The sequence below is a fragment of the Pseudomonas ogarae genome, assembly GCF_014268695.2.
GTDB classification, from domain to species: Bacteria; Pseudomonadota; Gammaproteobacteria; order Pseudomonadales; family Pseudomonadaceae; genus Aquipseudomonas; species Aquipseudomonas kilonensis.
Window position 1 is genome coordinate 6,279,852 of sequence record NZ_CP077086.1, and the last position, 56,825, is coordinate 6,336,676.

Below are 56,825 nucleotides of genomic sequence, written 5' to 3' on the forward strand. Positions count from 1 at the left end.
TCAGGTAAGCCACGTACAAGCGACGGTAGAAGCTGGTCTTGGTCTTGCTCACGTCCATTCAGTCAGTCCTTGTGGGGTTGCAGGTCCCGCCAGGTCAGGTACACCCGCAGGTCGAATTCCAACTGGTGATACCCCGGCAGCATGTGCTCGCAGAGTTGGTAGAACGCCTTGTTGTGGTCCGACTCCTTGAAGTGCGCCAGCTCGTGCACCACGATCATGTTCAGGAACTCGGGCGCCGCGTCCTTGAACAGCGCAGCGATGCGGATTTCCTTCTTGGCCTTGAGCTTGCCGCCCTGGACCCGCGACACCGCCGTGTGCAGGCCGAGGGCGCGGTGGGTCAGGTCCAGGCGACTGTCGAACAGCACCTTGTCGATGGCTGGCGCGTTACGCAGGTATTGCTGCTTGAGGTCCAGCGCATAACCGTACAGGGCCTTGTCGCTCTGGATCGGATGCCGGCCCGGGTAGCGCTGCTGCAGGTAATCGCCCAGTCGGTCCTGGGCGATCAATTGCTGCACTTGGGCTTGCAGGGCGGCGGGGTAGGCCTGGAGGTATTTGAGCACGGTCATCAAGGGGCAACACAGTCACAAGAGGTCGCCAGTGTAGCGAATTCAGGCCTGCACCGCGCTCCAGTCGAACGGTGTGGCGAAGGCATTGGTGTCTTCGGCCATCAAGGGCCGCGCCACGAGGAACCCCTGCACGTACTCACAGCCATGGGCCTGCAGCCACTCATATTGCTCGCGGGTCTCCACCCCTTCGGCGATCACCCGCAAGCCCAGTTGCGTACACAGGTCGATCACCGAAGCGGCTAACGCGGCATCCCGGGGCGACCCCGGCAGGCGGGCGATCAAGTGCCGGTCGAGCTTGAGGGTATCGAGTTCAAGATCGCGCAGATGCGTCAGCGAACAGGGCCCCGAACCGAAGTCATCCAACGCCACGCGCACCCCGAGGTGGCGCAGCAGGCGCAATTGCTTTTGGGTTTCATCGGGATTGCGCATCAGCGCATCCTCGGTCACCTCGACCTCCAGCTGCCGAGGCTTCAAGGCATGGCGCTCCAGGACCTGGCGCAACTCGGTCACCAGGTTGGGCATGCCGAACTGGGTGCTGCTCAGGCTCACCCCCAACACCAGGTCGTCAGCGAACAAGCGCTCCCAGACTTTGCGCTGGGCCGCGCTGCGATGATAAATCCAGCTGCCCAGCCGGCTGATCAACCGCGCCTCTTCCAGCAAGGGCAGGAACAGGCCCGGCGGAACATCACCGACGCTGGGGTGCTGCCAGCGCAACAGCGCCTCGAACCCGCGGATCCGCCCGTCGACGATGCTCACCTGCGGCTGGTAGACCATATTGAAATCGCGGTTCTCGATGGCCGAGCGCACGCTCTCTTCCAGCATCAGCCGTGAACGGGCTCGACCGTTCATTTCATGATCGTAAAAACGGTATTGCTGGCGTCCGGCACGCTTGGCTTCGTACATAGCGATGTCGGACGCCCGCAGCAACCCATCGAGATTGGCGCCACAGTCCGGGTACGTCGCGATGCCGATACTGGCCCCAAGGGCCACGTCCATGCCTTCGATCTGCTGGCAGATCGCGACGCGCTCGATGAGTTTCTCGGCGATCTTGGCTGCCTGCTCGGGAAACTCCAGGTCCAACAGCGCCGTGAACTCGTCACCGCCCAGCCGTGCCAGGATATCGAATGGGCGCAAGCACGCCTTCAACTGCTCCGACACCCAGCGCAACACCCGATCCCCGGCATCATGCCCCAGCGAGTCATTGACCCGCTTGAAGCCATCGAGGTCCAGGTACAGCAACACCCAGTTGCTTTCCAGTCTCTCGCTGCGCATCAACAGGTTTTCCGCGGTCTGGTAGAACCCCCGGCGGTTGAGCAACCCGGTCAGCGGGTCCGTGACGGCCTGGTATTCGAGTTGCTGGTGCAAGTGGCGAACCACGGACATGTCCTGGAGCGTCACCACCATCGCCTTCTGCTCCGAGGGCAACGGCGCACAGGACAAGGCCACCGACACCTGCTGGCCAGGCGCCGTGCGCAGGACCGCGTCATGCAATCGCCAGGTCTCACCGCGACGATAGGCGTTGTGGATATCGGAATCGACCCACTCGGGAATGTGCGGTTTCTGCAGGAAATCCAGGAACGGCATGCCCTGCAATTGCTCGGCAGTGGCATTGAGCAAGCGGCAGGTGGAGGGGTTGGCGAAGCGGATGCAGCCATTCTCATCCACCACCAGGATGCCTTCGGCGGCGTTGTCCAGCACCGAGGCATTGAAGGCCCTGGCCGCTTCGAGATCCTGGCTCAGGCGCTGCAAGGCCCGGCGATTGCGCTGGTGCTCGAGCAACGCCTGGACCTTGGGCTTGAGGATTTGCGGGTCGAAGGGTTTGAACAGGTAATCCACGGCGCCACTGGCGTAGCCCTTGATGACCGCATCCTGGGATTGCTCGTTGGCCGTCAGGAAAATGATCGGCGTGAGCCGCGTGCGCTGGCTGCCGCGCATCAGGCGCGCCACTTCGAAACCGTCCATGTCGGGCATCTGCACATCCAGCAGAACCAGGTCGATGTCATGTTCGAGCAGCAGGTTAAGCGCCTCGACACCCGAGGCTGCGGTCATGACTCGCCAATCCTGACGCTGCAGCAAGGCACGCATGCTGAGCAGGTTTTCAGGGTAATCATCAACAATCAAAAGGACAGAGCTGTCTTCGCCGAGCGGTGGTTGCGCGCATTCCATGCTGCTTCTCTTATCGGGCGCCACGTCCGTTTTTACGTAGCAAAGCGGACAAGTACTGTCCCCTCACTCTAGACCGGGATTGTGAAAAGCAGTAGGTATCAACGCGCCATCATCCAGGCAAAGCCCGAAATAGCCGACTAACGGTCACCCTCCTCGGGCACAAAAGCTGCACAGACAACTTCGACGGACAATTGACGTCAGCCATCCGCCGAAAGGTTGCCAGCCAGTTTCTTCCGTCGCTCACCCGTACGCCCCGAAAAGACCGGCCTAGAGCCTTGCTTTGTGGTGTGCAGCTTTTTCATCGAGTGACATAGGATCCCACCATGATCGATCTCTCAACCTGGAACCTGAGCATTCCCGAAGGCAGCCCTCCTGCCACCATCGAAACCTCTCAACTCGTGCAAGGGTTCCAGGACCAGTATTTCCACTCTGACTCCGGCACGGTGTTTTTCTGGGCACCGGTGACTGGCGCCACGACCACTAATGCTATTTATCCGCGCAGTGAACTTCGTGAAACCTACAGCAACGGCACCTTGCGCAATTGGCTGTACCCGGCGGCGGACAACAAGCTGGCTGCCACCCTGGCCGTCAGCCAAGTGCCCAGCACCGGCAAGATCGTGATTGGTCAGATCCATGCCAAGGACAGCACCCGTCCCATGGTGAAGCTGGAATACCAATATAAAACCTACAGTTCCACCGGCAACATTGTCGCCAAGGTGCGCATGCGCCCGGACGACGAAACAGGCCAGGTCATCACCATCGCCACGGGCATCAAACTGAATCAATCCTTCTCTTACCTGATCCATCTCAGCCCCGCCGGCGTCCTGACCATCAATGGCGCGGGTTACCAGTGGAGCTCCCCCATCAGCTCCACTTGGAGCGACAAGCCGCTGTACTTCAAGGCGGGCGTGTACGTGCAGGACAACACCGGTTATCCCACCGAAGGCGGAACCGTGACGTTCAGCTTGCTGGATATCGATCACCTCTAGGCACTTTGCGTTGGCGCCAGGGCAGCAACGGAATGCTGCCCGCCAAACCCGACACTATCGATGCGCCATAGTTCAGGTCTAGCTCGAAACTACCGACTAACGGTTACCCATCCAGGCATAGATGCTGCAATTGACATATTCGACGGACAATTGACGTCAAGCATCCGCCGGATGGTTACTCAAAAAAGCCCCCTCCTGCGTGATCAACACACTCCAAATGCTCGGAGTAGAGCCTCCCGCTTTGGTACTCAGCACTTTTACGCCCGTGACGCAGGAACCGACCATGATCGATCTCAATACTTGGAACTTGAGCATTCCCGAAGGCAGCCCCGCCATCACTATCGAAACACCTCGGCTGGCCCAGGGGTTCAAGGATGAATACTTCCACTCCGACACCGGCACGCTGTTCTTCTGGGCGCCGGTGACCGGCACCAAGACTGCAAACGCGATCTACCCACGCAGCGAACTGCGCGAAACCTACAGCGACGGCACCCTGCGCAACTGGTTGTACCCGGCGGCGGACAACACCCTGCGTGCCGCCGTAACCGTCAACCAGGTGCCCAGCAGCGGCAAGCTCGTGATCGGTCAGATCCACGCCAAAGACAGCACCAGCCCCATGGTGAAACTGGAGTACCAGTACAAAACCTATAGCTCCACCGGCAACATCGTCGCCAAGGTGCGCATCCGTCCCGACGACGAAACCGGCCAGGTCATCACCATCGCCACCGGCGTGAAGCTCGACCAACGCTTTACCTACATGATCCACCTCAGCCCGAAGGGCGCACTGGGCATCAGTGCGGCGGGCTACAACTGGAGAACCACTGTCGACCCGTCCTGGAAAGTCAAACCGCTGTATTTCAAAGCAGGCGTCTATGTCCAGGACAACACCGGCTACACCACCGAAGGCGGCAAAGCGACGTTCAGCCTGCTGGAAATCAAACACACCACCCTTTGAGCGCTCCCCCCGCCCGCATTAGCAGCATGGAACGCTGCTATCGACCTACCTTCGAAGCACCCATTTAGGGTGTTTTTTTGTTCGCGCGTAGCGAAAGAATCAAATGGCCATCGCACAAGGTTCCGAAAAAAATCGGAATAGCCGACCAATGGTCGTTTGTCTCGGGCACCAAAGCGGCAAACGCAACTCTGACGGACTGTTGACGCCAACCCTCCGCCGGACGACCGCGCCAAATACTCGTCCGCGCACCCTTCTGGCCTCAGCAAAAGCGCGTCTTAGAGCCTCCGGCTGTGGCGTAAATCATTTCTTCTTCTCAGAAAGGATCCGAACATGGTCGATCTTGCAACCTGGAACCTGAGCATTCCCGAAGGCAGTCCGCCAAAAACCATCGAAACCCCTCGGCTGGTGGATGGGTTCCAGGACAAATATTTCAACTCCGAAGGCAGCACGGTGTATTTCTGGTCACCGGTGACCGGCACCAAGACTGAAAACGCGATCTACCCGCGCAGCGAATTGCGCGAGACCTATAAAGACGGCACCTTGCGCAACTGGCTGTACCCCGATGCCGACAACCAATTGCGTGCGAAACTGGTCGTCAGCCAGGTGCCCAGTAGCGGCAAGATCGTGATCGGTCAGATCCATGCCAAGGACAGCAGCAAACCCTTGGTGAAGTTGGAATACCAATACAAAGAGGACAGCTCCACCGGCAACATCGTCGCCAAGGTCCGCATGCGCCCCGATGACGACGAAGGCCGGGTCATCACCGTCGCCTCCGGCGTGAAACTCAATCAGTCCTTCAGTTACCGGATCCACCTTGATCGCACCGGTGACCTGGGCATTACTGCGGCGGGTCGTAGCTGGTACACCACCATCAGCTCCACTTGGCGGGTCAAGCCGTTGTACTTCAAGGCTGGGGTGTACGTGCAGGACAACACTGGCTACACCAGTGAAGGCGGGAAAGTGACGTTCAGCGTGCTGGATATCGATCACAACACCTGAAATTTCACTTCCGATAATCTCGTAGGAAACCCCCTCTTGTGGCGAGGGGATTTATCCCCGTTGGGCTGCGAAGCAGCCCCCTCTTTCCGTCAGCCCCACCGCATGTGCCGACTTTACGGCGGCTGCGCCCCCGAGCGGGAGCAAGCTCCCTCGCCACAGGGGGACGGTGCGTCCTACAGGTCGATTTTGGTCTCGAAAATCTCCTCTATAGTTCGGTGGGTCTGCTGGCTTTGGTCAGTGGGCAGGGGTTTCGCAGCCCTGGTGAGTTAGAATCACGACCGTCAAAAATCGACATAGGCGAATCCTGCCTACGTTCGGCTTTTCATGGCGGCTGTGTGTGGGAGATCTTCGGGTCTGCCGGGTTTCTCTAACTCCTCGGTCTGCGAACCCGCACATGGCTGCCACCCAATTTGTTTCGCAGCGAACGGTGGCGAGTACTTTTTCTTGAGTTAGAGGTTTGTCATGAAAACTGAACAATCGCTTAGCCGCTTCAGCCCACTCACTCCGATCGCTACCACACAACCCATACTGTTCATCGACAGCACCGCTCCACTGACTGAACTCCACGCCTGCGCCAGTGAACGCCTACACGCCACCCTCGACTACCTGACACTCATGGCCTGCGCCACCCTGCGCGATTCGGCCGCCAGCGACTTCAATACCCTCACCAATGTTGCTCGGATCCTGGTCCAGGATGTCACTGATGTGTTTGGTGTCATTGAACAGCGTGGGCTCGAAGGGGAATAAAATATTGCGGGCATATCCATTGCTGCGGTAACGGCTGCTTAGGGTTTCGCCCTTACGGCGAGTCACTTTCGAAAAGCGCGAAAGTAACCAAAGCGCTTCTGCCCCACCACTTGGTGCCTCGCCTAGGCTCGGCATGCCCGAACGCAGGCATTGCTCCGTGGGCCCGCCGCGAAGGGCCATCCATGGCCCAGCGCGGCTAACCCGGCATCCATGACGGGTTGCCCACTCCACAATGCCTGCGTTCGGCCAGCGTGGTTAACGGGGCGCCGAGATCAACGTCCTTTCCGAGGCGGCCTAGTAGCCGACCTGGCTCTTGCGGTCGTATACCCGTCAGATCTGTTTGAGCAGGACCTGTGGGAGCAAAGCTTGCTCGCGAGGCGGCCTGACAGCCGACCTGGCTCTTGCTGGGGACCACGTTTCTCCTGTGGGAGCGAGCCTGCTCGCGATGCGGTGGATCATCTGCATGGATGTCCTCTGACACAGCGCGAGCAAGCTCCCCTCTAATCCAATTGCAAAGTCATCGAGGATGACAGGAGGTCATGTGCATATTCTTTTGAGCAGAGTAGGATTAAATCCCATCTTATCCAGGAGGCTTATCATGCGTAGCACTCAACAGTTCAGCATCACGCTGCCTAACCAAATGGCTGACGTAGTGAAAGCCAAGGTGGCTGCAGGCGAGTACGCCACTGAAAGTGAAGTCATTCGTGATGGCCTCCGGGCGCTGTTGGCTCGTGATCGTGCTTTGGAAAACTGGCTCCTAGGCCAAGTAGCCCCAGCTTACGATGCCTTGAAAGCTGATCCCTCGCGCACACTAAGCGTTGACGAGGTGCGCTCTCGATTGGCAGCAGAGCACCAGAACGCCACTGTAAAATCGTGAATGGCCTATTCCGTCGAGTTTGCACCGCAAGCCCTTGAGCAGTTAGCTGCACTCTATCGCTACATTGCCACAGCGGCGTCGCCGGAAATTGCCCATCGGTATACCGACGCCGTCGTGTCCTACTGTGAAGAACTACAGACGTTCCCTCACCGAGGTAACCCGAGGGACGATATACGCCCGGGTTTGCGCATCACAAACTACCGTAAGCGGACAGTGATTGCCTTTGCCTTTGCCGTTGAGACCGAGCAGGTTTTCATTTTGGGCGTTTTTTACGGCGGACAGGACTTTGAGGGCGCTTTGCAGAGCGAACTGGACGATTGACGCAAGCCCGCCCACGAAGAGGCCGGCACATCCAACATTTTCATCGACTGAACCAACGCCTTCGCGAGCAAGCCCGCTCCCACAGGAGAAACGCGGTCCCACCAAGAACCAGGTCGGCTATAAGGCCGCCTCGCGGTGGACGTTGATCTCGGGCGCCCCGTTAACCACGCTGGCCGAACGCAGGCATTGCGCAGTGGGCATCCCGGCATGGATGCCGGGATAGCCGCGCTGGGCCATGGATGGCCCTTCGCGGCGGGCCCACGGAGCAATGCCGGAGCGAGGCACCGAGTGGTGGGGCAGAAGCGCTTTGGTTACTTTCGCGCTTTTCGAAAGTGACCCGCTGTAAGAGCGGAACCATAAGCCGCCGCCACCCAAAAAACGGATATACCCCCAAATCCCAAACATAAAAAAACCCGCATCACTGCGGGCTTTCTAACAACGCTAAAACATCAATTAACCTTAGCGTTCAACTCACCTTTCAAATACCGCTGATACATAGCCTCCAGAGAGATCGGCTTGATCTTGGAAGCATTACCCGCAGTACCAAACGCCTCATAACGCGCAATACACACATCACGCATCGCCGTCACGGTCGCGCCGAAGAACTTACGCGGATCAAACTCACTCGGATTGGTCGCCATCAAACGACGCATCGCACCAGTAGAAGCCAGACGCAGATCGGTATCGATGTTGACCTTGCGCACGCCGTACTTGATGCCTTCGACGATTTCTTCAACCGGCACGCCGTAGGTTTCCTTGATGTCGCCACCGTACTGGTTGATGATCGCCAGCCATTCCTGCGGAACCGAGGAAGAACCGTGCATCACCAAGTGAGTGTTGGGAATGCGCTTGTGGATTTCCTTGATGCGGTCGATCGCCAGCACGTCGCCGGTTGGCGGCTTGGTGAACTTGTAGGCGCCGTGGCTGGTGCCGATGGCGATGGCCAGGGCGTCGACCTGGGTCTTCTTGACGAAGTCCGCCGCTTCTTCCGGATCGGTCAGCATCTGGCTGTGGTCCAGCACGCCTTCGGCGCCGATGCCGTCTTCTTCACCGGCCATGCCGGTTTCCAGCGAACCCAGGCAACCCAACTCACCTTCCACCGACACGCCGCAGGCGTGGGCCATGGCCACGGTCTGTTGGGTGACGCGTACGTTGTATTCGTAGTCGGTCGGGGTCTTGCCGTCTTCGCCGAGGGAACCGTCCATCATCACCGAGCTGAAGCCCAGCTGGATGGAGCGCTGGCAGACGTCCGGGCTGGTGCCGTGGTCCTGGTGCATGCACACCGGGATATGCGGGAACTCTTCGATCGCTGCCAGGATCAGGTGACGCAGGAACGGCGCGCCAGCGTATTTGCGGGCACCGGCCGAAGCCTGGACGATCACCGGAGAGTCAGTCTTGTCAGCGGCTTCCATGATGGCGCGCATCTGCTCAAGGTTGTTGACGTTAAAGGCTGGAACGCCGTAGCCGAACTCGGCTGCGTGGTCCAGCATCTGACGCATGCTGATAAGTGCCATTGTGTCTCTCTCCCGGTCGAGGGTCGTTAATCGTGCCAGCCTGCCGGAGCGGCGGCGGCTATTCAAGTCATTGCGGATCGGGGGTCGGCCCGAGCTGCGCGTTCGATGCAGCAAAATATCAAAACGTATAGAGGTCCCTGTGGGAGCGGGCTTGCTCGCGAATGCGGTTTCACATTCAGCAAAGATGCAAGCTGACCCGCCGCATTCGCGAGCAAGCCCGCTCCCACATTAGATCTCAGTGGATCAATCAGCCTTGCAGCCACGCCCAATCAAATCATTGGTGGCGACCCAATACACCAGGCCTTCCTCACCCTTGACGTGAAACGCCAGCATGCCATCGCTGTACAGTGAACCTTCAGCACCCGGCTCAAGCTTGAGGCGATAAACCTTATCGGCGCCGCCCAGGCGTACATCGACTTCCTTGTGGGCGGTGTCGGTGTAGCGCCAGAGCACCTTGGCCTCGCTGTCACAGGTCCAGGTCGTCCAACCTTCAACAGGCTCGGAGGCGTGCAAAAAGTCCAACTGCGCACAACCGCCCAGCAATGCCAACGCCACGACGGCGATCAAGCCTTTCATCCGTGTTCCTCGACGGACGGCACACGCCGCCAGCCATGAGTTAAGAGTCAGACCCGTCAAGGACAACCATGTTCCTTGGCCGGGGTTTGCGTCTCGTATTTGTCCAGGCCGTCCGGTCCGGAACGCTTGTTCAGCACCGGGTTGGTCTCGGCCTGCCAGTCGGCCTGGTAACAGCCGTCTTCAGGCGCCGGCGTGCCGGGTTGCGGGGCCGGAGCCTGCGGGCTGCTTGAGCAGGCCACCAGCATCGTCGCCGCCAACAGCAACGGGATCGTCTTGACCATCAGAACACTCCTTTGCCTGGTCAATGGTGCTTCAGGCCTTGGCCCGGCTTTCCAGGACTTCCACGGCAGGCAACACCTTGCCTTCGACGAACTCGAGGAATGCGCCGCCACCGGTAGAAATGTAGGAGATCTGCGAAGCCACGCCATACTTGTCGATGGCCGCCAGGGTGTCACCGCCACCGGCGATGGAGAACGCAGCGCTGTCGGCGATGGCCTGGGCCAGCACCTTGGTGCCGTTGCCGAACTGGTCGAACTCGAACACACCGACCGGACCGTTCCACAGAATCGTCTTGGAAGATTTCAGCAGTTCGGCGAAGTTGGCTGCGGTTTGCGGGCCGATGTCGAGAATCATGTCGTCCTCGGCTACGTCATCGATCAGCTTGACGGTGGCGGTAGCGCTTTCTGCGAATTCCTTGGCCACGACCACGTCCACCGGCAACGGTACGCTGACCTTGGCGGCGATTTCCCGGGCGGTGTCCAGCAGGTCCGGTTCGTACAGGGATTTTCCGACCGGGTGACCCGCAGCAGCGAGGAAGGTGTTGGCAATGCCGCCGCCGACGATCAACTGGTTGCAGACCTGGCTCAGGCTGTTGAGCACGTCCAGCTTGGTGGAGACCTTGGAGCCGGCAACAATGGCGGCCATCGGCTGGGCCGGTGAGCCCAGGGCCTTGCCCAGTGCGTCCAGTTCGGCAGCCAGCAACGGGCCTGCGGCGGCGACTTTGGCGAACTTCGCCACGCCATGGGTCGAACCCTCGGCGCGGTGGGCAGTGCCGAAGGCGTCCATCACGAACACGTCGCACAGGGCGGCGTATTGCTGAGCCAGTTCGTCAGCGTTCTTTTTCTCGCCCTTGTTGAAGCGCACGTTTTCGAACAGCACGACATCGCCGGCCTTCACGTCCACGCCGCCCAGGTAGTCAGCAACCAATGGCACGTCACGGCCCAAGGCCTTGCTCAGGTAATCAGCCACAGGCTTGAGGCTGTTTTCCGCCGAGAACTCGCCTTCGGTCGGACGGCCCAGGTGGGAGCAGACCATCACGGCCGCGCCTTTTTCCAGGGCCAGCTTGATGGTCGGCAGCGAAGCCAGGATACGCGCGTCGCTGGTGACAACACCGTCCTTGACGGGGACGTTGAGGTCTTCGCGGATCAGTACGCGCTTACCTTGCAGATCGAGGTCGGACATCTTCAACACGGTCATGGGTCGCAATTCCTGGGTAACTGTTTAGAGAGCAGGTTTTTTAGAAGCGGTTTGCAGGTAATGCTCGGCAACGTCCAGCATTCGGTTGGCAAACCCCCATTCGTTGTCGAACCAGGCCAGGATGTTCACAAGCCGAGGCCCGGAAACACGGGTCTGGCTGGCATCGACGATGGCCGAATGCGGGTCATGGTTAAAATCACAACTGGCATGAGGCAACTCGGTGTAGGCCAGAAGGCCTTTGAGCGGACCGCTGGTGGCGGCTTCGCGCAGGATCCGGTTGACCTCGGTGGCGTCGGTATCGCTCACGGTCTGCATCGTAATGTCGAGGCAGGACACGTTGACCGTCGGCACCCGCACGGCTTTGGCCTGAATTCGCCCCGCAAGTTCCGGCAGCAGCCGTTCGATGCCACGCGCCAGACCAGTGGACACCGGAATCACCGATTGGAACGCCGAACGGGTGCGGCGCAAGTCCTCATGGTGGTAGGCGTCGATCACCGGCTGGTCGTTCATCGCCGAGTGGATGGTGGTGATCGACACGTACTCCAGGCCAATGGCCTGGTCCAGCAAGCGCAACAGCGGCACGCCGCAGTTGGTGGTGCAAGACGCGTTGGACACCAGCAGCTCTTCGCCGGTCAGGCAATCCTGGTTCACGCCGTAGACAATGGTGGCGTCCACGTCCGCTTCACTGGCCATCGGCTGGGAGAACAGCACCCGTGGCGCGCCGGCAGCGAGAAAACGCTGGCCGTCTTCGCGGGTGTGGTAGGCGCCGGAGCACTCGAGCACCAGATCGACATCCAGGGACGCCCAATCGATGCCTTCGGGGGTGGCACTGCGCAAGACCTTCACGCAGTCGCCGTTAATATGCAGACAATCGCCCTCGACCCGCACTTCGCCAGGAAACCGGCCGTGGGTGGAGTCAAAGCGTGTCAGGTATTCGATACTGGCCATGTCGGCCAGGTCATTGATCGCCACAATCTCGAAACCGGCCTTGGCCCCTCGTTCGAACAACGCACGCAGGACGCAACGACCTATCCGGCCGTAGCCGTTGAGTGCAACTTTGTAGGGACGCGGTTGGGGCATGGGGTTCTCGATTAGCGGGGTGAATCCTTCAATCCTGCATTGCCTGGGCCATCGCTATCGCGAGCAAGCTCGCTCCCACATGGGATTGCATTCCAAATGTGGGAGCGAGCTTGCTCGCGAAGGCGTCAGTTCAGACGACGCAACTTTCGGATCAGTCTTCCAGCAGCTCTTCCGCCTGACCCAGGATGTTTTCCAGGGTGAAGCCGAATTCCTCGAACAGCGCCGGCGCAGGTGCCGACTCGCCATAGGTAGTCATGCCGATCACGCGGCCTTCCAGGCCCACGTACTTGTACCAGTAATCGGCGTGGGCAGCCTCGATGGCGATCCGCGCACTGACCTGCAGCGGCAACACCGCTTGCTTGTAGCCGGCATCCTGGGCGTCGAACACGCTGGTGCACGGCATGGACACTACGCGCACGTTGCGGCCCTGCTCGGTCAGCTTGTCGTAGGCCTGAACGGCCAGGCCGACTTCCGAACCGGTGGCGATCAGGATCAGCTCCGGCTCGCCGATGCAGTCCTTGAGCACGTAGCCGCCGCGAGCGATATCGCCGATCTGGTCGGCATCGCGGTTCTGGTGCTGCAGGTTCTGGCGGGAGAAGATCAGCGCCGATGGACCGTCGTTGCGCTCGATGGCGTGTTTCCAGGCCACCGCCGACTCCACGGCATCGCAAGGGCGCCACGTGTCCAGGTTCGGCGTGCAACGCAGGCTCGCCAGTTGCTCGATCGGCTGGTGAGTCGGGCCGTCTTCGCCCAGGCCGATGGAATCGTGGGTGAACACATACAGGATGCGTTTTTTCATCAGCGCCGACATGCGCACTGCGTTGCGGGCATATTCCATGAACATCAGGAAGGTCGCGCCGTAAGGCACCAGACCGCCGTGCAGCGCCACACCGTTCATGATCGCGCTCATGCCGAACTCGCGAACGCCGTAGTACATGTAGTTGCCGCTGGCATCTTCAGCGCTGACGCCTTTGCAGCCTTTCCACAGGGTCAGGTTGGAACCGGCCAGGTCGGCCGAACCGCCCAGCAGTTCCGGCAGCAATGGGCCGAAGGCGTTCAAGGTGTTCTGGCTGGCCTTGCGGCTGGCGATGGTTTCGCCCTTGGCGGCGACTTCAGCGATGTACGCCGAGGCTTTTTCGGCGAAGTCGGCCGGCAGCTCGCCACTGAGGCGACGCACCAGCTCGTTGGCCAGTTCAGGGAATTCGGCGGAATACGCGGCGAAACGCTGATCCCATTCGGCTTCGAGCGCGCGGCCTTTTTCCTTGGCATCCCACTCGGCGTAAATGTCGGCCGGGATTTCGAACGGGCCATGGTCCCACTTCAGCGCGGCGCGGGTCAGGGCGATTTCCTCGGCACCCAATGGCGCGCCGTGGCAGTCTTCCTTGCCTTGCTTGTTCGGCGAGCCGAAACCGATGGTGGTCTTGCAGCAGATCAGGGTCGGCTGGGCGCTTTTGCGGGCCGTCTCGATGGCAGTCTTGATCTCTTCCGGATCGTGACCGTCGACATTGCGGATCACCAGCCAGTTGTAGGCTTCGAAGCGCTTGGGAGTGTCGTCGGTGAACCAGCCTTCGACTTCGCCATCGATGGAGATGCCGTTGTCGTCATAGAAAGCGATCAGCTTGTCCAGGCCCAGGGTGCCGGCCAGGGAGGCGACTTCGTGGGAAATGCCTTCCATCATGCAGCCATCACCCAGGAATACGTAGGTGTGGTGATCGACGACGTTATGGCCGGGGCGGTTGAACTGCGCGGCCAGGACTTTTTCTGCCAGTGCAAAACCCACGGCGTTGGCCAGGCCCTGGCCCAATGGACCGGTGGTGGTTTCCACGCCTGGGGTGTAGCCGTATTCCGGGTGGCCCGGGGTGCGGCTGTGCAGTTGACGGAAGCTCTTCAGGTCATCGATCGACAAGTCGTAGCCGGTCAGGTGCAGCAGCGAGTAGATCAACATCGAGCCGTGACCATTGGACAGCACGAAGCGGTCACGGTCGGCGAAGGCTGGGTTGCTCGGGCTGTGCTTGAGGTAGTCGCGCCAAAGCACCTCGGCGATATCCGCCATACCCATGGGGGCACCGGGATGGCCGCTGTTGGCTTTCTGCACGGCATCCATGCTGAGGGCACGAATGGCATTGGCACGCTCACGACGGCTGGGCATCGCTGTTCTCCTGCGGGTATTGAATCGAGAATGAATAAAATGGAACTGAAAAAAGGCGAGCATTTTCCCTCACCCACCCACCCCGGGGCAATGACAGATAGTCATCCTTGGGCGTTTTTCCGGTGGATAAAGCCGCATTCACCAGGTGAAACCTTTCCGCTGATGGTTTGTAGAGTCAAGCACAGGTTGGGAAGTGCCATTTATCCACCAATATCAAAACTTTTTGATATTGAACTTGCAGGGTTCCAGTCCCCTCACTAGACTGCCGCACATGAACTTACCTGCACCTTCCATTCGCCATGACGACTGCGATGAGCTGGCGGCCCTTTGCAAGGCCGGCGGCGATCCGTTGCGGCTCAATGTATTGCGCGCCCTGGCCAATGACTCGTTCGGCGTACTGGAGCTGGCGCAGATATTCGGCATCGGTCAGTCCGGGATGAGCCACCACCTCAAGGTCCTGGCCCAGGCGGACTTGGTGGCGACCCGCCGGGAAGGCAACGCCATTTTCTATCGCCGCGCCCTGCCCCACACCGACCTCCTGGGCGGCAAGCTGCACACGGCGCTGCTGGACGAAGTGGACGCGCTGAACCTGCCGATCGACGTGCAGGCCCGCATCGCCCAGGTACACGGGCAACGGGCCGCCGCCAGCCAGGACTTCTTCGCACGGGTCGCCGAGAAATTTCGTGCCCAGCAAGACCTGATCGCCGGCTTGCCGCAATACCGCGAAAGCGTCGTGGCGCTGCTCGACAAACTAAGCTTCGAAGCCACGGCCACGGCGATCGAAGTTGGCCCCGGCGACGGTGCTTTTCTGCCGGAACTGGCGCGACGCTTCAGCCAGGTGACGGCGCTGGACAACAGCCCGGCCATGCTCGAATTGGCGCGCCAGGTGTGTGAACGCGAGGCGCTGGCTAACGTCAGCCTGCAACTGGCCGATGCCCTGGATGGCATGAGCCTGCAGGCCGACTGCGTAGTATTGAACATGGTGCTTCATCATTTCGCCGCGCCGGCCGATGCACTCAGGCACATGGCCGGCCTGCTGCAACCGGGCGGCAGCCTGCTGGTGACGGAGTTATGCAGTCACAACCAGAGCTGGGCCAGGGAGGCCTGTGGCGATCTCTGGCTCGGATTTGAACAGGACGACCTGGCCCGCTGGGCCACCGCTGCGGGCCTCGTGCCCGGGGAAAGCCTTTATGTAGGCTTACGTAATGGTTTCCAGATCCAGGTCCGCCACTTTCAGCGGCCGACTGGCGACACTCACCAACGGTAACTTGTAGGAAAACATCGAGATGAGCGAATACTCCCTTTTCACCTCCGAGTCCGTGTCTGAAGGGCATCCGGACAAAATCGCCGACCAGATTTCTGATGCGGTGCTGGACGCCATCATTGCTGAAGACAAGTTCGCCCGCGTGGCGTGCGAGACTCTGGTGAAAACGGGCGTGGCGATCATCGCCGGCGAAGTCACCACGTCGGCCTGGGTCGACCTGGAACAGATCGTCCGCGACGTGATCCTGGGCATTGGCTACAACAGCTCCGACGTCGGCTTCGACGGCGCGACCTGTGGCGTAATGAACATCATTGGCAAGCAGTCCCCCGACATCAACCAAGGCGTTGATCGGGCCAAGCCTGAAGACCAGGGTGCCGGCGACCAGGGCCTGATGTTCGGCTACGCCAGCAACGAGACCGACGTGCTGATGCCGGCCCCGATCACCTTCTCGCACCAGTTGGTTCAACGCCAGGCCGAGGCCCGTAAATCCGGGCTGTTGCCTTGGCTGCGCCCGGACGCCAAGTCCCAGGTGACCTGCCGTTACGAAGGCGGCAAGGTGGTCGGTATCGATGCCGTCGTCCTGTCGACCCAGCACAACCCCGATGTGTCCTACAAAGACCTGCGCGAAGGCGTGATGGAACTGATCGTCAAGCACGTACTGCCTGCCGAGTTGCTGTCCAAGGACACCCAGTTCCACATCAACCCGACCGGCCAGTTCATCATCGGCGGCCCGGTGGGTGACTGCGGCCTGACCGGTCGCAAGATCATCGTCGACAGCTACGGCGGCATGGCCCGTCACGGCGGCGGCGCGTTCTCCGGCAAGGACCCATCGAAGGTTGACCGTTCGGCGGCCTACGCCGGTCGTTACGTCGCCAAGAACATCGTCGCCGCCGGCCTGGCCGAGCGCTGCGAGATCCAGGTGTCCTACGCCATTGGCGTGGCCCAGCCTACGTCGATCTCGCTGAACACCTTCGGCACCGGCAAGATCGGCGATGACAAGATCATCAACCTGGTCCGTGAAGTGTTCGACCTGCGTCCATACGCCATCACCACCATGCTCGACCTGCTGCACCCGATGTACCAGGACACTGCAGCCTATGGCCACTTCGGTCGCACGCCGCAGATCAAAACCGTGGGTGACGATACCTTCACCACCTTCACCTGGGAAAAAACCGACCGCGCCGACGCCTTGCGCGCCGCTGCTGGCCTGTAACACCCTCGTGTAAAGAAAAGCCCCTGGCGACTGTGTCGTCAGGGGCTTTTTCATGCCAGGCTCTTGAGGCGAGAGAATTTATCTGTGGGAGCAAGGCTTGCCCGCGATGAGGACAACGCGGTCCCTGCGGTAACGAGGCGCCTGTATCGCGGGCAAGCCTTGCTCCCACAAAACTCCCTCGCCATGGCGCTCAAGCCCGTCGTGCCACCAGCAAAAACGAAGCCGCACTGGCCAGCAGCCCAGCACACATCCGATTGAACAGGCGCTTGCCACTGGGCCGGGCGAACAGCCGTCGCGCGTAAATGCCCATGTAGCAATACAGGCCGATGGCGATGCACTCCAGTGCCAGGAACAAACCTCCCAGCACGGCGAACTGTTGGGTGACGGTACCTGTTCGGTCGACGAATTGCGGCAGGAACGCGGTGAACAACAGGATCGCCTTCGGATTGCCAATCGCCACCAGGAACTCCTGGCGCGCCAGGCCAGCCCGGCTCATCGACGCGACCGCGGCTTCACTGCCGGCCTCAGGCTGGGCCCGCCACAATTGCACAGCCAAATAGAACAGGTACCCGGCACCGACGAGCTTGATCCCCAGGAACAGCAACTCCGAGGTGTGCAGCACCGCAGTGAGCCCTACCGCCGCCAGGGCGATCATGATCGCAAACGCCAGTAGCCGACCGATGCCGCCGCTGCACGCCCGGACGAAGCCATAACGCGAGGCGTTACTGATGGACAGCAGGTTGTTCGGCCCCGGCGCCATGTTCAGCGCAAAGCAGGCCGGGATGAAAACAGCGAGCGTCGACAGTTCCATCGAGAGCATTCCAGGCAGCGGCGAATCGAAAGCCCATTCTGCGCCGGCCGTTGACGAGGACAAGGCACAGTTGCACGGCTAAATCGCCTCGCACTGTACCGCCGCGATTTTGCCACCAGGCCCCGCAAAATCCGGTAACGCTCCGGGCCTCGCAACTTCCGGGACGGTGACTAGCCTTCAGTGCTCAACCAAGCAAGGATGCTTCGATGCCACCGTTTTTGTATGCACTCGCCTGTCTTGTCTTCATTGTCACTCCTGCGATTGCCGCGCCCTGTCCCGACTGGCCCACTGAACGCGCCCGGACCGAGATCACCGCGCTGCAACAGCAAATCGACACCTGGGACGACAGTTATCACCGCCTCGGCCAATCGCTGGTGGCCGACGAATTGTATGATCAATCCCGCACACAGTTGGGCCAGTGGCGCCGCTGCTTCAACCTCGCAGCGCCCGACGATCCGCTGCGCTCAACGGGCGGGAAGGTACTGCACCCCGTGGTCCATACCGGCCTGGAAAAGCTGAAGGACGCCGACGCCGTGGGGGCCTGGCTGCACGGTCGGGAGGACGTCTGGGCCCAGCCGAAAGTCGACGGCGTGGCGGTAACCCTGGTCTATCGCAAGGGTCGCCTGCATCAGGCAATCAGCCGTGGCGATGGCGTCCTCGGACATGACTGGACCACCAATGCGCGCAAGATCGGCGCCATCCCGCAACAACTGCGCCAGCCCATAGACCTGGTCGTCCAGGGCGAGTTGTACTGGCGCCTGGAGGCTCATGTCCAAGCCAGCAGCGGCAGCGTGAACGCCCGCGGGACCATGGCAGGCTTGATGGCACGCAGCAATTTGACGGTGCACGATGGGGTGTATATCGGCCTGTTTGTCTGGGACTGGCCGGAAGGGCCGGAGACCCTGCCCGAGCGAATGGCCGCGCTGGACGCGTTGGGCTTCGCTGACACCCTCGACTACAACCAACCTGTGCGGACATTGGTCGATGCAGAGCAGTGGCGCGATCACTGGTACCGCACACCGCTGCCATTCGCCAGCGACGGGATCGTCCTGCACCAGAGCCGCCGCCCACCCGCCGACCGCTGGCAGGCCAGGGCGCCATTCTGGAGCGTAGCCTGGAAATACCCGTATGCCCAGGCGCTGGCCGAAGTGCGCAAAGTGCACTTCAAGGTCGGGCGTACCGGGCGCATCACGCCCGTACTGGAGCTTGAACGCATCCGGCTCGACGACCGGTGGATTCGCCGGGTAAGTGTCAGTTCCCTCAAGCGTTGGGAGGAGATGGACATTCGCCCCGGCGACCGGGTCGCTATCAGTCTGGCCGGGCTGACCATCCCGCGGCTCGACAGCGTTGTGCTGCGCAGCGTCGAGCGGCAGGACCTCAACGTCCCTGCGGCAAGCGATCATCACTTCCTGAGTTGCTGGCAAGCGACGCCCGGCTGTGAAAGCCAGTTCCTCGCACGCCTGAACTGGCTCAGCGGCAAGCACGGGCTCGCCCTGCCCCATGTCGGCCCCGGCACCTGGGAAAAACTCCTGGCTGCCGGTCGACTCCACGGATTGCTGGATTGGTTGACCCTTGATGCCGCCGAGCTTGCTAACATTGACGGCTTCGGCGAACGCAGTAGCAACCGCCTGCTCGCCAGCCTGGACAGCGCCCGGCAACGCCCTTTCGGGCAATGGCTCAAGGCCCTGGGCCTGCCGCCCGCGGGTGAGGCCCGGCTGGAAGGGCCGTGGCAGGTGCTGGCCGAGCGCAATACTGAACAATGGCAAGCCGAGGCCGGCATCGGACCGGGACGCGCCGCGCAACTGAGCGCATTTTTTCGCGACCCGCAGGTGCTGGCCTTGAGTGACGAACTACGCTCCGCCGGGGTCGACGGTTTTTAATCCGGGCCCTGTGTGGTTGAACCCAAGGGGCAAGCATGCGTTCCAACAGCGCATCTGTACCGACCGCTCGCGATTTTTTACGGAGTTGCTATGAATTTCCTGTCCCCCGTTGCCCTGCTGGTTTTATGCAGCGCCATGGCCGCCCCTTTGATGGCGGACGAGCAAACCCCGGAGCTCACTGGCTGCGCGGCCAAGCGCCAGGGCATCATCAACCAGATCGAACTGGCCAAGTCCCGTGGCAACCAGGACCAGCAGGCAGACCTGGAAACCGCGTTGAGTGAAGTCACCAGCCATTGCACCGATGCATCCCTGCGCAAGGAGCGTGAAAACAAGGTGCTTGATGCCAAGCACGAGGTCAGCCGGCGTCAGGCCGACCTGGAAAAGGCCATGAAGAAAGGCGACGCCGAGCGGATCAACAAACGCAAGGACAAGCTGGCGGCCTCCCGCAAGGAACTGCAGGAAGCGGTGGATGAGTTGGATAAGTGAACATTGAAAAGATCGCGGGCTCCTACAGGTTGAATGCGACCCCCTGTAATTGGAGCTGGCGAAGCCTGCGATCTTTCAAGACATGTCAATGATCCCGAAACTCCTTGTGACAGGCACTGCACGCATCCTCGACCTTTTGCACCGCCGGCCCCAAGTAACTGGCCTTGTAGGGTTGGACGTTGCTGGCAATCACCAACTCACCGGTAGCGGCTTCAAGGTTGCGGGCCAGCTCCTGGAAACGCGCCTGCTTTTGCCAGACATCATCCAGGGCGCTGGTGTGGTCTTGTTCGCGCACCTGCGGGAAGTGTTTCCACGGTTCATGGGAGAGTTGATCCAGTTGCGTCGCTCCCTCGGCGAATCGTGCGCCATCGAACGGGACTCGACCGCGCAACATGCCGCCCAACTCTTCGTTGGTCTTGAGCATCTGCTTGAAGATCGCCTTGCGCTGGCCAAGGGGAGAATTGGGATCGACGCCGCCACAGGCGGACAACATCAGGCAGGCCAGCACGGCCATGGAAAATCGTTTTACAAACATCTTGGCCTCGGGGCAGGAAACGGCAGTTAGTATCCTCGGGTCATCGGTAAAGACCAATGCCCCTATCAACAATACGGGTTGTTCGAGCGCCTGACAGCGTCCGAATGACCGCAAAGGAAATCTTCATGAACAGCCGCATCAAGACCTGGCACAAAGGCCTGGCATTGACCCTACCGCTGATCGCACTGTTGGCCGGTTGTAATCGCGGCGAAAAGGTCGAAGAACCTCAGACCCATGCCCTTGCCACCTATGTCAGCGCACCGTGGGAGGCGTTGCCGTCGGTGTCCGATGCAGACCTGCTGGCCGGTTTCGGCTCCTGGCGCAGTGCCTGCACCCGGCTCAAGGCCGATGCGACCTGGGGCCCGACCTGCGCGGCAGCGGCCAATGTGCCGCAAACCCCACAGGATGTACGCAACTTCCTGAAACAGAACCTGGACGTCTATGGCCTGCGCTCGGGGGACAACAGCCCCAACGGCCTGATTACCGGTTACTACGAGCCGGTCTACCCCGGCAGCCTCACCCAGACCGCCACGGCGAATATCCCGGTCTACGGTGTGCCGGAGGACATGATCATTGTGTCGCTGGACAGCATTTACCCTGAGCTCAAGGGCAAACGCCTGCGTGGCCGCCTCGAAGGCCGGGTGCTCAAGCCATACGACGACGCGGCCACCATCGAAACCAACGGGGTGAAGGCGCCGGTCATCGCCTGGCTGACCGACCCCATGAACCTGCAGTTCCTGCAAATCCAGGGTTCGGGACGTATCCGACTCGCCGATGGCCGCCAACTGCGCATCGGTTATGCCGACCAGAACGGCCACCCTTACCGCCCCATCGGGCGCTGGCTGGTTGAACAGGGCGAGCTGAAGAAAGAAGACGTGACCATGGGCACCATCAGTGCCTGGGCCAAGGCCAACCCGAACCGTATTCCCGAATTGCTGGGCAGCAACCCCAGCTACGTGTTCTTCAACCGTAACCCCGACAGCAACGAAGGCCCGCGAGGCTCGCTGAATGTTCCGCTGACCGCCGGCTACAGCGTGGCGGTGGACCGCAAGGTGATTCCGCTGGGCAGCCTGCTCTGGCTATCCACCACGCGCCCTGACGGCAGCACCTTGAACCGGCCCGTCGCCGCCCAGGACACCGGCGGTGCAATTGCCGGCGAAGTACGCGCGGACCTGTTCTGGGGCACGGGCGAGGCGGCCGGGCAACTGGCCGGGGACATGAAGCAACAGGGCCAGATCTGGATGCTCTGGCCCAAGGGCATGGCGTTGCCGCAAGTGCCGCAGGTGGCGAATGCGGTTACCGCCAATCCCTAGGGTCTCAATCGCGAGCAAGCTCGCTCCCACATTGGATCGGTGTGTACACAAAATATGTATCACTGAGATCAACTGTGGGAGCGAGCTTGCTCGCGATGAGGCCAGCAAAAACACCGAAAACCGAAACCAGGCTCAGACCGAAATAAAGAAGAAACTCAAGACCAACCCCACCCCCACGAACCACATCAGCGAACGTAGAGTCGCCCAGTCAGCCAGGTAGCAAATGATGTAGAGCAGGCGACTGGTGATGAACAGCACTGCCAGCACATTGATGGTCACCAGCTCGGCATTGCCGGCCAGGTGCGCGACGATCACGGCGGCGGCAAAAAACGGGCTGATTTCAAAGCTGTTCAGTTGCGCGGCGTATGCCCGCCGAGGCGCACCTTCGAGTGAGTCCAGAAAGTCCCGAGGGTCGTGGTTATCTGCCAGCCTGTATCGTCCACCGATCTTGGCAATGGCGACGCACAGGTAAGGCAGGAGAAAGGCAATCAAAATACACCACAGGGCAACCGTCATTGACGCAGTTCCTTCTTTGAGTTTTATAGAAAATCGCGAGCTCGGGTGTCGGTCAGAACTTCATCACCAGCATGCCAACCAATACCAGCCCGCAGGCTAAGAGCCGCGGCAAGCCGAAAGGTTCTTTCAGGTAACGCATGCCGAACAGCACCACCAGGATCACGCTGATCTCCCGCAGCGCCGCCGCTTCGGCGATCGAGCCCAGTTGCATGGCCCACAGCACCAGAGCGTAGCTGAACAATACACAGAATCCGACTGCCAACCCCAACCACCACTGCTCACGCCAGAACCGCATGAATGCCGGCCGCTTGCTCACCAGCGCCAGTAACGGGAAAGGCCAGGCACTGAGCAACGTGACCCAGACCAGGTAATCCAGCGGATGGGGCCAACGCCGCAAGGCGTGGCCGTCGATAAAGGTGTAGCAACCGATGCACAGGCCGATCAGCGCCACCACCGGCAACATCGACCAGGGCAGCCGCTCGCCACCACCGCCCTGCCACAACAGGCAAAGCATGCCGAACGGGATCAGCAAAATGCCGATGACCTGTTGGGTCGTCAGCGCCTCACCGGCAAAAATAAACGTCAGGGCCAGCACCACCAGCGGTGACAGGCCACGCATCAGCGGATAGACCAGCCCCAGGTCACCGACCCGATAAGCCTGGATCAGCAAATAGCGATAGAGCAGCTCGAACGCCGCCGACGCGAGGATCCACGGCCAGATCTCCAATGGCGGCCATGCCACGAAACCCAGTGCCAACGCGACGAACAGCAACGCGACGCTGTCCATGCACGCCACCACCAGCAAACGCTCGCCACTGAACTTGATCAGCGTATTCCACGCCGCATGCAACAGCGCCGCGACCAACACCAAGGCCGTTGCAAGCACGGCACTCTCCTTGTCCCCGATCCTACGATCATCGGGCTCATGAATTGATTCGCTATCGTTTATACTGCAAACCGACCACGCCGCACTCAGTTGCGCATACACCTATTCCAATAATCTCGCTGTTGCCCGCTCACTCGAATGGGGGCGCCGGCATGCGTATGCCTGATCAGAGCGTCAAGACTACAGACAGAGACCTTGCGCATGCCACTCGCTTTGCTTGCTTTGGCCGTTGCCGCTTTCGGCATCGGCACGACTGAATTCGTCATCATGGGTCTGTTGCCCGATGTCGCCCGGGACCTGGCCGTAAGCATCCCCCAGGCCGGGCTGCTGATCACTGGCTACGCCCTGGGCGTGGTGTTCGGCGCGCCGATCCTGGCGATTGGCACCGCCAACATGCCGCGCAAGGCCACGCTGCTGGGCATGACCCTGATGTTCATCCTCGGCAACGTGCTCTGCGCCCTGGCGCCGAACTACGCCACGCTGATGGCCGCCCGGGTCATTACTGCGCTGTGCCACGGAGCGTTCTTTGGCATCGGTTCGGTGGTGGCGGCCGGGCTGGTGGCGCCGAACAAACGGGCCCAGGCGATTGCCATGATGTTCACCGGCCTGACCCTGGCAAACGTGCTGGGCGTGCCGCTGGGCACGGCTTTGGGGCAATACGCCGGGTGGCGTTCGACGTTCTGGGCGGTATCGGTGATCGGCGTGATCGCCGCCATCGCCCAATGGGTCTGGCTGCCCAAGGAGATCCCCATGGAGAGGGCCAACCTGGCCAGCGAGTTCAAGGTGCTGGGCAAGGTCAACGTGTTGCTCGCCTTGGGCATGAGCGTACTGGCCTCCACCAGTTTGTTCAGCGTGTTCACCTACATCGCGCCAATCCTGCAGGACATCACCGGTGTCAGCCCCCACGGCATCACCGTCATGCTGCTGTTGTTCGGTGTCGGCCTGACGGCGGGCAGTTTCCTCGGCGGACGCCTGGCGGACCGGCGCCTGCTGCCTGCGCTGGTGGCCATGGCCCTGGCCGTGGTGCTGGTGCTGGCCGCGTTCAGCCAGACCAGTCGGTCGGTGATTCCGGCGGCAATCACCCTGGTGCTGTGGGGCATCTTCGCCTTCGCCCTGTGCCCGATCCTGCAACTTCTGATCATCGACCAGGCCCACGAAGCCCCAAATCTTGGTTCCACACTCAACCAGAGCGCATTCAACCTGGGCAACGCAGCCGGGGCCTGGATGGGTGGGTTGGTGGTAGCCAGCGGTGCCGACCTGGCGGATCTACCATGGACCGGAGCAGCGGTCGGCGGCCTCACGGTATTGACCGCCTTGTTCTTCATTCATCGGCAACGACGCCTGGCGGCAGTCGCTGTTTGAGGCCTGGGAAATCGGCCCCGCCAATGAGCGAATGGGTGGCACTTTCAGTAGGACATTTCCCCCGCCCGTGCGGGTTGTTTTACCTCCCATCCAGAAGCCTTGCTCCAGAGCGCTTTCAGTGAAGTCCGCCGGTTGCTGTTCGCAGCCGGCGGATGTTTGTCCAATTGAGTCGCAACGCAATATGGCTGCAGATTTTGCTTAGAGTTCGGCCCCCAACGGGTACATGGAACGAACCAGAATGCTAGCCTCCATCTCGCAAAAATCTCTCTCTCATCGCTCTTTCGAGCACACAACCCAGATCGCAAAACAAGCGAATCCTGGAGACGACTGCCGATTGGTCGACTACGCGACAGACCGGTCGATCTCCATCGTTTGACATGGCAACGGTAGCGTCGAAGTCACTATGAATCGCCCCACCATTAGCGACCTAATCCTCAGTGGCGGTGGCGCAAAGGGAGTGGCCTATTCCGGACTCATCAAAACCCCCGAAGCCAACGGCCTCATGGGCAATATCAGAACGACTTCTGGTTCCTCCGCAGGAGCCATATCGGCCGCTTTGCTCGCCAGCGGCATGAATCATGCGGGCTTCGACAGGATCTCTGACGACATTTCCCTCGTTTCCTTGCTCAACAGTACCAAGCCTGACGTTTCAGCCAGACAAGATGGGTGGTCTAAGTTGGGCGAGAAACTGAAAAGCCTCCCGCTGGCGCAATTGCTGTGTGATTTGCTACCACGCCTGGGCTCCAAGGGGATGCCACTGGAGGAGCTGATCAGGAAAGAATCCTGCACGGCACTTTTGCAGCATTGCGCCGAAGCAGAGGCGACACTTTCCGGGGAAGCCCGACAGGTCGTTGACAATGTACAAGAGAAAGGATTCGTCACCTTTGCCGACCTGGCGGTCCTGAGCAAGGAGCCATCCGGAAGCTGAAGGAGGCGCGCAGCCAAAAGGCGTTCAACGACGCACTTGAGCGGGTCATCGCGAACTACAGGTCGCGCTACACGGGGATGCTTGGGCCCAAGTCGAAAACCCTTGAGGCACTGCACAACATGCAGTTCAAATAACCGCCACTCACGCCGGGAGCCTGGGATCAGGTTTCCGCCTACTCCGAGTCGATGCGCTGCGCTGTCTTATCCGAGTGCTTATCTTGGGGCTGGCCGACTTCGCTGCGGATCTGCGCGTGACTGATCAAGGCGAAGATGAAGCTCCCGCCGACGATATTGCCTGCCAACGTCGGCCCGGCGAACACCATCCAGAAATCCTCCCAGGACAACTGGCCGGCGAACACCAGGTACGACACTTCGGCCGAGCCGACGACGATGTGAGTGAAATCCCCGAGCGCCATGAGGTAGGTGATCAGGATAATGATCCACATCTTGGCGCTTTCCATGGACGGGATCATCCAGACCATGGTGGCGATCATCCAGCCAGAGATGATGCCCTTGGCGAACATCTGGCCGGTGTCGTTTTCCATGACCTTGCGACCGATTTCCAGGAAAGCCTGGTCGGTGCGCTGATCGAAGATCGGCAGGTGCAACATGACGTAGGCCACCAGCAAGGTGCCGCACAGGTTACCCACCAGCACCACGCCCCAGAGCCGCAACAGCCGGCCGAAGTTGCCCAGCGTGGGCTTGCTCATGATCGGCAACACGGCGGTCAGGGTGTTTTCTGTGAACAACTGCTGGCGGGCCAGGATCACCGCGAGAAAGCCGGCGCAGTAACCGAAACTGGCAATCACCTTGAAGGCTTCGCCCTCCGGCAATCGGGCATTGAGCAGCCCCATCGCCATCAGCGACAGGCCCATGGTCAACCCCGCCGCCAGGGCCGACCACCAGAGCGCGGCGATACTGCGCTCCAGCTCCTGATTGCCCTGGGTGCGGATGATTTCGTGCAGCACCGCAGCTCGCGGTGGCTGGTTGCGGTCGACTTCGTGCTGTTCCTGAGCCGAAAGGTCGGGGGTCTTGCCTTCTTCATGAGTGTCCATACAGCTCCTGAACCCGTGGCGTGATGTACCTACGACACGCGGCGATCAGCGCTGTTCAGTGGCGACCTGGACATACATGTGGGAGCGGGCTTGCTCGCGATGGCAGCGCCGCCGATCTCACTTGACCACATCATCCTTGAACTGATCCTTGACGTATGTGATCTCGGTCCGTCCATGGGGCGCGGGCAAGCCGTCTTCGCCAAGGTTGACGAAGACCATCTTCTCCACGGTCAGGATGCTCTTGCGGGTGATTTTGTTGCGCACCTCGCAGGTCAGCGTGATGGAAGTACGACCAAACTCGGTGGCTGTGATGCCCAGTTCGATGATGTCACCCTGGCGCGAAGCGCTGACGAAATTGATTTCCGAGATGTACTTGGTGACCACGCGCTGGTTGCCGAGCTGGACGATGGCGTAGATCGCCGCCTCCTCGTCGATCCAGCGCAACAGACTGCCGCCGAACAGCGTGCCGTTGGGGTTGAGGTCTTCGGGCTTGACCCATTTGCGGGTGTGGAAATTCATGATCACTCCTGAGTGTCTGGCCGTTGGATCGCTGCATCATGGCAGACCGCACGGTCTGGCTCTACGTCGCGGCCCCTATAACGGTCATCGGCAATTTCGATTTGCCGACAGAAACCCTTTTGGAAGATCCGATTAGCCCGTTATAATCGCCACCGCTTTACCGGTCCACGCTTTGGACCGTCCCGCCACCTGTCCGAGGGGCGCTGCAGCAGGCTCGACCTGTCAGGCTCGGATGGGGCGTTGTTTGTACGGGGCTACCCGCACGGACACTAAACGCACAACGGCGCCCATTCGCATACATTACGAATGGAGGCTCTTCATGAGCGCTGTTATCACGCCTGCCGCTTTTACCGACTACAAAGTCGCCGACATGTCCCTGGCTGCCTGGGGCCGTCGCGAAATCATCATCGCCGAATCCGAAATGCCAGCCCTGATGGGCCTGCGCCGCAAGTACTCTGGCGAACAGCCATTGAAGGGCGCAAAAATCCTCGGCTGCATCCACATGACCATCCAGACCGCCGTGCTGATCGAAACCCTGGTTGCCCTGGGTGCCGAAGTGCGCTGGTCGTCCTGCAACATCTTCTCGACCCAGGACCAGGCCGCTGCCGCCATCGCCGCCGCCGGCATCCCGGTATTCGCCTGGAAAGGCGAGACCGAGCAAGAGTACGAGTGGTGCCTGGAGCAGACCATCCTCAAGGATGGCCAGCCGTGGGACACCAACATGATCCTCGACGACGGCGGCGACCTGACCGAGTTGCTGCACAAGAAGTACGCAGCCGTGCTGGAAAACGTCCACGGCGTGACCGAAGAGACCACCACTGGCGTGCACCGCCTGCTGGACATGCTGGCCAAGGGCGAACTGAAGATCCCGGCCATCAACGTCAACGACTCGGTGACCAAGAGCAAGAACGACAACAAGTACGGCTGCCGTCACAGCCTCAACGACGCCATCAAGCGCGGCACCGACCACCTGTTGTCGGGCAAGCAGGCGCTGGTGATCGGCTACGGTGACGTGGGCAAGGGCTCGGCCCAGTCCCTGCGTCAGGAAGGCATGATCGTCAAGGTCTCCGAAGTCGATCCGATCTGCGCCATGCAGGCTTGCATGGACGGTTTCGAACTGGTTTCGCCGTTCATCGACGGGATCAACGACGGCACCGAGGGCAGCATCGACAAAGCCCTGCTGGGCAAGATCGACCTGATCGTGACCACCACCGGCAACGTCAATGTCTGCGATGCCAACATGCTCAAGGCCCTGAAAAAGCGCGCCGTGGTCTGCAACATCGGTCACTTCGACAATGAAATCGACACCGCCTTCATGCGCAAGAACTGGGCATGGGAAGAAGTGAAGCCGCAGGTCCACAAGGTGCACCGCACCGGCACTGGTAGCTTCGACCCACAAAACGACGACTATCTGATCCTGCTGGCCGAAGGCCGCCTGGTTAACCTGGGCAACGCCACTGGCCACCCAAGCCGCATCATGGACGGCTCGTTCGCCAACCAGGTCCTGGCCCAGATCTTCCTGTTCGGCCAGAAATACGCCGACCTGTCGCCGGCCCAAAAAGCCGAGCGCCTGACCGTGGAAGTACTGCCCAAGAAACTCGACGAAGAAGTGGCCCTGGAAATGGTCCGCGGTTTCGGCGGCGTGGTCACCCAGCTGACCAAGCAACAGGCTGACTACATCGGCGTCACCGTCGAAGGCCCGTTCAAGCCGCACGCTTACCGCTACTGATCGGCGCTGCTCCCCCTGCGGGAGCGGGCTCTCTTGTGGGAGCGAGCTTGCTCGCGATGCAGACACCTCGACTCAGCTGTCAGACCGAGGCGATGCCAATCGCGAGCAAGCTCGCTCCCACACAAGCCCGCCTCTCAAGGTCTGTGCAGGCTTCTCCGGCTTACGAGTTTCCAAGGATATGACCATGTCCCAAGACCGTCGCTACAGCTTCGAGTTCTTCCCGACGAAGACCGATGCTGGGCATGAAAAACTGATCGCCACTGCCCGTCAGCTGGCCAGCTACAACCCCGACTTCTTCTCCTGCACCTATGGCGCTGGCGGTTCGACCCGTGACCGCACCCTGAACACCGTGTTGCAGCTCGAAAGCGAAGTCAAAGTCCCGGCCGCCCCTCACCTGTCCTGCGTGGGCGACAGCAAGGACGACCTGCGCAACCTGCTGACCCAGTACAAGGCCGCCGGCATCAAGCGCATCGTTGCCCTGCGCGGCGACCTGCCGTCAGGCATGGGCATGGCCAGCGGCGAGCTGCGCCACGCCAACGAACTGGTGAGCTTCATTCGTGAAGAAACCGGCGATCACTTCCACATCGAAGTGGCTGCGTATCCGGAAATGCACCCCCAGGCGCGCAATTTCGAAGACGATCTGCGCAACTTCGTACGCAAGGCCAACGCTGGCGCCAGCAGCGCGATCACCCAGTACTTCTTCAACGCCGACAGTTACTTCTACTTCGTCGAGCGCATACGCAAGTTGGGCGTCGACATTCCTGTCGTACCGGGAATCATGCCGATCACCAACTACAGCAAGCTGGCGCGCTTCTCCGACGCGTGCGGTGCAGAAATCCCACGCTGGATCCGCAAGCAACTGGAAGCCTACGGCGACGACTCCTCCAGCATCCAAAGCTTCGGCGAGGAAGTCATCACGCAAATGTGTGAGCGTCTGCTGCAAGGCGGTGCACCGGGGCTGCATTTCTATACCCTTAACCAGGCCGAACCCAGCCTTGCGGTATGGAACAACCTCAAGCTGCCGCGCTGAATGACTTAATGCCGCGGTACAAAGAGGCCTTGGCGAACACCAAGGCCTTTTTCATTCAGTGATCGAGCCCTACCCTGCAATGCGCTGGCATCGGTGATTGCCGCCGAGCCATCCATGAACACCGCAGGCAGGCAAAGGGCGACTGAGGCGCAGGCCAGAGCGCTCTAGCTATTTGATGAGCTCTCGTCGTAACCTCAGGCCATGCCCGTCATTGTCCAACTGCTGACCGCCCTTCTTTTCCTGTGCCTGAGCATGACTGCCCGGGCCGAAAAGTTGCGCATTGTCACCGAACCCTGGGCCCCGTACGTCTACGAAGAGAACGGCAAGATGCTCGGCCTGGACTACGAAACCACGGCCATTGTGTTCAAGCGCCTGGGTATCGATGTGGAATGGCAGTTCCTGCCGTGGAAGCGCTGCCTGGCGATGCTGGAGCAAGGATTGGCGGACGGTGCGCTGGACATTTTCCACAGCAATGAACGCGATTCCATGCTGCTTTACCCCAGCGAACCGCTGTCGGACGTGGAGTTCGTGATGTTCTACGCCAATGCCCGACCCCACCCGTTCCGCACGCTCGATGACCTGAACGGCCTGACCGTCGGCACCTCGCCCGGCTATCTGTACAGCCAGGCCTTCAGTGAGTCGACGCTGTTCGCCCGTGAAACCGCGCCCACCCACGAAGCCAATTTCGGCAAGCTGCAACTGGGTCGGATCGACCTGCTCATCACCGACCGCAGGGTCGGCCGACATGTGGTCGAACAAATGCAGTTGGGCGACCAGATCACCGAAAACCCGATAGTCGTGAGCCGTCAAAGCCAATATCTGGCGGTGCGGCGCAGTGCTGGGATGGATTTGCTGGTGCAACGCTTCAGCGCCGAACTCAAGCGCTTCAAGCGCGAACCGGCCTATGCCGAACTGAGCGCCCGCTACGGCGCAGGCCCAGCGGCCAAGGTCACCTCGCCCGGCCAGGGTAACGTTGAAATAAACCGTTGAGCAGCAGGAAAGCGGCGCGCGGCGTTTGCTCTGTTATACTCCGGCCTTCCCGCCAGGCTCACGCCCGGACGCCCGGTCTTGCAAAAGGCATCCCGACACCGCTACAGCGCCGCCTACAGCCCGCGCGAGCCTTGTCCGGACCCGCCTTCGAGGCCCGGCAGGACCGGACGGGATGACGTCTTTTGGTTGAACGTCATTCGCGCCCGGCAAGACTATCCCATTGGGCCAGGCCCTCACTAAAACAGGATTACTCATGTCCTTTGCTTCCCTCGGTCTCTCCGAGGCTTTAGTCGGCGCCATCGAAGCCGCCGGCTATACCCAGCCTACCCCGGTGCAACAGCGGGCCATTCCCGCCGTGTTGCAAGGTCGCGACCTGATGGTCGCGGCGCAGACAGGTACTGGTAAAACCGGCGGTTTCGCCCTTCCGATCCTGGAGCGGTTGTTTCCCAACGGTCACCCAGACAAATCCCAGCGTCATGGCCCGCGCCAACCGCGCGTACTGGTCCTGACCCCAACCCGCGAACTGGCGGCCCAGGTCCACGAGAGCTTCAAGGTCTACGCTCGCGACCTGAAGTTCGTCAGCGCCTGCATTTTTGGCGGCGTGGGCATGAACCCCCAGGTCCAGGCCATGTCCCGTGGCGTCGATGTACTGGTCGCCTGCCCCGGTCGCCTGCTGGACCTGGCCGGCCAGGGCAGCGTCGACTTGTCCCACGTTGAAATCCTCGTGCTGGACGAAGCCGACCGCATGCTCGACATGGGCTTTGTCCATGACGTGAAGAAAGTCCTCGCCCGCCTGCCCGCCAAGCGCCAGAACCTGCTGTTTTCGGCGACGTTCTCCAAGGACATCACCGACCTGGCCGGCAAGCTGCTGCACAACCCGGAGCGCATCGAAGTCACGCCACCGAACACCACGGTCGAGCGCATCGAGCAACGCGTTTTCCGCCTGCCAGCCAGCCACAAGCGTGCCCTGCTCGCGCACCTGATTACCGCCGGTGCCTGGGAACAGGTCCTGGTGTTCACCCGCACCAAGCACGGCGCCAACCGCCTGGCCGAGTACCTGGACAAGCACGGCCTGCCGGCTGTGGCGATCCACGGTAACAAGAGCCAGAATGCCCGCACCAAGGCCCTCGCCGACTTCAAGGCCGGCGAAGTACGCATCCTGGTGGCCACTGATATCGCCGCCCGTGGCCTGGACATCGACCAGTTGCCTCACGTGGTCAACTTCGAGCTGCCAAACGTCGATGAAGACTACGTGCACCGTATCGGCCGTACTGGCCGGGCCGGTCGTTCGGGCGAAGCGATCTCGCTGGTCGCGCCCGACGAAGAAAAGTTGCTCAAAAGCATCGAGCGCATGACCAAGCAGAAAATTGCCGACGGCGACCTGATGGGCTTCGATGCCAGCACCATCGAGGCCGAGAAGCCTGAAGTGCGCGAACGTCCGGACGTGCGCAATCCGCGCAATGCCCGCGGCCCACGCGGCGACGGTCCGAATGGCGGCGGTGGTGGTGGCGGCGGCCGCAAAGACAAAGGCAAGGACAAGGGCAAGGAAAAATCGGCCAGCAACAGCAATGGCCGCGGCGAACGCCCTGCCCGCGAGCAGAAGCCCCGCGAAGGCACACCGGCCCGTGAACAGCAGCGTCCAGCCCCACGCGCCGCAGCCGATCGCGCCCCGGACGAGTTCCTGGACGACGACGTCGACAACTTCGGTAACCGCGTCGACTACGTGCCGCAACAGAAACCGGCGCAGGGCCGTGGTCGTCGCCCGGGTGCCCCGACACAGGGTGCAGCTGCAGGCGCGCCGCGCAGTGGCCAGCCACAAGGCCGCCAGAACGGTCCGCGCAACAGCAACGGCTCGTCCACCGGTACGCCACCGGCCAAGCGCAGCGGCCCACGCAACGGTGCCCCGCGTGACGGCCAGGCCCGTCGCGATGACACCCGCCCGCGCCGCCCGGCCCATGACGACCAGCCTCGTCAGGAACCCGCCGTGCAGAACCCGCGCGGCAACCAGCCGAAGATCATGCACAAGGAGTCGAAAGCCGATCGCTTCCCGACGCCTGAGCAACTGGATCAACTGCCAAGCCGTCCACGGGGCGAAAAACCGGCATTGCTGACGCGCAATCGCTGAGTTTTTCCAAGTTGTAAAAAATGCCCGGGTCTCGCGACCCGGGCATTTTTTTTGGCCCAACACAATTCCAAATGTGGGAGCGAGCTTGCTCGCGATAGCGGTATATCAGTCAACATCAAGTCGACCGGTAAGACGCCATCGCGAGCAAGCTCGCTCCCACACGGTTCTCTGTGTTGCTCGAAACCGCGCAATAAAAAACGCCCCTGATCGCAAGATCAGGGGCGTTTTTTTGTCAGGTGCGAAGATTACTTCGCTTTGACACCTTCAAACGAGACGTACAGTTCGACTGCGTCGGAGGTTGGGCCCAGGTCTTTCTGCTTGCCGAAGTCCGAACGCTTGATACTGGTGGTGCCTTCGAAGCCCGCACGGTAGCCGCCCCATGGATCCTTGCCTTCACCCAGGAAGGTGGCCTTGACCACGACCGGCTTGGTCACGCCCAGCAGGGTCAGGTCACCGGCCACATCGGCGGTTTCCTTGCCATCGGCGTTTTTGCCGGTGGATTTGACGCTGGTGGACACGAAGGTGGCCTTGCCAAATTTGCTGGCATTCAGGAAGTCAGCGCTGGCGATGTGCTTGTCGCGCTCGGCGTGGTTGGTGAACACGCTGGCGGTGTTGACGTTGAACTCGATCTTGCTGGCTTCAGGCTTGGCCGCGTCGAAGCTGAACTTGCCGTCGATGTCCTTGAAGGTACCGGTGATGTAGCTATAGCCCAGGTGACTGATCTTGAAGTCGACGAAGGCGTGCTGGCCTTCCTTGTCGACCACGTAGTCTGCGGCCATGGCCTGGCCAGCGGACAGCAGGGCAGAACCGATTGCCAGGGCGGCGAGCGTCTTTTTCAACATGCTTTCTATTCCTTTGGAGTCGAGGTTGAACATCAGGCTTGGCGCCCCAGCATTCGCTTGAGGGTCGCGTCACGGTCGATAAAGTGGTGTTTCAATGCTGCCAACGCATGAAGGCCGGAAAAAATTACCAACGCCCATGCCAGGTAGAAGTGAATCTGGCCGGCGACGTCTGCCTGATCGGGCAGTCCGGACACCAGCGCGGGTACTTCAAACAGGCCAAACACCGGGATCCCGACACCGTCTGCGGTGGAAATCAGGTAACCGGCAATCATCACGGCGAACAACCCGAGATACAGTGCGCTATGGCCGAGCTTGGCGCTGATGCGGGTCAGGCGACCATAGGTTTGCAGGGTCGGTGGCGGCGGGCTGACAACGCGCCAGATCACCCGCAGCAACATGACCGCCAGCAGCACCAGGCCAATGCTCTTGTGCAGGTCCGGCGCGTCTTTGCGCCAGGTGCTGTAGTAATCCAGGCCGACCATCCACAGGCCCAGGGCAAACAGCCCGTACACCGCCAGCGCAACGCCCCAGTGCACAGCGATACTGACCCAGCCATAGCGAGAAGAAGAGTTGCGTAGCTGCATTGCTCATTTCCTGTAAAAACTGCGATCAAGACTAGCGAGTTATCTATCGATTTAAAGCGGAAAATTTCGCTTTGAAATATCGAGAAATACGATCATCAGTCTGGAGAGGGTGGGTTAAGGAAAGATTAAAGGGGAAACGGTGGGTGATGGCGAGGGCGCAGGCAGCCGTTGGTGCCTGCATTGACCTCATCGCTAGCAGGCTCGCTCCCACAGGAGACCGCGCCGGGATCGTCACCGCCGCTCAACTATTTTTGCCATGCAATATATATGTATCGCCAACTCCGCCTCCCCTCTTGATCAAATGAGCGTTCAACAACTCATTGAACAAGGTAAAAATATGGCTGTTCCTTACACTCCATTTCGAACCAGCGGCTCGCCGTTGCTGCCGCCCAATCAAACAATGTCGCCAGGGCAGTACATTCAGTCTCCAAACGGGCGATTTCGATTGATATTGCAGGCTGATGGGAATTTGATCATCAAGGATGGTGAGGCTGTCATCTGGGTTGCAGATAGTAAACAACGTTATAGTGCGACCTTGCATCCAAAAAAAATGCGGGAACCTCTGCAGTTTGTAATTTCCAACAGTGGTTTTCTTTATGACCCATCCAGAAAACGTGTATGGATCGCTGAAAGCACTCATAGTAGAGATAAATCACTTTGGTACAACGCCTGCCTGGCGATCCAAGACGATGGCAACTTGGTGATCTACGACAAACGGACAGGAAATCTATGCTGGGCCCGCTTTGGATTCGCTCCCGGACGCTTTTCAAAGCCAAAGCGGGTCAAGATCCTGTTTGAGGAGGTACCAATATACACGTACTATTTTTCATTAGGGCCCCTCTGACTTCATTTCTTAAATTAAGGAGCCATGACGGTTTTGAGTTACTAATTCACCGAGCACTCGGGTTTATATGGATCCATCGTGCACTTATATGCCAATTGAGGATCTCTTTTTGGAATCATTGGGGTTTCCATAGGGTCGCGACACTCGCCATACACACATCCATAAATTGAAACCAACACGCCTATTGCAATTAGCATTTTCATAAACGCTCCTTTTTGTGAGGAGCCTAAACTTATGGCATGGAGGGCTCTATCGCCTGCTTCCTATTGACTAGTGGGAAGTTTCCGATAAATCGCCGAGGTGTGTAGGACGTCAACACTTCATTGCGCAACGCAGAGCGCTGGGCGTCGAAGCCAATGCTCCTGATGCTGAAAAAAAAGCGCGGCCCTTGAGCCGCGCTTTTTTTCTTCTGGAGGTTACTGAGCTTTGGTTTCAGTAGTCGCCGCCGGCTTGGCGGCGGGTTTCTTCACCGGTTCAGCCTTTTTCACCGGGGCCTTGGCTGGGGCTTTTTTAGCTTGAGCCTTAGCAGCCGGTTTTTTCGCCGTGGGTTTGGTCGCTGCTTTCTTCGCTGGCTCAACCTTCGCCGGGGCCGGCGCGGGAGGTTCCACCGGGGCCGGTGCTGGGGCGGGCGTTGGAGCTGGCGGCGGTGCTACCGGCTCTGGCGCCTTCACCGGCTCCGGCTTCTTGTCGTCATCCGAACCGCCAAACAGGTTGCTGAAGAAGTTGCCCTTCTTCGCCGCCACTGCACCAGCAGCCGCCGCCGTTGCAGCAGGCGCGACTTTAGGAGGTTCAAACGACTTGCCCGCCGCCAGGTCTTCAACCTGGCTGGCCGCTCGCTGACCACTGCGCAACGCGCCTTCCAGGGTGCCCGGATACAGGGTATCGGTGTGTTCGCCGGCAAAGGCTACGCGCTGCAATGGCTTTTCCCACAGGCGCCAGTACTTGCTGATCTGGCCCGGGCCAAAGGCCAGGTACGCACCGCCCATGGACGGGTCGGTGCTGTAACGGCGGATTTCATAGCCAGTGAACGCGCCACGGGCCTGTGGATAAAACGCGTGCAGACGGATCAGCACCTGATCGACCATCTGCTTGTCGCCGAAAGCCTGCATCACCCGGGCGTTGTCGCCGGACAGGTTGATGACCACGTTGGCCCCGCCCTTCATGGCCGGCTCGATCCACATCATGCCCAGGCCGGCGTTGCTGTAGATCTCGCCCGACATGCGCGCCTTACTGTCCCAGACCGGGGTCTTGAACTTGAGCATGATCTGGTCGCGCCAGCCGTAGTTGGTGCCCTTGATCGCGCCTTGATGCTGGGCGTCCAGGGCCGGGGTCAACTGGATCTTGTTCAATGCCCGCAACGGCACCGCCAGCACCACGTAATCCGCCTGGTAGCCAACGGCGCCAACTTTGACGGTTACACCGTCCTTGTCTTGGGAGATGGCCGACACGGGCGAACTGGTCTTGATGGTTTTCAGTTGCTTGACGAATGCCTGGGCCAGTACCGGACTGCCGCCGAGCAGGCGCGAGGCCCGCCGGTCGCGGTCGGAGACGCCGCGATAGACGCGGTTCTGCTGGGCGAAATATAACAGCGACAGGCGCGAAGGTTCGTCATACCGGGTGCGAATCTCCTGGTTCACCAACTGCCGCGCCGTGGCCGGCAGTTGCAGGCGGTCGAGCCAGTTGGACACGGTGATCTGGTCCAGCGCGTGCAGCGTGTTGGTCGCCGCCGGGTTCAGCGGGTCTTCGATGGAGCGCGCCAGGTCGTCCAGGGTGGTTTCGTAGCGCTTGAGGGCTTCGGCGGTGGCCGGCTGTTTGCTCGCCAGGTCCGCGGCGGTGAAGTAGATGCCGTCGATCAGGTAGCTGGGGGTGCGCACGAACTCCGGGGCCGGCGTGGTGCTCAGCTTGAATGTGGAGACGTACTTGTTCAGCACTGGCTGAGTCTTCTCGTTGCCGATCCACTCGCTGGTGGCCATGCCCGAACGACCGCCCAGGCTCGGTTTGGCTTCCAGCAGCGTCACGGCCCAGCCTTTGTTCTGCAATTCATAGGCCGCCGTGAGCCCCGCCAGGCCGCCGCCGATGACGATGGCCGTCGGTTGTTTGTCCTTGGCCAGCGCCGAAACGCTGAACAGCCCTATCATCACCAGCGCACAGGCGCGCAGCCAACCAGCAGACATTCAACGAACTCCGGATCAAAACGTAGGAAATTTCAGCTTTCGAGCCAGGCGACTCGGGGCTTTTCGAGCCAGTCGGCTCAGGGAACGGCGAAGAATACGTCAGCCATCAAAACGCCGCCAGCGACGTCTATCGCCTCGTTCAAAGTAGTGGGAATGACACAATGGGTTGTCCGCCAGGCCGCCATTGCATAGGCTTGCGCGATTGTTTTGCCCGCGCCCGCCGCGAGCCGCCTCGAGGAGACTGTACATGGGCCTGAATAACCAGTGGATGCAACGCGACCTTGCGGTGCTATGGCATCCCTGCACCCAGATGAAAGACCACGAACAGCTGCCGCTGATCCCCATCAAGCGCGGTGAAGGCGTGTGGCTGGAAGATTTCGAAGGCAAGCGCTACCTCGATGCGGTCAGCTCCTGGTGGGTCAACGTATTCGGCCACGCCAACCCGCGCATCAACCAGCGCATCAAGGACCAGGTCGATCAGTTGGAGCATGTGATTCTCGCCGGATTCAGCCATCAGCCAGTGATCGAACTGTCCGAGCGCCTGGTGAAGATGACGCCCGAAGGCCTGACCCGGTGCTTCTACGCCGATAACGGTTCGTCCTGCATCGAAGTGGCGATGAAGATGAGCTTCCACTACTGGATCAATCGCGGCCGGCCGGACAAAAAACGCTTCGTCACCCTGAGCAACAGTTACCACGGCGAAACCATTGCGGCGATGTCGGTGGGCGATGTGCCGTTGTTCACTGAAACCTACAAGGCGTTGCTGCTGGACACCATCAAGGTGCCGAGCCCCGACTGCTACCACCGCCCTGAAGGCATGGGTTGGGAGGAACATTCGCGCAACATGTTCGCGGCCATGGAACAGACCTTGGCCGAGCACCACGACACCGTGGCGGCAGTGATCGTCGAACCGTTGATCCAGGGCGCTGGCGGCATGCGCATGTACCATCCGGTGTACCTGAAGTTGCTGCGCGAGGCCTGCGACCGCTACGGCGTACACCTGATACACGACGAAATCGCCGTTGGCTTCGGCCGTACCGGGACGATGTTCGCCTGTGAGCAGGCGGGTATCACGCCGGATTTCCTCTGCCTGTCCAAGGCCCTGACCGGCGGTTACCTGCCCCTGGCCGCGTGCGTGACCACCGATGAGGTCTACAGCGCGTTCTACGACGACTACCCGACCCTGCGCGCCTTCCTGCATTCCCACAGCTACACCGGCAACCCGCTGGCCTGCGCGGCGGCCCTGGCAACGCTGGATATCTTCGAAGAAGACAACGTCATCGAGAACAACAAGGCCCTGGCCCAACGTATGGCGAGCGCCACCGCGCACCTGGCTGACCACCCGAACGTGGCCGAAGTGCGCCAGACCGGCATGGTGCTGGCCATCGAGATGGTCAAGGACAAGGCCAGTAAAACTGCTTATCCGTGGCAGGAACGGCGTGGCCTGAGTGTGTTCCAGCATGCTTTGGAGCGTGGTGCGCTGTTGCGCCCGCTGGGCAGCGTGGTGTATTTCCTGCCGCCCTATGTAATCACCCCGGAGCAGATCGATTTCCTCGCCGAAGTGGCCAGCGAAGGCATCGACATCGCCACCCGGGACAAGGCCAGCGTGGCGGTACCGAAGGACTTCCACCCGGGTTATCGCGATCCGGGCTGAGCCTGGGCCACCGCCATCGCGGGCAAGCCTTGCTCCCACAGAGAAGCGAACCCACTGTGGGGGCAAGGCTTGCCCGCGATGAGGCCGCGAGCTTCAACCACGATCATTTTTTCTTGCAGAGACTCCACATGAGACTGTCCCGCTTCTTCATCGACGCGCCCCTGAGCCTCGGCGACCACGAACTGCCTGAAGCCCAGGCCCACTACATCAGCCGTGTGCTGCGCATGGCCGAGGGCGATGCCGTGCAGGTGTTCCACGGCTCGGGCCAGGAGTTTCGCGGCACCCTGGCCGAGGTCGGCAAGAAACGCGTGCGGGTGCAATTGGACGAGCAGTTCGCCGGGCAAGCTGAATCGCCGCTGCGCATCCACCTCGGCCAGGGCCTGTCCCGGGGCGAGCGCATGGATTGGGCGATCCAGAAAGCCACGGAACTGGGCGTCAGCGAGATCACGCCGATTTTCAGCGAACGCTGCGAAGTGCGCCTCAAGGACGAGCGGGCCGAGAAGCGCCTGCTGCACTGGCGCCAGGTGGCAATCAGCGCCTGCGAGCAGTGCGGGCGCTCAAGCGTGCCGGTGATCCACCCGCCGCTGCTGCTGGCTGACTGGCTGAAACAGACCGAGGCCGAACTGAAGCTGGTGCTGCATCCGGTGGCCGAGCCGCTGGTCAGCCATGACAAACCGTCGACGTTGGCGTTCCTGATTGGTCCCGAAGGCGGGTTATCGGATGCCGAGGTCGAACAGGCCAAGACCGCCGGCTACCACGCCGCCCGCCTCGGCCCCCGCGTGCTGCGCACCGAAACCGCGCCGGTTGTGGCACTGGCGGTGGCGCAGCAGCTATGGGGGGATTTCTAGAGTCAAATGTTGAACCCATGGCGCTAGAGCACGTAGAACAGAATCGCCACGAAGTGCAGCAAACTGCCGGCGATGACAAACAGGTGCCAGATGCCATGGGCGTGGCGCAGCCGGTGGTCGAGGGCGAAAAAGATAATGCCCACGGTGTACAACACGCCGCCCGAGGCCAGCCAGGCAAACCCGGCGCTGCCCAGGGCCGCCAGCAGCGGCTTGACCGCCACCAGCACGATCCAGCCCATCACCGCGTAGATCACAATCGACAGGATCCGCGCTTCGGAGCGCGGCTTGATCTCCTGCAAGATACCAATCACGGCCAGCCCCCAGACAATCCCGAATAGCGTCCACCCCCACGGCCCGCGCAGGGTCACCAGGCAGAACGGGGTGTAGCTGCCGGCGATCAACAGGTAGATCGAAAAGTGATCGACCTTCTGCATGATTTCTTTTTTGCGCCCGCGCACGCTGTGGTAAACCGTCGAAGCGCTGTACAGCACCAGCAAGGTGAACCCGTAGATCGCCACGCTGACAATCTTCCACGGATCGCCCGTCATCCCGGCAATCACCAGCAACCACACCGCCCCGACAAAAGCCGCCACCGCCCCGACCAGGTGCGTCCAGGCGTTGAGTCGTTCCCCGTGATACATCCAGTCCCACCTCACATTCCGAAACAAGTGCCCAGGCTCAGGCCTGGCGCTTGAAAGTGCAATGCTTTGCTTCCAGCCTACTTAACACTTAACTGTGAAGATCTCTGTGGCGAGGGAGCTTGCTCCCGCTTGAGTGCGCAGCGCTCACAAATTTTTTGGGGCGGCGGCGCCACCCAGCGGGAGCAAGCTCCCTCGCCACAACAGCTCTCCAACCACATAAATCGCGTCGCCAGGAAGACATGGGGCACAATCGGGCAATACGAATAAGAGTCCGCCCCATGCTGATCGACGAAGAATTGACCCTGAAGAAACTCGAGGTGTTCCTGGCCTTCATGCGCACCGGCAACCTGGCGCGGGCGGCCGCCGAGTTGCAGACCAGCAATGTCAGTGTGCACCGGGCCATTCACTCGCTGGAGAGCGCCCTGCGTTGCCCGTTGTTCAAGCACGAAGGTCGCAACCTCACGCCGCTGGAAAGCGCCTACGTGCTGGAAGAGCGAGCGCAGAAGCTGATCCAGGACGTCATCGAAAGCGTACGCCTGACCCGCGAAGCCGCCGGCTTCTCCGCCGAACGCTTCAAGCTAGGCTCGTTGTATTCGTTGACGGTCAAGACCGTGCCGCAACTGATCATGGGCCTGAAAATCCGTCGCAGCGAGCTCAATATCGACCTGATCCTGGGCTCGAACATCGACCTGCTGTACAAGCTCAAGAACATGGAGGTGGACGCGATCCTGATCTCCCTGGACGACAGCGTAAACGACCCTGACTGCGAGCATATCGAGCTGTTTTCCGATGACATCTTCCTCGCCACGCCGGCCGACTCGCCCTTTGCCCAGCGCAGCGAGGTCGACCTGGCCGAGGTGCGCGACGAGACGTTCATCACCCTGACCCAGGGTTTTGCCACGCACCAGGACGGCATCCGGGTGTTCAAGCAGGCGGGGTTCGAACCGAAGGTGGCGATGCAGGTCAACGACATCTTCACCCTGCTGAGCATGGTCAGCTCCGGGGTGGGCTATGCGTTGCTGCCGGGCAGGATTGCGGCGGTGTATGAGAACCGGGTGAAACTGATCCCGTTGCAGGAGAGGTATCGGCTACAACAGCGCATTGGCGTGGTGTTCCTGAAAGCCAAGGAGCGTGATCCGAATCTGCTGGCGCTGTTGGCTGAGTGCCGGATGTATGCCAATCGCCAGGTGTGAGACCGTGTTGCCTTCATCGCGAGCAGGCTCGCTCCCACAGGGACACGCGGTCAACTGTGGGAGCGAGCTTGCTCGCGATGGGGACAGTCCTGTCAACGAAGAGACTAAGCCCTAGCCCATCAACCCCCGCATGATCAGAAACAACAATGAAGGCCCCAACAAGCATCCAAGCGCCGTATAGAACGCCGCCGTCAGGCAGCCATACGGCACCAGCTTCGGATCGGTGGCCGCCAACCCACCGGCCACACCGCTGGAGGTGCCCATCAAACCACCGAAAATCACCGCGCTGCGTGGATTATTCAGGCCAATCAACGGTGCCACGAACGGCGTCGCCACCATCACCAGGATCGCCTTGATCAACCCGGCGGCAATGGACAGCGCCATCACTTCGGAACTGGCACCAATCGCCGCCCCGGTCACCGGCCCGACGATGTAGGTCACCGCCCCGGCGCCAATGGTGGTCAGGCTCACCACATCGGTGTAACCAAACGCCATCGCCACACCCACGCCAGCAATGAACGACGTACCGACCCCGACGAACAGCGCCAGCACCCCAACGAAACCGGCTCGCTTGAGTTCTTCGATACTCACGCCAAACGCCGTGGCGACGATGGCAAAGTCCCGCAGCATCGCACCGCCCAGCAAGCCAATCCCGGACAGCAGCGGAATATCCACCACGCCCTTCTGCCCACCGGTCATTGCCCCGCCGATGTAGGAGAGCACCAGCCCCAGGAGAATGGCGATGGCCGAGCCATGCAGGCGGCCTTTAGTGAAGGTGTTGCTGATCCAGTAGGACACCCACATGGTGATGCCGACAATGGCGAAACCGCTGATCAGGCCGTAGCCGGTGATGACTTTCATCATGGATTCGTACATGGCAATCACCCGACCGTCTTAACGGAAACGTCGCCCTGGGGCCCTTTGTTGCCAATGCGCACCAGCACCGGTACCAACGCAAAGGCAATCACCACCGCCAGGGTCCCGGCCAGGATCGCCATCGGCCCGCCCTTGAGCGCGCCGTAGACGTTTTGCTGCGCCGCCATCGCGACCACGATGGGGATGTAGATCGCGCTCCAGAATTCCACGCCGGCCTCGGATTTGCCCTTGAATAGACCGCGCTTGCCCAGGTAACTGCCCAGGCCGATCAACAGCAGCATCGCAATGCCGACGCCGCCGACGTTGGCCGGCACGCCGATCAATTTGCCCAGCAGCTCACCAATAAAAATACCCGCCAGGGTACAAAAGGCCAAAAATGCCACACCGTAGATAATCATTGTTGTAGTCCTCAAAGTGCATCGTCGAAGTTGTTGTTTTTGTGCTTCGCCAGCTTGAGTCGGTGGTTTAGGGTTGGCGATTTCCCTCCTCATGCAACAGCGCCTGCAGGGTGTCGAGCCGCGCGCCGTCAAAAGCCATGACAGTACCCTGCTCGAACACCCGGCGCGCCAGGGCGGTCAGCACCGCACCGGGCGGCAGTTCGATCTGTAGTCGCACGCCGCGCTCGTAGGCGCTTTGCACCGTGCCGCGCCAATCCACCACGCGGCACATGTTGAACGCCAGGTCGTCGCGCAAGGCCTCGGTGTTGATCAGCGGTCGCGCGCGGCTACCGCTGAGATAACCCAAGGCCGGTGCTTTCAACGACACGTCGGCAAATGCCTGGGCCAGTGTCCGGGCCGGTGTTTCCAGCAACGGGCAATGGGACGGCACGCTCACCGCCAGCCGACAGGCTTTCCCGGCGCCCAGGCTTCGCGCCTGCCTGGCAACGTTGCTCATGGCCTCGTCACTGCCGGCGATGACCACCTGGTTATCCGCGTTGATGTTGGCCAGGTAGACCGGGGTGCGGTCGCTGTGCACCTGCGCCAGCAATGTTTCCACCGCCGCGAGGTCGAGGCCGATGATCGCTGTCATGCCGTAGCCTTGCGGATATGCACGCTGCATCAATTCGCCCCGCAGGCTGACCAGCCGCAACGCATCCTCGAACCCCAGCGCCCCGGCCACCACTGCCGCTGGATAAGCACCGATGGACAGCCCCGCCACGTAGTCCGGGGCAGGTGCCTGCTCCAACAGTTGACGGGACGCCGCCACGCCGGCGATCAACAAACAAAGCTGAACCGCGCGGGTCGACTGCAACGCCTCGGCGCTGTCCAGTTGCAACACGTCCTCACCAAGCACGTCACCGGCCTCGTCGAGGACTTGCGGCGCCAGGCCATGGAGCATGCCCGCGCGCTGCGCACCCTGGCCGGGAAAGACGAAGAGGCTGCTCACGCGACTTGCTCCAATGAAGGCTGCCAAGGATCACTCACCAGCCGTGCCTGCACATCATCCTTGAGCAGGACCCGCCGCGACGAACCCGCCCACTCGCGCAAGGCCACGGCACCGCAGGGCGTTTGCAACTGCATATCCACGGCGCAGACCGAAGCATCCAGTTGCGCCAGCAATTCTCTGGCGCGGAAACGATCGAGAAAGTGCGGCGTGCGAAGAATCAAATCCAGGTCGCTGCGTTCATGCAGCGCCTCGATACCCGTGGCGAGCTCGAACCCGGCGCTGCCGCTGACGCCCCAGGCCCAGCCACTGGCATCGAGCAGCGGACGCAGGCGGGACAGCGCTTGCAGGGCTGGCAAGTCGCGAGTCGACGGGACGTGACAAAGGTCTTCCGGCCTGACGCGACGGGCAATCGCCGCGACCGCCATCGATGTTGCATAACGCTGCTCGCGCAAGCGCCCGCGCACGCCAACCGCGATTTGACCCGGCGCCATCAGCGAGCGCCGAACCACCACCGGTTGACCGGCGGCAATCGATTCGACCACCCATGCCGGCGCACCCGCAGGCACCTGCTCCGGGGTCATCCCCCAGAGCAGGTCATGGGCCAGATACGTATTCACCACTGTACTCTCAGCAGTTGGCGCACGGTGCTGGAAGCCGCGCGATGAGTCGCACCGAGGCGACTGCTCAAATCGCGAGGCGCAGCGGCCACATCGTTGATCGCCTGTTGCAGACAATCCGTCACCCGGGCCAGATCCGCCGCCGTCGGTTGCTCGATTTGCTCCACCGACAAGGTTTCCCACAGCAGACCCAGGCTGGCAAAACTGTCGATGTCATAAGCCATCGGCGGCACGCTGGCAGCCAACGCCTCAAGCTCCTCGACGCTGCGCAGGGTGACCCGCGCCGCCGAGGCCTTGCCCATGGCGTGGACCATCACGCCCGGGTCACGCAGGGCGATCAGGCGGTTGGCCTGGTAGCCGTGGGCCAGGAACGCCCCCGACATGGCCTTGCCCACCAGCAAACCGATCACCGGATGCCCGGCCAGTCGCGCACGGGCGTAGCTGTCCGCCGCGCCGGCCAAGGCCTGATGAATGCCCAGGGCTTCTTCGCGCCGGCCATAGGCCTGGCTCGGTACATCGACAATGGCGATCAGCGCACGCTTGTTGACGGCATCGCGGTCGGCGTCGATGGCGTCATCCACCGCCTTGGCCAAACCCCAGCCCTCCAGCAAACCGACTTCGCCATTGCGAGCACGGAGAAAGCGACTGTCGGGATCCGCCACCACCGCCAGCAGGCGCACGGTTTGATTGCCCAGCCTGGTGTCAGCAACCTTCAACGAAGCCGGCAAGCCTTCCAGCGGTTTGGCGTCGCCACTCAAGGCTTCGAACCAGCGCAAGCCTCTCAATGAATAGGCACTCATGAGCGTTCTCCCTGATACAGCTGGCGAACCGTGGCCGGTTCGATTTGCACGTCAGTGTCCAAACGGGCCAGGCGTTGCAGGAACAGCTCGGCCTGACCGCTGCGGTGTTGCGCGGCAACGCCCAGGTGCAGCAACTGGCCGACCTGTTGGCGGATCTGCGTCACATCGTCGGCCACATAACGATCCACCAATCCCGTGGCGAACCGCTGTTCACCGCCGGTCAGGCTCCAGATGAACGGCCGGTCGCGGGAGTCGTATTCGTCGATCCCGGCCTCCTGTTCGATCACTTGTGGGCCGTTCAGGCCCAGCCGCGCTTCCTGGGTCACCAGCAGATAACTGCACAGCCCGGCGGCGATGGACATGCCACCAAAACAGCCGACGCTGCCGGCCACCACACCGACCACCGGTTGGTATTGGCGCAAGTCGACAATCGCCGAATGAATCTCGGCAATCGCCGCCAACCCGAGATTGGCCTCCTGCAAACGCACGCCGCCGGTTTCCAGCAGCAACACGGCACGGGTCGGGATGCCCTTGCGGTTGTCCTCGGCGGCCAGTTCCAGCGCACCGGCAATCTTCACCCCGCCGACTTCGCCGAGGCTGCCGCCCTGGAACGCGCCTTCGATGGCCGCGATCACCACGGGCAGGCCGTCGAGCGTGCCCTTGGCGATCACCACGCCGTCATCGCTTTGCGGCACCACACCCTGGCGCAACAGCCACGGCGACATGACTCGCTGGAACGGGTCGAGCAGTTCACGGAAAGTGCCCTCATCGAGCAAGGCCTTGGCCCGTTGCCGGGCACCGAGTTCGACGAAGCTGTGCTTGTTGAGCAACGCTGCACTGTCAGTCATGGCCGATCTCCTCGAAGCCTTGCTCCAGGCGCAAACGCACCACGCCGGGGGTGGCGCCGAAATCGTGGATGTCGATAGACAAGGCCGGCGGTGTCTGGCCGTCGAACATGCGGGCGAACAGGTGCTGCCAGCGTTGTTCACTGCCGTTGACCGAGGTCTGCACCTGGATGGTCAACTTGCCCGCCAGACCGGGTTCGATCAGCACTTCCAGGTCGCCCGAGCCGACACAGCCCACCAGCGCCCGGCCCCGTGGCGGCTGCCCGGCGGGGAATTCAAAGGATAAGGTTTCCATCAGCACACTCCAGGGAAGAGGCCATCGCCGCGCTCGATACGATCGAGGAACAGACAGGCGGCGAGCAGGTCGGCAGCGCCACCGGGCGAGGCGTTCAAGGCAATCAGTTGTTGGTCCAGCGCGTGCAATTGGCGACGACCGCCCAGGCTCGCGCTGCCACCGGCATCGAGCACCGCCTTGGCGCCCTGTTGCATGGCTTGCAAACCCGGCTCGCCGGCGCGATAAAGCACGCAGGTATCGGCCAGGGTGGTCATGATCGCCAGCAAGGCATCGAGCCGGGCGTTCTGCTCTCCCGCGCCCGCCGCGCGACTGCGCTTGAGCTGCGGCAGGCCCAGGCCGGTGACCGCCGGGAACGCCAGTTGCGCTTCCTCCCGGGCACCGCGCACGCCGTAGCGCTGGGCTACCTGGGCGCCGTGGCTCAAGGGTTGGGGCGCATAACGGTCGTTGAGCAAGGCCAGGCGGGCAGCGCGTAAAGCGACTGCACTGGCGGCACTGGATTCAGGTTCCAGCGCCGTTGCAGCGACCAACAGGCCCAAGGCCCAGATCGCCCCGCGATGGGTATTCACCCCGCCGGTGGTGGTGAGCATCGCGGTTTCACCCTCGCGGCCGATGCGCCCGAGGGCTTCGCGCAGCGGCAAACCGATCTCGCCACAGTCGAGGGCGGCTTCGGCCATTTCCTTGAATGCCGGCCACAGCGACAGCGCCGAAGCATGCATCAGGCCCAGGTGCAGATCGGTGTGGGCGCCATTGCCACGACGGTCCACCAAGGCCGGTTTAGGTGACAGGTCAGCTTCGTCGATCAGCGCATCCACCGCCATATCCGCCAGGCGCTCGGCCAAGGACAGTTTTTTCGGTTGCAGGTTAAAGGCGTGCATTTACCAGCTCCTGAACTTGGCGGGCGGGTTGTAGAGGCCACCGGACCACTCCACCAGATCGGCCACGCTCTTGGCCGCAAGCAGTTCGCGGGTGGCGTCGGTGCGGCGGATACCGAGGTCTTCGGGCAAGGCGATCAGCCCTTCGCGGCGCATGCGCGCGGTGTCTTTCGGGTCATGGCGCAGGCCAATGGCGGTGACGCCGGCCACGGCCGCGATCATCGCCTGGCGTTCTTCCAGGGAACGGGCCTTGTACAGATAGGCGATGCCCTCTTCGGTCAGCAGGTGGGTGACGTCATCGCCGTAAATCATGATCGGAGCCAGGGGCATGCCGGCTTTCTTCGCCACGTCCACCGCGTCGAGGGTCTCGACGAAGGTCGGTTTGCCGCCCTCCTGGAACGTCTCGACCATCTGCACCACCAGCTTCTTGCCGCGTTCGAGCAACGGCGCCTCGCCATCGCCGTGGCGCATGTCGAGCCAGGCTGGCGTGCCGTGACGACGACCGCGCGGGTCGTGGCCCATGTTCGGCGCACCGCCGAAGCCGGCCAAGCGGCCACGGGTCACGGTGGAGGAATGGCCGTCGCCGTCCACTTGCAGGGTGGCACCGATGAACAGGTCCACCGCGTATTGCCCAGCCAGTTGGCAGACCATGCGGTTGGAGCGCAGCGAGCCGTCGTGGCCGGTGAAGAACACGTCCGGCCGGGCGGCGATGTAGTTTTCCATGCCCAGCTCGGTGCCAAAGCAATGCACGCTTTCCACCCAGCCGCTTTCGATGGCCGGGATCAGGGTCGGGTGCGGATTGAGCGTCCAGTTGCGGCAGATCTTGCCCTTCAGGCCGAGGGATTCGCCGTAGGTCGGCAGGATCAATTCAATCGCGGCAGTGTTGAAACCGATGCCGTGATTGAGGGATTGGACGTTGTGTTTTTCGTAGATCCCACGGATCGCCATCATCGCCATCAGCACATGCACAGGCTTGATATGGCGCGGGTCGCGGGTGAACAGCGGCTCGATGTAGAACGGCTTGTCGGCCACCACCACGAAATCGACCCAGGACGCCGGGATGTCGACGCGCGGCAGGTCGCTGACGTCATCCACCAACTGGTTGACCTGGACAATGACAATGCCGTCACTGAAGGCCGCCGGTTCGATCAGCGCCGGTGTGTCTTCGGTGCTGGGGCCGGTGTAGATATTGCCGGCGCGGTCGGCCATGAAACCGGCCGAGAGCACCACATTGGGGATCAGGTCCACCACCAGCCGGGCATAGAGTTCGATGTAGGTGTGGATCGCGCCGATTTCCAGCAAGCCGTCTTCCAGCAACTGGCTGATGCGCAGGCTCTGGGTACCGGCGAAGGAGAAATCGAGCTTGCGGGCGATGCCGCGTTCGAACAGGTCCAGGTGCTCGGACCGCCCGACGCTGGGCATGATCATGTGCAAATCGTGCAGCTTCGAAGGGTCGACTTTCGCCAGGGAGCGGGAAAGGAAGTCCGCCTGCTTCTGGTTATTGCCCTCCAGCACCACACGGTCGCCGGGCAGGATCAACGCCTCCAGCGCAGCAACGATCTTGTCGGTGGGCAGCACCACACCGTCGGCAAGCCCCTTCACCAGCCCGAGACGCCGCTGCTTTTCGCTGCGCCGCCGCGTCCAGCGCGAGTCGGGGGATATTGTTGTTGTCATGACCACTCCACGGGTTCGCTGTCGTGGGGATCACCTTAGGAGTGTTATGGCGCGGGCATCAATCAAGCTCGACGATGGATCGTTACGGTTGGAGTAATGGTTGAACGCCATCCTTGCTCGCGATAGCGGTGGGTCAGCCAAAGGAGATGTCGAATGTGCTGCCGCCATCGCGAGCAAGCTCGCTCCCACACAGGTCGTTTATAAGATCAGTGCCCACCGCTAATCCTGTGGGAGCCAAGCTTGCTCGCGATAGCGATGGGTCAGATTGCATCGATGCAGAATGTGCCGCCGCCTCGCGAGCAAGCTTTGCTCCCACAGGTCCTGCTCACACAAGTCTGGTTGGTGTACACCCGCAAGAACCAGGCCGGCTGTCAGGCCGCCTCGCCTTTGATCTTGATCTTGATCTGGAGCGCCCCGTTAACCACGATGGCCGAACGCAGGTATTGCGTAGTGGGCATCCCGGCATGGATGCCGGGATAGCCGCGCTGGGCCATGGATGGCCCTTCGCGGCGGGCCCACGGAGCAATGCCGGAGAGAGGGCATGCCGAGCCTGGGCGAGGCACCGAGTGGTGGGGCAAGAGCCTTTTGCTTACTTTTGCGCTTCTCAAAAGTGAGCCGCCGTCAGGGCGGAACCTTAAGCCGCCGTTACCGCAGCAATGGATATGTACCCGATCAACAAGAGCAAGGCCAGCTGTCAGGCCGCCATCGCGAGCAAGCTCGCTCCCACAGTTTGATCGAAGTACAACCGGGAGAAAAAGGTCGGCTCGCTCCCACATTGAAGCTTCGTATGCCTCAGGTTTTGTAGGGTTGAATCAGGCCCGCAGCCATCACCAACTCCTCCAGCGCCAACAAATCCGGCACTTTCGCCACGTGTTCCCCCACTTGCACCGCCGCCTGTTCCAACCCACACAGCGGCACGTCGACGTAGCTCAATTGGCTGTCGAGCTTGTAGGAGCGCGGGATGCCTTGCACCAGCAGGGCAATGAAACGCAGCTCCGGCCGGCCGCCCAGGGCGTTGAGCACGACAATGCGCACGCGCTCGCCAATCACGGTCTTCTGGCCGCAGGCCGACTCGAAGCTCAGCAACGGGATTTGCCGTTCGCGCCAGCTCACCCAGCCCAGGAACCACGGCGGGGTGTCCATATCGAATACGCTGCTCTGGTAGTCGATCAGTTCGGCCACGGCCACGTTGGGCAACACCAGGTGCCGGTCAGCCAATGGCAACAGCAGACCGGTGAGCGGGCTGGTGCGCGAGTGAAGATGCAGGTCATGCATGGGTTTTGCTCCAGTACGCGATGCTGTCGAGCAGCACCGATTCCTGGTACGGCTTGCCCAGGTAGTCGTTGACACCGATGGCCATGGCGCGGTCGCGGTGTTTCTGGCCGGTGCGGGAAGTGATCATGATGATCGGCAGGTGCGCCAGGCGCGGGTCGTTGCGCACTTGCGTGGCCACTTCGAAGCCGTCCATGCGCGGCATCTCGATGTCCAGCAGCATCAGGTCCGGGGCGTGCTCGGCCAGCAGCGCCATTGCGTCCACGCCATCCTTGGCGGTCAGGACGTGCATGCCATGGCGCTCCAACAAGCGGCTGGTGACCTTGCGCACCGTCACCGAGTCGTCCACCACCAGCACCAGCAACGGCCGTTGCGGTTCGCCCTCGCCTTCAGCCGGCACCTGGCGCCGCGGGACCTGGTGGGGCAAAGCGCGGATCGGCGCCAGCAGGTCGAGAATCAACACCACCCGGCCGTCCCCCAGAATCGTCGCCCCGGACAGGCCCTGTACCGCCGAGAACTGCGGGCCGAGGCTCTTGACCACGATCTCCCGGGTCCCGACGGTAGCGTCCACCTGCACCGCGACATGCCGCTCGTTGCACTGCACCAGCAGCACCGGCAAGGGTTGGCTCTGGCCCAGCAGTTTCGGCCGGGCGCCGGTTTTCAGCAGTTCACCGAGGTAGCACAACTCGTACCGCTGCCCGGCGTAGGTGTAGGTCGGCGGATCAAGCTGGTAATAGCCGTCCAGTTCGGCGGGCAACACCCGGACAATGCTCTCGATGGTGTTCAGCGGGATCGCATACTGGTCTTCGTGACAATGCACCATCAACGCCCGGTTCACCGCCACGGTAAACGGCAGGCGAATGCGGAAATGCACGCCCTGCCCCGGCGTGGAGTCGATGATCATGCTGCCGCCCAGTTGCCGCACCTCTTCATGGACCACGTCCATGCCGACGCCGCGCCCGGATATCTGGGTGATTTTCTCGGCCGTGGAAAACCCTGGCTGCAAGATGAACTGCAGCACGTCGCGGTCGCTGATGTCGCTGTCCGGCGCCAGCAAGCCACGCTTGATCGCCTTGTTCCGCACCGCCTCCAGCGGCACGCCGGCGCCGTCGTCACGGATGTCGAAAATGATGTCGCCGCCCTCCCGAGACAGGTCGAGGCTGATACGCCCTCGTGCCGGCTTGCCGGCGGCAATGCGTACGTCGGCCGGCTCCAGGCCGTGATCGACGGCGTTGCGCAGCATATGCTCAAGAGGTGCAGCCATGCGTTCCAGCACGTTACGGTCCATCTCGCCGTCGGCATTGCCAACCACGAATTCCACATCCTTGCCCAGTTCCTGCGCCACTTGCCGGACGATGCGCTTGAGCCGGGGCAGCATGCGCTCGAACGGCACCATGCGCGTACGCATCAGGCCTTCCTGGAGCTCGGTGTTGATCCGCCCCTGCTGTTGCAGCAGGACCTCGGCATCGTGATTGCTGCGATCAAGGGTTTCCTTGAGCTCGAGCAAGTCCGAGGCGGACTCGAACAGTGCCCGGGACAACTGCTGCAACTGGGAGTGGCGGTCCATCTCCAGCGGGTCGAACTCTTCATAGCCCAGGCGCTCGGCCTCGACCTGTTGCCGGCTGAGAATCCGCCCCTGGGTTTCGGTATCCAGGCGCCGTAACTGGTCACGCATGCGCTCGATGGTGGTTTCCATTTCGCCCAGGGCCACGTGCGCGTCGTTGACCTGCTGTTCGATGCGCCCACGGAAGATCGACGTTTCGCCCGCCAGGTTCACCAAGTCGTCGAGCAATTCGGCGGAGACCTTGACCATGTCCGCACCGTCGCCCGGTGCACTGGGATCAGGTCTTGCGGGCGCCGTTGGCGGTGCCACGACAGGCACCGGTTCCGGCGCCGATTCAGCCTGCGGCGCAGCGTTCTCCTGGGGATGATTCACCGCCTGGATCTGTGCGATCAGCCGGTCCGCCAGCGGGCACGGGTGGCCGGCGCGCACGGCGTCGAGCATCTGCGCCAGTCGGTCATGGCTGCTTTGCAATAAGGTGAACAACGCCGGGGTCGGCTGAAGCAGACCCGCTGACAGGCCTTCGTAGAGGTTTTCCAGCTCGTGGGCCAGGTCGCCGATGGGCACGATTTCCACCATGCGCGCACCGCCCTTGAGGGTGTGCAAGTCCCGCAGCAAGGTTTCCACGGCCTGGCGATTCGACGGTTCTTCCTGCCAGCGCAGCAGCGCCGCGCCCGAGCTGTCGAGGATGTCGAAGCCTTCCTCAAGGAAGATTTCCAGCAATTCGGGATCATGGCCGGCGCCGTCGGCCTGGGCTGCTGCGCTCGTCTCGATGGCGTTCGGCTTGTCCTGGCGGAACCGTCGAATGGCGTCGATCAGCGCAACCGGATCGCCCAACGGCTGGCCCTGTTGCAACTGCCCAAGCAACAGGTCGAGGCGTTCATGACTGCTGCCAAGCAGTTGTGCCAGTTCCTCACTGTAGCTGTAGCGTCGGTCTACCAACCCTTCGTAAAGGTTTTCCAACTCCTGGGCCAGGTCGCTCACCGGCCGGATGTCGGCCATTCGCGCACCGCCCTTGAGGGTGTGCAAGTCACGTTGCAGCGAGGACAGCGGCGCACCGTTGTCCGGATCGGCCAACCAGCGCTCCAAGGCCTGGGCGGCGCTTTCAAGGATGTCCTGGGCTTCTTCGAGGAAAATCGCCGCGAGGTCATCTTCCATCGAGGTATCGACGGGCGCATCACGCTCCATTTCCGCCGTCGCGTGGCCCAGTTCGCGGATGCTCAGGGTGCGGCTGCCGTCGCTGCGGATCAGGCCGGTGGCCGACGGATCGAGGCTCTCCTGGAGCAGGCGGCGCAAGGCTTGTACTCGCTCGGGCTGCGGATGCACATGCTGCCCGGCCGCCAGCTCATCGAGCATGTCGATCAGCGCTTCATGGGCGCGCTGGGCCTCCTGGAAAAATTCATCGCTGACCGCCAGGCTGCTTTCTTCTACCGCACCGTAGAGGTCGAGCAGGGCTTCGCAGAGTTCGTCTACCGGGTGCAAGTCGGCCAGATGCGCGCCTTCGCCGAGGGTGGTCAGCTCATCGAGCAGCGCACTCAGTTCCTGGCCTTCGCCGGGGTGCTGCTGCCAGCGCTGCAAGAGGCTTTCGGCGTCCAGCAGGATGTCCATGCCCTGGGCCAGAAAGTTGTTGATCAACTGTGGGTCGCGCTTGGTTCGCAGCGCTTTGTCCGGTGCACTGTTGGCAGCGTGCAGACGCTCGGCCAGCTGGGCCTGGGCGCGCTGGATCAGATCTTCGGCGCCGGGGATCGGCGCTAGCGGCTCGCTGTGCAACTGGCGCAGGCCGCGGCGCAGCAGGCCTTCGGCTTCCAGCAGCAATTCGACCTCATCCAGGTCGAGGGCAATCAGGTGCGCCCGGTATTCCCGGGCCAGTTCATCCATCGCCCCCGCCAGTTCGGCGATCGGCAGCACGCCGGCCATCGACGCGCTGCCCTTGAGGGTGTGCAAGGCCCGCTGTAATTCATCGCTGGCCTGCAACGGCAGGTGGTCGGCCGACTGATCGAGAAAACGATTGAGGCTGGCGAGGTGGCCTTGGGCTTCGTTGTCGAAGATCTTCAACAGCAGCGGATCGAGAGCGGCCACGTCCTGCTCGTCTTCGTCCTCCTCGTCGCCGCCCTTGGCCAGGACATGGGCGCGGGCGGCCAACCGGTCGACGTCGTCGCGCTGGCGCTGGTGATTGGCCGCGAACTCGGCCACCAGGGCCGGCAACAACTGCACCGTCTCTTCGATCAACTGGCGGACCGAAGCCTGCGGCTCGACGCTGCGCTCCAGGACCCGGTTGAGCAGGTTTTCCACGGCCCAGGCCAGTTCACCCAGCACCAGCGCCCGGACCATCCGGCCACTGCCCTTGAGGGTGTGAAAGGCCCGGCGCAGTTCGCTCAGGGCGCCGTGGTCATCAGGCTGCGCACTCCAGCGCGGCAGGTACTCACGCAGGACGTCCAGCACCTCGTCGGTTTCCTCGAGGAAGACCTCGCGCAACTCGTCGTCCACCGGACTTTCATCCAACGGTGGCGGCAACAGGCTGCCCGGGGTGCTCCTGGCCGGCGGATTGACCGCCGATACCGGGCTGGCAAGCACCTCGGCCAGGGACTGCACCGTCTGCGGGTCATCCAGTTCCTGCAAGTCCTGCATGACCTGGGCTTCGTTGGGGCTCAACACATCGTCGAGCACCGGCACCCGCGCTTCGTCAGGGAAATAACCGAGCGCAGCCAAGCTCCGCTCGACCCCATCGAGCAACGGCTCGCCGGGAGTTTCCGGGTCCTCGCTCAAGCGCTCCAGGTAGTATTCGAGGCCGGTGATCACGTCGGCCAGGTGGTCGAGTTCTTCCCAACCCGGCTGGGCCTGCTCCAGCAGCAGATGGTCACGGATGAACGCATTGCAGGCTTCCACCAGGCTGGCGGCACGGCTCAGGGGAATCATCGCCAGCGCGCCGCGCACTTGGGTCAGCAGCGCCGGCAAGGGCTGCAGTTGTTCGCTGTTCCAGTCCGCGTCGATGTAGTCGACGATCATGTCCTTGGCCTGTTGCAGGCAGGTGTGGGCTTCCTTGATGACGATCTGGTGGATCTGGGTCAGGTCGGTGGTGGGCAGGTGGGTTTCTTCGCGGCTCTCGGGCTCGACGGTGCCGACCATGCCGGCCAGGGTCGCCTCGACGTAGAGCAAGGCCCCGGCGACATCCATGAGGGTCGCGTCATCCGGCTCGCGCTGGCCCTGGGCGAGGCTCAGGACCACTGCCAGTTGATCGATGATGACCTTGCGCGGCTGGCCGAAACCGAGCACCGCCAGGGTGTCGGCGATCTGCCGCAGCGGCGCCAGCAGGCTGTCCAGCTCCGAGGCGTGCTGGCGATCGCTACGCACGAACAGGTCCAGGCGTTCCTTGACCCGTACCAGTTCCTCGCACAGCGCGGCGAGCACCGAGCGCATGGCATCGCGGTCGGGCCCGGCCAGACGCGCGCGTTCTTCGTCGACCATGGCGCTGTCGGGCAGCGCGTCGTCCAGTGAGTAGCGTTCTTTCATGATCTGCATCTGCCCGCTGGGATGTTCGGCCTTGGCAATATAGAACAACAAACTCTTGAGCAGGTGGGGCGGTGCCGGCTGATTGATGCCAGACATGCCTTGGTCCAGCAGGCGTTTGAGTTCCTTGTCGGCTTCCTTGAACAGGCTGCGCAGCGCCGGGCTGTTGGTAATGCGCCCGTCACGCATGCCTTCGACCAGCGCCGAGGCCACCTGCCATAACGCATTGAGTGGCGCCCCAGTACACAAGGTTTCCAGGCGATGGAAGACCTTGGCCAGGTAACCCAGGTGGGTCGCGTCATCCTGTTCGCGCAGCAGGCCCACCAGGGCCATTTGCAGGGTCTGGCGCAATTTGCGCAAGGTGTTTGGCAGGTCAGCGGGTTCGAGGCGCTGCAAGGCCTCGGCGCTGAGCGGCGCAATATCGGGCAACTCGGGGCTGAACAGGCTGGTTTCCGACAACAGGCTCTCGCCCCGGGCACTGCGCAGGTCGTTGATCAGGGGCAGCACCACCAGCGGCAGGTCGCGACGGGCACCTTGTATGCGGTCCAGGTAGATCGGCAACTGCCCCAGGGCCTGGCTCAACAGGCTGATGGCTTCGTCGCGATGGGTGACGCGGTTGTCCTGCAGGGCGGCGCACAGCTGCTCCATCTCCTCGGCCAGCAACGCCGCACCGTAGAATTCGACCATCTGCAGGCCGCCGTGGACCTGGTGAATGCAGGCCAGGCATAGCCCGAGGGCATCCGACGCCTGCGGATCGTCCACCAGGCGGTTGAGGGCCAGATGAGCCTGCTTCAGCGTTTCGGCAATCTCGCCCTTGACCCATTCCAGGGCCACGTAGTCGTGCCGATCACCCATAACCACTCCAATCAGGAGAACACAACACGCCTGCGGGGAAGGGATTTACCTGTGGGAGCAAAGCTTGCTCGCGATGCAAACACCTCGGTTCCCGAAGTACCGCGTTATCTTCATCGCGGGCAAGCCTTGCTCCCACAGAAACCTCCTCGCCACAAAAAGCCTTTTCCAACGGATGGATCCGGTCAGTCACCCTTTTTCCTCATCGCCAGCCGCTGCCGCCGTCGGCAAGGTAAACCCCGACACCGAACGACGCAGCTGGCTGGCCATTTTCGCCAGGTTGCCAATGCTCTCGGCGGTGGCGGTGGAGCCGGACGAGGTCTGCGAGGTGATCTGCTGGATCACGTTCATGGTCAAGGAAATCTGCCCCGCCGAGGTGGTCTGTTGCTGCGCTGCGTTGGAAATGCTCTGGATCAGCGCCGCCAGGGTCTT

53 protein-coding genes, 1 pseudogene and 1 riboswitch (2 of these 55 cut by a window edge) are annotated in these 56,825 nt (G+C 61.7%); of the genes and pseudogenes, 22 read left to right on the plus strand and 32 right to left on the minus strand.

Annotated elements, in window-relative coordinates:
- The 3 genes in view from HU749_RS27790 to HU749_RS27800 are tightly spaced (at most 42 nt apart) and all read right to left on the minus strand, a layout consistent with a single transcriptional unit that may run on beyond the window.
- Window positions 1–58: the 5' end (the start) of a winged helix-turn-helix domain-containing protein gene (locus HU749_RS27790; protein WP_079302936.1), read on the minus strand. It extends 239 nt beyond the left edge of the window; the window shows 58 of its 297 coding nt (coding positions 1–58); it begins with the start codon at window positions 56–58; its stop codon lies off the left edge, out of view.
- 4 nt (window positions 59–62) lie between these two features.
- Window positions 63–566, minus strand: a complete 504-nt coding sequence (locus HU749_RS27795) for a M48 metallopeptidase family protein (protein ID WP_186649218.1) — start codon at window positions 564–566, stop codon at window positions 63–65.
- A gap of 42 nt (window positions 567–608) precedes the next feature.
- On the minus strand, window positions 609–2,732 hold the full coding sequence (locus tag HU749_RS27800; protein WP_014340618.1) for a putative bifunctional diguanylate cyclase/phosphodiesterase: 2,124 nt from the start codon (window positions 2,730–2,732) through the stop codon (window positions 609–611).
- Between the two features lie 323 nt (window positions 2,733–3,055).
- On the opposite strand from HU749_RS27800, the gene HU749_RS27805 reads away from it, so the two are divergent.
- The 6 genes from HU749_RS27805 (at window position 3,056) to HU749_RS27830 (ending at window position 7,620) form a co-directional block, all read left to right on the plus strand.
- Window positions 3,056–3,721: a polysaccharide lyase family 7 protein gene (locus HU749_RS27805; RefSeq protein WP_046063278.1), complete on the plus strand. Its 666-nt coding sequence runs from the start codon at window positions 3,056–3,058 to the stop codon at window positions 3,719–3,721.
- A gap of 283 nt (window positions 3,722–4,004) precedes the next feature.
- Window positions 4,005–4,676 carry a polysaccharide lyase family 7 protein gene (locus HU749_RS27810; RefSeq protein ID WP_046063277.1) on the plus strand — a complete coding sequence of 224 codons (672 nt, stop codon included), beginning with the start codon at window positions 4,005–4,007 and terminating at the stop codon, window positions 4,674–4,676.
- A 330-nt stretch (window positions 4,677–5,006) separates the two neighbouring features.
- Window positions 5,007–5,675, plus strand: coding sequence for a polysaccharide lyase family 7 protein (locus HU749_RS27815; protein WP_046063276.1), 669 nt, complete (start codon window positions 5,007–5,009; stop codon window positions 5,673–5,675).
- 462 nt (window positions 5,676–6,137) lie between these two features.
- Window positions 6,138–6,422, plus strand: a complete 285-nt coding sequence (locus HU749_RS27820; RefSeq protein WP_014340621.1) for a hypothetical protein — start codon at window positions 6,138–6,140, stop codon at window positions 6,420–6,422.
- Between the two features lie 598 nt (window positions 6,423–7,020).
- Window positions 7,021–7,299: a ribbon-helix-helix domain-containing protein gene (locus HU749_RS27825; RefSeq protein ID WP_079302414.1), complete on the plus strand. Its 279-nt coding sequence runs from the start codon at window positions 7,021–7,023 to the stop codon at window positions 7,297–7,299.
- Window positions 7,300–7,620 carry a type II toxin-antitoxin system RelE/ParE family toxin gene (locus tag HU749_RS27830; protein ID WP_079302415.1) on the plus strand — a complete coding sequence of 107 codons (321 nt, stop codon included), beginning with the start codon at window positions 7,300–7,302 and terminating at the stop codon, window positions 7,618–7,620. It begins immediately after the preceding gene.
- Between the two features lie 449 nt (window positions 7,621–8,069).
- Here the strand turns inward: HU749_RS27830 and fba are convergent, their stop codons facing one another.
- The 6 genes from fba to tkt all read right to left on the minus strand — a co-directional run bounded on the left by fba (window position 8,070) and on the right by tkt (window position 14,415).
- The gene (fba, locus tag HU749_RS27835) at window positions 8,070–9,134 is read right to left on the minus strand and encodes a class II fructose-bisphosphate aldolase (protein WP_003177554.1); all 1,065 of its coding nucleotides are present in this window, start codon (window positions 9,132–9,134) and stop codon (window positions 8,070–8,072) included.
- A gap of 243 nt (window positions 9,135–9,377) precedes the next feature.
- On the minus strand, window positions 9,378–9,710 hold the full coding sequence (locus tag HU749_RS27840; RefSeq protein WP_186649220.1) for an MliC family protein: 333 nt from the start codon (window positions 9,708–9,710) through the stop codon (window positions 9,378–9,380).
- A gap of 56 nt (window positions 9,711–9,766) precedes the next feature.
- Complete coding sequence (locus HU749_RS27845; RefSeq protein WP_014340623.1) at window positions 9,767–9,991, minus strand: YajG family lipoprotein; 225 nt, start codon at window positions 9,989–9,991, stop codon at window positions 9,767–9,769.
- Between the two features lie 31 nt (window positions 9,992–10,022).
- Complete coding sequence (locus HU749_RS27850) at window positions 10,023–11,186, minus strand: phosphoglycerate kinase (RefSeq protein ID WP_079302943.1); 1,164 nt, start codon at window positions 11,184–11,186, stop codon at window positions 10,023–10,025.
- A 24-nt stretch (window positions 11,187–11,210) separates the two neighbouring features.
- The gene (epd, locus tag HU749_RS27855; RefSeq protein ID WP_014340625.1) at window positions 11,211–12,266 is read right to left on the minus strand and encodes an erythrose-4-phosphate dehydrogenase; all 1,056 of its coding nucleotides are present in this window, start codon (window positions 12,264–12,266) and stop codon (window positions 11,211–11,213) included.
- A 151-nt stretch (window positions 12,267–12,417) separates the two neighbouring features.
- Entirely contained in the window at window positions 12,418–14,415 is a 1,998-nt protein-coding gene (gene tkt / locus HU749_RS27860; protein ID WP_046063270.1) for a transketolase, read from the minus strand.
- 30 nt (window positions 14,416–14,445) lie between these two features.
- On the opposite strand from tkt, the gene HU749_RS27865 reads away from it, so the two are divergent.
- From HU749_RS27865 to metK, 3 genes are read left to right on the plus strand one after another with little or no spacing between them, the layout of a single operon-like run.
- Window positions 14,446–14,676 (plus strand): hypothetical protein, encoded by a 231-nt coding sequence (locus HU749_RS27865; RefSeq protein WP_141248989.1) that lies wholly within the window; start codon window positions 14,446–14,448, stop codon window positions 14,674–14,676.
- Between the two features lie 10 nt (window positions 14,677–14,686).
- On the plus strand, window positions 14,687–15,682 hold the full coding sequence (locus HU749_RS27870) for an ArsR/SmtB family transcription factor (RefSeq protein WP_046063269.1): 996 nt from the start codon (window positions 14,687–14,689) through the stop codon (window positions 15,680–15,682).
- 19 nt (window positions 15,683–15,701) lie between these two features.
- Window positions 15,702–16,892, plus strand: coding sequence for a methionine adenosyltransferase (gene metK / locus HU749_RS27875; RefSeq protein ID WP_014340628.1), 1,191 nt, complete (start codon window positions 15,702–15,704; stop codon window positions 16,890–16,892).
- 190 nt (window positions 16,893–17,082) lie between these two features.
- Here the strand turns inward: metK and HU749_RS27880 are convergent, their stop codons facing one another.
- A complete protein-coding gene (locus tag HU749_RS27880) occupies window positions 17,083–17,703 on the minus strand; it encodes a LysE family translocator (RefSeq protein ID WP_014340629.1) in 621 nt (206 codons plus the stop codon).
- Window positions 17,704–17,909: 206 nt separating this feature from the next.
- Between HU749_RS27880 and ligB the strand changes: the two genes are divergently transcribed.
- Together ligB and HU749_RS27890 are read left to right on the plus strand one after the other, a co-directional pair.
- The gene (gene ligB, locus HU749_RS27885) at window positions 17,910–19,583 is read left to right on the plus strand and encodes an NAD-dependent DNA ligase LigB (protein ID WP_186649222.1); all 1,674 of its coding nucleotides are present in this window, start codon (window positions 17,910–17,912) and stop codon (window positions 19,581–19,583) included.
- Window positions 19,584–19,673: 90 nt separating this feature from the next.
- A complete protein-coding gene (locus HU749_RS27890; RefSeq protein WP_186649224.1) occupies window positions 19,674–20,069 on the plus strand; it encodes a DUF1090 domain-containing protein in 396 nt (131 codons plus the stop codon).
- An 85-nt stretch (window positions 20,070–20,154) separates the two neighbouring features.
- Here the strand turns inward: HU749_RS27890 and HU749_RS27895 are convergent, their stop codons facing one another.
- Entirely contained in the window at window positions 20,155–20,604 is a 450-nt protein-coding gene (locus HU749_RS27895) for a c-type cytochrome (protein WP_053182683.1), read from the minus strand.
- A 125-nt stretch (window positions 20,605–20,729) separates the two neighbouring features.
- On the opposite strand from HU749_RS27895, the gene mltA reads away from it, so the two are divergent.
- Window positions 20,730–21,917 carry a murein transglycosylase A gene (gene mltA / locus HU749_RS27900; protein ID WP_079302947.1) on the plus strand — a complete coding sequence of 396 codons (1,188 nt, stop codon included), beginning with the start codon at window positions 20,730–20,732 and terminating at the stop codon, window positions 21,915–21,917.
- A gap of 132 nt (window positions 21,918–22,049) precedes the next feature.
- Here mltA and HU749_RS27905 read toward each other — a convergent pair whose 3' ends face one another.
- Both HU749_RS27905 and HU749_RS27910 read right to left on the minus strand, forming a co-directional pair.
- The gene (locus HU749_RS27905) at window positions 22,050–22,433 is read right to left on the minus strand and encodes an MAPEG family protein (RefSeq protein ID WP_186649226.1); all 384 of its coding nucleotides are present in this window, start codon (window positions 22,431–22,433) and stop codon (window positions 22,050–22,052) included.
- 52 nt (window positions 22,434–22,485) lie between these two features.
- A complete protein-coding gene (locus HU749_RS27910; RefSeq protein WP_186649228.1) occupies window positions 22,486–23,319 on the minus strand; it encodes an EamA family transporter in 834 nt (277 codons plus the stop codon).
- A 201-nt stretch (window positions 23,320–23,520) separates the two neighbouring features.
- Here HU749_RS27910 and HU749_RS27915 point away from each other — a divergent pair, with 201 nt between their 5' ends.
- Both HU749_RS27915 and HU749_RS27920 read left to right on the plus strand, forming a co-directional pair.
- Entirely contained in the window at window positions 23,521–24,681 is a 1,161-nt protein-coding gene (locus tag HU749_RS27915) for an MFS transporter (RefSeq protein WP_095963485.1), read from the plus strand.
- Window positions 24,682–25,084: 403 nt separating this feature from the next.
- Complete coding sequence (locus tag HU749_RS27920) at window positions 25,085–25,609, plus strand: patatin-like phospholipase family protein (protein ID WP_176167051.1); 525 nt, start codon at window positions 25,085–25,087, stop codon at window positions 25,607–25,609.
- Window positions 25,610–25,781: 172 nt separating this feature from the next.
- Here HU749_RS27920 and HU749_RS27925 read toward each other — a convergent pair whose 3' ends face one another.
- Window positions 25,782–26,663, minus strand: coding sequence for a formate/nitrite transporter family protein (locus tag HU749_RS27925; protein ID WP_046063261.1), 882 nt, complete (start codon window positions 26,661–26,663; stop codon window positions 25,782–25,784).
- Window positions 26,664–26,780: 117 nt separating this feature from the next.
- Window positions 26,781–27,182: an acyl-CoA thioesterase gene (locus HU749_RS27930; protein ID WP_014340639.1), complete on the minus strand. Its 402-nt coding sequence runs from the start codon at window positions 27,180–27,182 to the stop codon at window positions 26,781–26,783.
- Window positions 27,183–27,371: 189 nt separating this feature from the next.
- Window positions 27,372–27,478: riboswitch (S-adenosyl-L-homocysteine riboswitch) on the plus strand.
- Between the two features lie 23 nt (window positions 27,479–27,501).
- Here HU749_RS27930 and ahcY point away from each other — a divergent pair.
- From ahcY to rhlE2, 4 genes and pseudogenes are all read left to right on the plus strand, one after another.
- Window positions 27,502–28,911, plus strand: a complete 1,410-nt coding sequence (ahcY, locus tag HU749_RS27935; protein ID WP_014340640.1) for an adenosylhomocysteinase — start codon at window positions 27,502–27,504, stop codon at window positions 28,909–28,911.
- Between the two features lie 184 nt (window positions 28,912–29,095).
- Window positions 29,096–29,941, plus strand: a complete 846-nt coding sequence (gene metF / locus HU749_RS27940) for a methylenetetrahydrofolate reductase [NAD(P)H] (RefSeq protein ID WP_186649230.1) — start codon at window positions 29,096–29,098, stop codon at window positions 29,939–29,941.
- 201 nt (window positions 29,942–30,142) lie between these two features.
- Window positions 30,143–30,953 (plus strand): annotated as a pseudogene (locus tag HU749_RS27945) (substrate-binding periplasmic protein); the annotation flags it as partial.
- Window positions 30,954–31,184: 231 nt separating this feature from the next.
- Window positions 31,185–33,056, plus strand: a complete 1,872-nt coding sequence (rhlE2, locus tag HU749_RS27950) for an RNA helicase RhlE2 (RefSeq protein ID WP_186649235.1) — start codon at window positions 31,185–31,187, stop codon at window positions 33,054–33,056.
- Window positions 33,057–33,301: 245 nt separating this feature from the next.
- Here rhlE2 and HU749_RS27955 read toward each other — a convergent pair whose 3' ends face one another.
- Together HU749_RS27955 and HU749_RS27960 are read right to left on the minus strand one after the other, a co-directional pair.
- Window positions 33,302–33,898 carry a YceI family protein gene (locus HU749_RS27955; RefSeq protein ID WP_024616437.1) on the minus strand — a complete coding sequence of 199 codons (597 nt, stop codon included), beginning with the start codon at window positions 33,896–33,898 and terminating at the stop codon, window positions 33,302–33,304.
- A gap of 32 nt (window positions 33,899–33,930) precedes the next feature.
- Window positions 33,931–34,482: a cytochrome b gene (locus tag HU749_RS27960; RefSeq protein WP_186649238.1), complete on the minus strand. Its 552-nt coding sequence runs from the start codon at window positions 34,480–34,482 to the stop codon at window positions 33,931–33,933.
- A gap of 301 nt (window positions 34,483–34,783) precedes the next feature.
- Between HU749_RS27960 and llpB the strand changes: the two genes are divergently transcribed.
- A complete protein-coding gene (llpB, locus tag HU749_RS27965) occupies window positions 34,784–35,326 on the plus strand; it encodes a lectin-like bacteriocin LlpB (protein WP_225919117.1) in 543 nt (180 codons plus the stop codon).
- A 416-nt stretch (window positions 35,327–35,742) separates the two neighbouring features.
- Here the strand turns inward: llpB and HU749_RS27970 are convergent, their stop codons facing one another.
- The gene (locus HU749_RS27970; RefSeq protein ID WP_186649241.1) at window positions 35,743–37,500 is read right to left on the minus strand and encodes a flavin monoamine oxidase family protein; all 1,758 of its coding nucleotides are present in this window, start codon (window positions 37,498–37,500) and stop codon (window positions 35,743–35,745) included.
- Window positions 37,501–37,747: 247 nt separating this feature from the next.
- Between HU749_RS27970 and HU749_RS27975 the strand changes: the two genes are divergently transcribed.
- Window positions 37,748–39,154: an adenosylmethionine--8-amino-7-oxononanoate transaminase gene (locus HU749_RS27975; RefSeq protein ID WP_186649244.1), complete on the plus strand. Its 1,407-nt coding sequence runs from the start codon at window positions 37,748–37,750 to the stop codon at window positions 39,152–39,154.
- A 128-nt stretch (window positions 39,155–39,282) separates the two neighbouring features.
- Window positions 39,283–40,002 (plus strand): 16S rRNA (uracil(1498)-N(3))-methyltransferase, encoded by a 720-nt coding sequence (locus tag HU749_RS27980; RefSeq protein WP_186649247.1) that lies wholly within the window; start codon window positions 39,283–39,285, stop codon window positions 40,000–40,002.
- A 23-nt stretch (window positions 40,003–40,025) separates the two neighbouring features.
- Here HU749_RS27980 and trhA read toward each other — a convergent pair whose 3' ends face one another.
- The gene (trhA, locus tag HU749_RS27985; protein WP_014340650.1) at window positions 40,026–40,643 is read right to left on the minus strand and encodes a PAQR family membrane homeostasis protein TrhA; all 618 of its coding nucleotides are present in this window, start codon (window positions 40,641–40,643) and stop codon (window positions 40,026–40,028) included.
- Window positions 40,644–40,921: 278 nt separating this feature from the next.
- Between trhA and HU749_RS27990 the strand changes: the two genes are divergently transcribed.
- The gene (locus HU749_RS27990; protein ID WP_095962443.1) at window positions 40,922–41,836 is read left to right on the plus strand and encodes a LysR family transcriptional regulator; all 915 of its coding nucleotides are present in this window, start codon (window positions 40,922–40,924) and stop codon (window positions 41,834–41,836) included.
- 111 nt (window positions 41,837–41,947) lie between these two features.
- Here the strand turns inward: HU749_RS27990 and madM are convergent, their stop codons facing one another.
- From madM to HU749_RS28055, 13 genes are all read right to left on the minus strand, one after another.
- Window positions 41,948–42,712 carry a malonate transporter subunit MadM gene (gene madM / locus HU749_RS27995; protein ID WP_046063311.1) on the minus strand — a complete coding sequence of 255 codons (765 nt, stop codon included), beginning with the start codon at window positions 42,710–42,712 and terminating at the stop codon, window positions 41,948–41,950.
- Between the two features lie 5 nt (window positions 42,713–42,717).
- Window positions 42,718–43,110: a malonate transporter subunit MadL gene (gene madL / locus HU749_RS28000; protein ID WP_079302955.1), complete on the minus strand. Its 393-nt coding sequence runs from the start codon at window positions 43,108–43,110 to the stop codon at window positions 42,718–42,720.
- Window positions 43,111–43,177: 67 nt separating this feature from the next.
- Complete coding sequence (gene mdcH / locus HU749_RS28005) at window positions 43,178–44,098, minus strand: malonate decarboxylase subunit epsilon (RefSeq protein WP_186649250.1); 921 nt, start codon at window positions 44,096–44,098, stop codon at window positions 43,178–43,180.
- A complete protein-coding gene (locus tag HU749_RS28010; protein WP_079303451.1) occupies window positions 44,095–44,715 on the minus strand; it encodes a malonate decarboxylase holo-ACP synthase in 621 nt (206 codons plus the stop codon). The genes mdcH and HU749_RS28010 overlap by 4 nt, the downstream gene beginning before the upstream one ends.
- Window positions 44,712–45,515: a biotin-independent malonate decarboxylase subunit gamma gene (gene mdcE, locus HU749_RS28015; RefSeq protein ID WP_186649253.1), complete on the minus strand. Its 804-nt coding sequence runs from the start codon at window positions 45,513–45,515 to the stop codon at window positions 44,712–44,714. The genes HU749_RS28010 and mdcE overlap by 4 nt, the downstream gene beginning before the upstream one ends.
- Window positions 45,512–46,363, minus strand: coding sequence for a biotin-independent malonate decarboxylase subunit beta (locus HU749_RS28020; protein ID WP_186649255.1), 852 nt, complete (start codon window positions 46,361–46,363; stop codon window positions 45,512–45,514). Before HU749_RS28020 ends, mdcE begins: the two co-directional genes overlap by 4 nt.
- Window positions 46,356–46,655: a malonate decarboxylase subunit delta gene (locus HU749_RS28025; RefSeq protein WP_003206454.1), complete on the minus strand. Its 300-nt coding sequence runs from the start codon at window positions 46,653–46,655 to the stop codon at window positions 46,356–46,358. Before HU749_RS28025 ends, HU749_RS28020 begins: the two co-directional genes overlap by 8 nt.
- Window positions 46,655–47,530, minus strand: coding sequence for a triphosphoribosyl-dephospho-CoA synthase (locus tag HU749_RS28030; RefSeq protein ID WP_079302958.1), 876 nt, complete (start codon window positions 47,528–47,530; stop codon window positions 46,655–46,657). Before HU749_RS28030 ends, HU749_RS28025 begins: the two co-directional genes overlap by 1 nt.
- Window positions 47,531–49,201, minus strand: a complete 1,671-nt coding sequence (mdcA, locus tag HU749_RS28035; protein ID WP_003206457.1) for a malonate decarboxylase subunit alpha — start codon at window positions 49,199–49,201, stop codon at window positions 47,531–47,533. It abuts the gene before it with no gap.
- Between the two features lie 371 nt (window positions 49,202–49,572).
- Window positions 49,573–49,779 (minus strand): nucleoid-structuring protein H-NS, encoded by a 207-nt coding sequence (locus tag HU749_RS28040; protein ID WP_217870592.1) that lies wholly within the window; start codon window positions 49,777–49,779, stop codon window positions 49,573–49,575.
- Window positions 49,780–49,993: 214 nt separating this feature from the next.
- On the minus strand, window positions 49,994–50,476 hold the full coding sequence (locus HU749_RS28045) for a chemotaxis protein CheW (protein WP_046063247.1): 483 nt from the start codon (window positions 50,474–50,476) through the stop codon (window positions 49,994–49,996).
- Window positions 50,469–56,396 carry an Hpt domain-containing protein gene (locus HU749_RS28050; protein ID WP_186649258.1) on the minus strand — a complete coding sequence of 1,976 codons (5,928 nt, stop codon included), beginning with the start codon at window positions 56,394–56,396 and terminating at the stop codon, window positions 50,469–50,471. Before HU749_RS28050 ends, HU749_RS28045 begins: the two co-directional genes overlap by 8 nt.
- 186 nt (window positions 56,397–56,582) lie before the next feature.
- Window positions 56,583–56,825: the final stretch of a methyl-accepting chemotaxis protein gene (locus tag HU749_RS28055; RefSeq protein WP_079302961.1), read on the minus strand. 1,821 nt of this gene lie beyond the right edge of the window; the window shows 243 of its 2,064 coding nt (coding positions 1,822–2,064); its start codon lies off the right edge, out of view — the gene reads right to left on this strand; it ends in the stop codon at window positions 56,583–56,585.

Bases quoted from the DNA above. Each gene is read 5' to 3' on its own strand.
- HU749_RS27795 (WP_186649218.1), bottom strand. From the start codon at position 566: ATGACCGTGCTCAAATACCTCCAGGCCTACCCCGCCGCCCTGCAAGCC.
- HU749_RS27800 (WP_014340618.1), bottom strand. From the start codon at position 2,732: ATGGAATGCGCGCAACCACCGCTCGGCGAAGACAGCTCTGTCCTTTTG.
- HU749_RS27805 (WP_046063278.1), top strand. From the start codon at position 3,056: ATGATCGATCTCTCAACCTGGAACCTGAGCATTCCCGAAGGCAGCCCT.
- HU749_RS27810 (WP_046063277.1), top strand. From the start codon at position 4,005: ATGATCGATCTCAATACTTGGAACTTGAGCATTCCCGAAGGCAGCCCC.
- HU749_RS27815 (WP_046063276.1), top strand. From the start codon at position 5,007: ATGGTCGATCTTGCAACCTGGAACCTGAGCATTCCCGAAGGCAGTCCG.
- HU749_RS27820 (WP_014340621.1), top strand. From the start codon at position 6,138: ATGAAAACTGAACAATCGCTTAGCCGCTTCAGCCCACTCACTCCGATC.
- HU749_RS27825 (WP_079302414.1), top strand. From the start codon at position 7,021: ATGCGTAGCACTCAACAGTTCAGCATCACGCTGCCTAACCAAATGGCT.
- HU749_RS27830 (WP_079302415.1), top strand. From the start codon at position 7,300: ATGGCCTATTCCGTCGAGTTTGCACCGCAAGCCCTTGAGCAGTTAGCT.
- fba (WP_003177554.1), bottom strand. From the start codon at position 9,134: ATGGCACTTATCAGCATGCGTCAGATGCTGGACCACGCAGCCGAGTTC.
- HU749_RS27840 (WP_186649220.1), bottom strand. From the start codon at position 9,710: ATGAAAGGCTTGATCGCCGTCGTGGCGTTGGCATTGCTGGGCGGTTGT.
- HU749_RS27845 (WP_014340623.1), bottom strand. From the start codon at position 9,991: ATGGTCAAGACGATCCCGTTGCTGTTGGCGGCGACGATGCTGGTGGCC.
- HU749_RS27850 (WP_079302943.1), bottom strand. From the start codon at position 11,186: ATGACCGTGTTGAAGATGTCCGACCTCGATCTGCAAGGTAAGCGCGTA.
- epd (WP_014340625.1), bottom strand. From the start codon at position 12,266: ATGCCCCAACCGCGTCCCTACAAAGTTGCACTCAACGGCTACGGCCGG.
- tkt (WP_046063270.1), bottom strand. From the start codon at position 14,415: ATGCCCAGCCGTCGTGAGCGTGCCAATGCCATTCGTGCCCTCAGCATG.
- HU749_RS27865 (WP_141248989.1), top strand. From the start codon at position 14,446: ATGAATAAAATGGAACTGAAAAAAGGCGAGCATTTTCCCTCACCCACC.
- HU749_RS27870 (WP_046063269.1), top strand. From the start codon at position 14,687: ATGAACTTACCTGCACCTTCCATTCGCCATGACGACTGCGATGAGCTG.
- metK (WP_014340628.1), top strand. From the start codon at position 15,702: ATGAGCGAATACTCCCTTTTCACCTCCGAGTCCGTGTCTGAAGGGCAT.
- HU749_RS27880 (WP_014340629.1), bottom strand. From the start codon at position 17,703: ATGGAACTGTCGACGCTCGCTGTTTTCATCCCGGCCTGCTTTGCGCTG.
- ligB (WP_186649222.1), top strand. From the start codon at position 17,910: ATGCCACCGTTTTTGTATGCACTCGCCTGTCTTGTCTTCATTGTCACT.
- HU749_RS27890 (WP_186649224.1), top strand. From the start codon at position 19,674: ATGAATTTCCTGTCCCCCGTTGCCCTGCTGGTTTTATGCAGCGCCATG.
- HU749_RS27895 (WP_053182683.1), bottom strand. From the start codon at position 20,604: ATGTTTGTAAAACGATTTTCCATGGCCGTGCTGGCCTGCCTGATGTTG.
- mltA (WP_079302947.1), top strand. From the start codon at position 20,730: ATGAACAGCCGCATCAAGACCTGGCACAAAGGCCTGGCATTGACCCTA.
- HU749_RS27905 (WP_186649226.1), bottom strand. From the start codon at position 22,433: ATGACGGTTGCCCTGTGGTGTATTTTGATTGCCTTTCTCCTGCCTTAC.
- HU749_RS27915 (WP_095963485.1), top strand. From the start codon at position 23,521: ATGCCACTCGCTTTGCTTGCTTTGGCCGTTGCCGCTTTCGGCATCGGC.
- HU749_RS27920 (WP_176167051.1), top strand. From the start codon at position 25,085: ATGAATCGCCCCACCATTAGCGACCTAATCCTCAGTGGCGGTGGCGCA.
- HU749_RS27925 (WP_046063261.1), bottom strand. From the start codon at position 26,663: ATGGACACTCATGAAGAAGGCAAGACCCCCGACCTTTCGGCTCAGGAA.
- HU749_RS27930 (WP_014340639.1), bottom strand. From the start codon at position 27,182: ATGAATTTCCACACCCGCAAATGGGTCAAGCCCGAAGACCTCAACCCC.
- ahcY (WP_014340640.1), top strand. From the start codon at position 27,502: ATGAGCGCTGTTATCACGCCTGCCGCTTTTACCGACTACAAAGTCGCC.
- metF (WP_186649230.1), top strand. From the start codon at position 29,096: ATGTCCCAAGACCGTCGCTACAGCTTCGAGTTCTTCCCGACGAAGACC.
- rhlE2 (WP_186649235.1), top strand. From the start codon at position 31,185: ATGTCCTTTGCTTCCCTCGGTCTCTCCGAGGCTTTAGTCGGCGCCATC.
- HU749_RS27955 (WP_024616437.1), bottom strand. From the start codon at position 33,898: ATGTTGAAAAAGACGCTCGCCGCCCTGGCAATCGGTTCTGCCCTGCTG.
- HU749_RS27960 (WP_186649238.1), bottom strand. From the start codon at position 34,482: ATGCAGCTACGCAACTCTTCTTCTCGCTATGGCTGGGTCAGTATCGCT.
- llpB (WP_225919117.1), top strand. From the start codon at position 34,784: ATGAGCGTTCAACAACTCATTGAACAAGGTAAAAATATGGCTGTTCCT.
- HU749_RS27970 (WP_186649241.1), bottom strand. From the start codon at position 37,500: ATGTCTGCTGGTTGGCTGCGCGCCTGTGCGCTGGTGATGATAGGGCTG.
- HU749_RS27975 (WP_186649244.1), top strand. From the start codon at position 37,748: ATGGGCCTGAATAACCAGTGGATGCAACGCGACCTTGCGGTGCTATGG.
- HU749_RS27980 (WP_186649247.1), top strand. From the start codon at position 39,283: ATGAGACTGTCCCGCTTCTTCATCGACGCGCCCCTGAGCCTCGGCGAC.
- trhA (WP_014340650.1), bottom strand. From the start codon at position 40,643: ATGTATCACGGGGAACGACTCAACGCCTGGACGCACCTGGTCGGGGCG.
- HU749_RS27990 (WP_095962443.1), top strand. From the start codon at position 40,922: ATGCTGATCGACGAAGAATTGACCCTGAAGAAACTCGAGGTGTTCCTG.
- madM (WP_046063311.1), bottom strand. From the start codon at position 42,712: ATGTACGAATCCATGATGAAAGTCATCACCGGCTACGGCCTGATCAGC.
- madL (WP_079302955.1), bottom strand. From the start codon at position 43,110: ATGATTATCTACGGTGTGGCATTTTTGGCCTTTTGTACCCTGGCGGGT.
- mdcE (WP_186649253.1), bottom strand. From the start codon at position 45,515: ATGAGTGCCTATTCATTGAGAGGCTTGCGCTGGTTCGAAGCCTTGAGT.
- HU749_RS28020 (WP_186649255.1), bottom strand. From the start codon at position 46,363: ATGACTGACAGTGCAGCGTTGCTCAACAAGCACAGCTTCGTCGAACTC.
- HU749_RS28025 (WP_003206454.1), bottom strand. From the start codon at position 46,655: ATGGAAACCTTATCCTTTGAATTCCCCGCCGGGCAGCCGCCACGGGGC.
- HU749_RS28030 (WP_079302958.1), bottom strand. From the start codon at position 47,530: ATGCACGCCTTTAACCTGCAACCGAAAAAACTGTCCTTGGCCGAGCGC.
- mdcA (WP_003206457.1), bottom strand. From the start codon at position 49,201: ATGACAACAACAATATCCCCCGACTCGCGCTGGACGCGGCGGCGCAGC.
- HU749_RS28045 (WP_046063247.1), bottom strand. From the start codon at position 50,476: ATGCATGACCTGCATCTTCACTCGCGCACCAGCCCGCTCACCGGTCTG.
- HU749_RS28050 (WP_186649258.1), bottom strand. From the start codon at position 56,396: ATGGGTGATCGGCACGACTACGTGGCCCTGGAATGGGTCAAGGGCGAG.